This is a genomic window from Spirosoma oryzae (genome assembly GCF_003002825.1).
In the GTDB taxonomy this organism is placed as follows: Bacteria; Bacteroidota; Bacteroidia; order Cytophagales; family Spirosomataceae; genus Spirosoma; species Spirosoma oryzae.
In genome coordinates this window covers 1-57,671 of sequence record NZ_PVTE01000031.1, presented here as the reverse complement: position 1 = coordinate 57,671, position 57,671 = coordinate 1, and the positions used below count along the sequence as shown (strand labels likewise).

Genomic DNA, 57,671 nt, shown 5'->3' with positions numbered 1-57,671 from the left:
GAATCGCTAACGGCCCTCGGCACCGAAGGGAAACAAGGGGGATGGCTGGTGTGCCTGATTCATCAGCTGACCAAGTTGCCTGGTCCGCTCTGGGTATTGACTGGCCAGGTTACGTTTTTCGGCCCGGTCGGTTGCCAGATTGTAGAGTTCGGGGGGGGCATCGGGTTGGGTGACCGCATGCAGGCGAACGGCTTTCCAGTTGCCCTGCCGAATAGCCTGTTTGCCACCCTGCTCGTGAAATTCCCAGTATAGGTAGTCGTGTTGTCGCTGCGTGCCGTTGCCGGTCAGGGCCGGAACGAACGAAAGCCCATCCGTCGGCGGCAGGTTGTTGACGCCGGCCAGTTCGGCAAACGTTGGCAACAAATCCCAGAAAGCGCCGATATACTCGCTGCGGGTTCCGGGGTTGATCGTGCCCGGCCAGCGTGCGATGAACGGTTCGCGGATGCCGCCTTCGTAGAGGTCACGCTTGACACCACGGAAACCGCCACCGCTGTTGAAAAAAACCGGATCGGCACCCCCTTCGATATGGGGTCCGTTGTCGCTCGAGAAAATGACCAGCGTGTTCTGGTCCAGCCCCTGTTCTTTCAGTTTCGCCAGCACCTGCCCCACGTACAGGTCGAGCCGGGTAACCATAGCGGCAAATGTTGCGCGCGGGTACGGTTGTGAGGTGTACCCACCAGTCGTTGCGTCAGGACCGTAATCCGCGCCTTTGTAGGGTTTCTCCGCAAACCGGCCTTTGTAAGCCCGGAAAATGCTGTCGTCCGGTACTAGTAGCTCCGCATGGGGCAGTATGTAGGGTAGGAACAGGAAAAAAGGCTGTTGGCTGGATTGGGCTCCAATGAATGTCAGGGCCTGTTGCTGGATCAGATCCGGTGCATACTGCCGGGGTGTACGCAGGTGCTGGTTGCCGGGCAGCACAACTTGCTGCGCGTTGTTCCAGAGGTGATTCGGGTAGTAACGGTGCGCCAGACTCTGGCAGTTGTAGCCATAGAACTGGTCGAAGCCTTGTTTGAGCGGATCGCCGGCGGAGCCGACCGGGCCGAGGCCCCACTTGCCGAAAGCCGCCGTTGTGTACCCTGCTTTATGCAGCAGTTCGGCGATGGTGACGACCGAGTCGGCGATGGGTTGCTGCCCTTCAGGGTCGACGCCTTTGTTACCCCGGATGTACGTATGCCCCGTATGCTGTCCGGTCAAAAGCGCAGACCGCGAGGGGGCGCAGACCGACGTGCCGGCATAGAACTGCGTGAAGCGCATCCCCTCGGCCGCCAGCCGGTCGATGTTGGGTGTTTGGATTAGCTTCTGCCCGTTGACACCAATGTCGCCGTAACCCAGATCGTCGGCCAGGATGAAGACGATGTTGGGCCGGCCTGATAGAGGCAGAGTACCCGGCCGGGTCGGACCGTCGTCGACTGGATGAACCAACCTGATAACTAGTACAGGGCTGATTGTAAGGAGTACTAGCACGAAGAGAGAATCCGGTAGGCGTTTCATGGCTGGTTGCTCAAGATGGGTTACGAATAATCCTCCTCATAAATGACGTATTGGCAAAAGAATGCTCGTACGCCGCGCCTACCGGTAAAATGTAGCGCGGTTATCTAAAAGGTGGTTACAGCGATTCGACAATCGTTGCCTGGATTTCTGATTTGGGCGTAACGCCCGCTTTTTTCCATACTTCCCGGTCGCTTTTGTACAGCACCAGCGTTGGCAGCGACGTAATGCCCAGTTCTTTCAGTAGCGCCTTGTTGTCGTAAGCCTCGATCCGGATGACCTTCAGCCCGGCGGCATGCTCTTTCTCCAGCGCATCGACGGTCGGGGCCAGTTTTTTGCAGGAACCGCAGTACCGCGAGCCGAAATCGACCAGCACCAACTTGTTCGACTGTAGCTGCGACCGGAACTCGGTCAACGACAGCCCCGGCCCAACGGTCGATTCGACGGGGCGACCCAAACCGATCCAGTTGCTGAGGCCACCGGGCAATTCGGTTACGTCGGTAAAACCGGCCTCCCGCAGTTGGCTGGCCAATTGACCGCTCCGGCCGTTGCCGATGGAGTAGATGAAGACGGGTGCCTGTTTGTCCAGCTTCTGACTCTTTCTGGCGAAGTCGGCCTGATCGGCCACGCTGAAGCTGACCGCCCCTTTCAGGTGGTTCTGCGTGTACTCTTCTTCCGATCGGGCATCCAAAATCTGAGCCCGGGGTCCGGCCTGCACCAGTTTGAATTCGAAGGCGTCGAACGGCAGCGTAGCGGTTTGGGCGTTCAGCCTTAGTGACGTAAGAAACAGCAGACTGGTGACTAGCAAGGAGTTGATGGTCATAGTTGTAGAGAATTTAGTTTTTGGTTTGTGCTGACGTCTGACCGGGAAGGATGTCGTTTTGTGGTTTGATCCTGTCGTAGTCGACTACGCCGTTTTTCTCCGCCCATCGGACGTAATCAGCGGCTAATTCATTGACCAGATCGGTCCGGGCGTCGGCCAGGTTTTTGGTTTCGCCCCGGTCGCTGGTGAGGTCGAAGAGTTCCCATTTGTAGCTGGGGTAGGTCGATACGAGTTTCCAGTTGCCTTTACGCACCGCCCGGTTGCCGGCCCGCTCCCAGAAAATGGGTTCGCCCCGGTTGACTTCGTTAGCCTGTCCGAAGAGAACGGGCAACAGGCTTTTGCCCGTCAGCGGATTGGCTTTGGTGCCCTTGTAGGTGCTGGGATAGGTGATACCGGCCAGCTCGTAGAAGGTCGGTGCCAGGTCGATGATGTGGCCGGTACCTTTGGCCAGCCGGCCCGCTTTGATCTGTTTTGGATACCAGGCAATGAACGATGTTCCGAAGCCACCCTCGTGAAAATTATTTTTGTAGTGCCGCAGGGGCGTATTCGACAGGTACGCCCAGTTTTGCTCCTGGTAGTCGAACGAACCCGCCGTACCGACCGGGCCGGTGTTGCGCACCAGTCCGCGCCGAAGCTGGCTGTAGCTGTTGAAGCCGCCCTGCGCCCCGTTGTCCGACAGAAAAACGATCATCGTATTGTCATCTTTTTTGAGCTCTTTCAACTTGGTCAGAATCCGCCCTACGTTCTGATCCATCCGGTCGACCATCGCGGCATACACTTCCATTTTGGCCTTCCAGAACTGCTTTTCATCGTAGGTAAGTTTGTCCCAGTAAGGCACTTCGGGGTCGTGCTGGGCGATGCTCTGATTATCGGTCAGGATACCCAGTTCGTTCTGGCGTTTCAGGCGCTGCACCCGTAGTGAATCCCAGCCCAGGTCGTATTTACCCCGGTATTTGGCGATGTCTTCGGGCAGGGCCTGCAGGGGCCAGTGCGGAGCCGTAAACGCCACGTACAGAAAAAACGGTTTGTTTTCCTGCCGTTGCTCGTCCAGAAACCGAATCGCGTTGGTGCCGACTTCGTCGGTGAAATAATAGGAGTTGTCTTTCGGGTACTGGCGGACGTTGTTTTTGATGAGCGCGACCGGATACGGGTTCGTGCCAAACGGCAGGGGCTTGACATCGAAGTAATCTGACGCACCACCCAGAATCCCGTAAAACTTGTCGAATCCCCGCTGATTGGGCCAGGAGAGGCTGTCTTTGCCCACGTGCCATTTGCCCGACAGCAGTGTGCTGTAACCGCCCGACCGGAACACTTCGCCCAGCGTGAGCGACTCCCGGTTCAGGTAGCCCTGGTAGGGTGGAATGCCCAGGTTTACGTCGAAATAACCAATGCCCGCTTTGTGCGGGTACTGCCCCGTCAGGAGCGACGCCCGCGTGGGTGCACAGATGGAGTTGTTGTAAAATTCGCGCAGGCGAATCCCTTCGTTCGCCAGTCGGTCGAGGTTGGGTGTGCTGATCTCGGAGCCGTAGCAGCCTAAATCCGAGTAGCCCATGTCGTCGACCATGATGAGGATAACGTTTGGGCGGTTCGTGCCGGCTTTGGCTGCGGACCGGGGCTTTTGCTGCGCCAGCGACGGGCTAAGTATGAGAGTAGACCAAAGAAGGCTGAAGAAAATTCGTAGCATTAGTCGTAGTGGGTAAGTGTATCGTTCAATAGGTTGCAGACCGACGCAATGCCAGCGCCGCGTTTGCCGCAATTCAGGGGTTGAGTTGGTCGAGCAGATTCTGGGCAGCCCGGACATCGTATGCCGTATCGACCGAGTAGCCCGTCGGGGCATGCGCGACGATTTCCTTTACCTGCGCGGCTGCTGGAAGGGCATCTTTCCCGAGACTTTGCAAGACACTCAACGCCTGAAGCCGGCTATGTCGGTTGTCGCTTGTCAGGGCGTTCTTCAGCGTGTCGATAGCCTCGTTTTTCTCACCAAGGCCGTACAGGGCTTCGGCAGCAGCAATCTGCACCGATGGTTCCGCGTCCTGAAGCAGTGTTCGCAGGGCTGCGGTTGCACCGGCTGGTTTCAGAACCGTACAGCCCGTAGCAGCCCAGTACCGCACGACCGGATTAGTGTCGGTCAGGCGCTGGCGAAGTTCGGTAGTGTCAGTAGGGTTCCGGGCGGATGCCAGCGTAGCGGTTTCAATGACCCGATTGAGGTTGTAGCTGCCCTGCCGGGCGTAGTCGTACAGGGGTGTCTGATCGGCGATTTTCGACAGCATGGCTTCGGGAATAAAGCCCACGTCCTGACTTTGCCGGAGCCACTGATCGTTGGCCTTACGCAGGCGAAGCAACTCGCTTGTATAGCGGGCGTCGGCTGCCAGATTGTGGATGTTATCGGGATCAGCGGTCACGTCGTAGAGTTCCTCCGCCGGTTTGGCCTGCCAGAAGCGGGACTGCACGTCATTCAGTCGCCCCGCTTTGTAGTCCGCTTCCCACGAGCGAATCGAGGGGGCCTGCCACAGGTAATTCAGGTGTTGACCGTAAATCTTATGCGGCAGGTAGTTGCGGATATAGCGGTATTTTTTGTCCCGCACGGACCGTGACAGATCAATAGCTTCGTCCATCCGGCCCCGGAAGCCATAGGCATAGCTGCGCTCCGGTTTTTGCTGCTTGCCCAGAAACGCCTGTCCCTGCATGTAGCCCGGAATCGGAATGCCGGTCAGGCTCAGGATCGTCGGGGCGAAGTCGACGAACGTAACCAATTGATCGGTCTGCGAACCCACCTGCTGTTTGGCCAGGTGAGCGTATTTTTTCGGCAGGTGAACAACCAGTGGGACGTGCAGCCCCGATTCGTACATAAACCGCTTGCTGCGCCCCAGCACCCCGCCGTTATCTGCGTAGTAAAATATAATGGTATTGTCGGCCAGCCCCGCATCAGCCAGTTCCTTCAGCAGTTTACCGACCTGCTGATCCATCGTTTCGACCTTGTCGTAATACTGCGCCCAGTCGTGTTTGAATTCGGCGGTGTGGGGGTGATAGGGGGGGATTGGCGCTTTCTCCGGGTCGTGGTGCAGTGCTGGCAGGGGTTTGTGCAGGCTACTCTCGTGCGACACGAACAGATTGAACACCGCAAAGAAGGGCTGACTGGGTTTCCGCTTTTTGTACGTCGCCGAATCGCTCGACTCGTCCCAGGCGTCGACCTGATCGATCATGTTGTAGTCCTTCTTCGAATTGTTGGTCGTGTAGTAACCGGCTTCCCGCAGATACCGGGGGAAGAACTTGACGAACGACGGTACCGGATACGTACTCCGCATGTGCTCGGTACCCAGCGACGGTGGGTACATACCCGTAATCAGCGTGTTGCGCGACGGGGCGCAGACGGGAGCCGTCGAAAACGCGTTTTTGTACAGAATACTCTGTTTCGCAAACTGATCGATGTTGGGCGTAGTCGCGTACGGGTTGCCGTAACAGCCAATCAGCGAGGTGTTGTTGTCTTCACTGACGATCCAGAGGATGTTGGGTCGGTCGGTGGGCTGGGCCGCTGCGCGAAGAAACCCTAGTACCAGCACAACCGCGACGTATTGCGTTAACCGTATCATAGTATTCCGTTTTTAGGTAGGCTGTCAATGGGTCTTATTTAAGCTGGTGCCAGTCGACAACCCCTACTTTTGTAGACCAGACGGTGTGTTCATTCGCCAGTTCCGCTACCAGTTGCGGGTAGTTCGACGCCAGATTGCGCGTTTCGGTCCGGTCGGCGTTCAGGTCGTACAGTTCCCAGGGCTTGTCGATTTCTGCCACGAGTTTCCAGTTTCCTTTGCGTACCGCCCGACTTCCTTCATGTTCCCAGAAAAGTGTTTCGTGTCCGCTGAACGGTTTGTTGTCGAATAGGGGGAGTAGGCTCTTTCCTTCCAGTGGGGTTAGCGGTTTGTTCTGAAAAACAGCCGGGTAGGTGATGCCCGCCAGACTTAAGCAGGTGGGCAATACATCGATCAGGTGCGTAACCGATGCGCCTACGGTACCTGCCTTGATCAGTCCGGGGCAGTAAGCGATGAACGGCGAGGCAATGCCCCCTTCGTGGGTGTTTTTCTTGAAAAGGCGAAACGGTGTGTTACTGACGTTGCCCCAGGGTGGATCGTAGCTGTCGATCGACGCAACACTACCGGGTGTCCCCCTCTTCTGCGTAACGTAATCCCACTGCTGCACCTCATCGGCGCTTCCGCCGTTGTCTGACATGAACAGAACAACCGTCTGCCGGTCTTGCTGAGTAGTCTTCAATCGGGTGAGAATAGCGCCAATGCTGCGATCCATGCGGTCGATCATGGCGGCATAGATGGCCATGCGCAGCGCCCATTTTTCCTGCTCGGCGGGCGACAGCGATGACCAGTCCGGAACGTCGGCGAACCGGTCGGACAGAGGCCATTCCTTTCGAATAAGCCCGGCTGCGATCTGCTTTCGGTACCGGCGCACCCGCAGTGAATCCCAGCCGTCCCGATACCGGTCTTTGTAGCGCGCAATGTCTTCGGGCAGGGCCTGAATTGGCCAGTGCGGAGCTGTGTAGGCTACATACAGAAAAAATGGGTCTTTCCGGTTCAGCGAATCCAGGCTGCGGCAGGCAAAATCAGTGATCGCCTGCGTCAGGTAGCGCGACGTATCCTGCCGCTGAATTTCCTTGTCGCCAACCAGAAACGTTACCGTTCGGCCGTCGTTGTAGAGCGGCTGCGAGTTAAAATAGCTGCTGCCGTTGTTCTGTAACGTAAATGACTTGTCGAAACCACGATTGACGGCCCAGGCCGAAGGAACCAGACCGACATGCCATTTGCCGGAAACGATGGTCTGGTAACCGGCTGTTTTCAGCAGCTGCGCGATCGTTACGCTGTGTTCATTGAGGTAGCCCTGGTACGCCTTCGGCCCTTTGTTCTGAATCATATCGCCGATGCCGGCCTGATGTGGATAAAGGCCAGTCAACAGGGCCGCCCGTGACGGGCAGCACCGGCCACTGTTGTAAAACTGACTCAACTGCAACCCTTCCCGGGCCAGACGGTCGAGGTGGGGCGTCTGAATTTCGGAGCCGTAGCACCCCAGATCGGAAAAGCCCAGATCGTCGGCCAGGATAATCACGATGTTAGGGTGCTTGTCTACCGGCTGTTGCGCAAACAGCCTCGCTGCCGACAGGACCAGCAACAGACAACTTTTGATAACAATAGACCGAGTCATGGTAGGGTAGGCGTCGTTTAGGGGAAATGGGTTAGTTCAGCTGGTCGGATCGAGCGGATACAGTAGTCGGTCAGGCTATTTTCAGCTCGGGTTCGAGTGACGTCAGGCCCGGTGAGACGAGCTGTGGTTCGGGTACCGCGCCAGCGGTCGTTGTGTCCTCCTTTACCATGGGGCCGTTGTGCGCCAGTTCGCTACCCTCCTTCTTCGACTTCAGCAATGGCCACATAAACTGCGCGTACCATTCTTCCTGCTGATACGACGCAATGCCGTACGACCTGGGGTACTGGCGGGTGATCAGCCCCGTACCGAAAATGACGTCCCAGAGGAAGAACATATTGCCGAAGTTGCCTTTGTAGTAGCCTACGCCATCGTCGGTCGAGTCGGCGTGGTGGGCGTGGTGCGTAGCCGGGGTGGAGATGAACCGTTCGAGTACCCAGGCAACAGGGTGTAGCCACTTGGTTTCGTAAAATGGCTTATCCCATGGGATGCTCGAGTGAGCCAGCGTCGTGATAATCGACTTGATACCTTTAACGAACAGCGCCGGATAGCCCAGCCCAACATACACCAGCGCCGTGGTCAGATACGTCTGCGAGAAGAAAAGGGTATACACGATGTTTTGCCGGCTGGCCATCGCCATACCCATGTACGGCGCGGAGTGGTGCGTCCGGTGAAAGCGCCACAGAAACGGTACTTCATGGTGCAGTCGGTGGTACCAGTACTGGGTCAGGTCGTCGGCAACGGCGATGATGGCGAAGCCCCACCAGAACGGTACCCAGTCGAAGGCATTCTTCGCATCAGGTAGTAGGTAGGGTAAAAACTTAAGCCCGAAATAAGCAACCAGCGGCTTGACAACGAGCTTGGGTACGGTGAAGCAGGTGATGTCGAGCAGCATCTCGTTGCGGTTCCAGTGTTTACCGTAAAGTCCGGCTGCGAACTCGATAACGCCGATGAGCAATACCAGTGTGGGGAGCCCCCACGTTCCCAGATTCTCGAAAAGTTGTTCAACGAAATAGATCATGGCAAGGTGGTTTTAGCGATTGATAACTGATTGGTTGGTCGTGGCTCAATAGCGATAGCCTGCCGTTTGCGCCTTCTGCGTTTTTTTTGCCCACGGTCGCTGTCCGGTCAGGTAGAAGGCTGCGAACATCAGCAGTACGGGCAGGGCGTAGAGAAACAGGCTGAGCAGGGCGTTCCGGACAATGCGCCGGGCGATTCTGGGTTCCATGGTCATGGCTTGTCGTTAGCGGGTTTGGTGAAACGATGCGTTTGTTGATGAAGGCGTGTGCAGCAGTTTTTGCGTCAGGCGGAGGCCGAAAAACAGGATCAGGAAAGGAATCAGGGCAACGAGAACCCCGATCAGTATTTTCCGGATGAGCAGGCTTATGTCGGATAGTGTCATGCTGAAAGGTTGTTTAGTCGTGATCGGAAAGGCGCTAGTAGCCCGGATTCTGGGTCAGCAGGCGGTTGTTGTCGAGTTCCGACTGAGGGATCGGATACAGGCGGTGCTTGTCGGCGGCATTGGTCTTGCCGACTTTTTGCAGGTTGGCGACGAACGTGCTTTTGCCCGACGCGTCTTTCTGCCGGATCAGATCGAACCAACGCTGGTATTCGTAGACCAGCTCCAGCCGCCGGTCCAGGTAGACGGCTTCCCGGAACTGATCTTTGGTCAGGCCTAGCGTCAGGCTGGGCAGACCCGCCCGGTTTCGAACCCGGTTCAATGATTTATAGGCTTTTTCGGTCGGGCCGTTGGCTTCGTTTTCGGCTTCGGCATGCAGCAGCAGCAAGTCAGCATACCGCAGAATGGGAACGTTGGCCGCCGATTCGCTGGTGACCGCCGTCGAGTTCGGGTCCCACCACTTGTTGAAGAAGGGGGTTGAGTCGTTTGCGACGGTGGAATTGGTAATGGGCAGGCCATACTTACGGCCGTTGCTGGGGCTGACAAACGACCGGACGAAGGTGACGTCCCGACGCTTGTCGGCCGACGTGTAGAGCTTGTAGATGCTGTAAAATTTGTCGGTTCCGTTGGTGTAGTAGCGCACCATGTGGGCATAGTTACCCGAGAGGCCGGGAATCGACGACAGGATCGCACGCGGGTTTTCGTTGTTTCCCTGCCCCAGTGAGTTCGACTTAAACTGAGCGGAGAAGATGTGTTCAACCCCGTTTTTGCTGGCGGGCAGAAAAACATCGGCGTAGTTGGTAAACAGGGTGTAGCCATACTTACCGGTCCCCCCATCGGCCGAGGAAAGTACCTCTTCGGCTTTGTTGACCGCGTCTTGATAGTGCGACGTAATGTTCAGTGGGTACGAGGCTTTCGTCAGGTACACCTTCGCCAGCAGCGCTTTCGCTGCACCGGCCGTTGCCCGGCCTGCGTCGGGTGAACTGTACGACGCGGGCAATACGGTCGCTGCTTCGGTCAGATCCTTTTCGATCTGCGCGTACACCTGCGTCGATGCGGTGCGGGCAACGGCATAGTCCGACGCATTTATGTATTTTTGGTAGTCGGTGATGAGCGGAACGTCGCCGTACAGCCGCACCAGGTTGAAGTAATACAGGGCCCGCAGAAATTTAGCCTCCCCGAGTAGCCGTGCTTTCAGGGTTGCGTCGAAACTGATGGCGGGGATTTTTTCGAGCGCCACGTTGGCCTTTTTGATGGCGGCATAGTGCTGTTGCCAGAGTTCGTAGACGCGCAGGTTCGTCGATGAGTGGGCCAGGACAGCCAGCGACCGAACGTCGGGGTTGGTAGCTCCCGGCCCCGGATCTTCGTCGTCGCCGGCCATGTTCATACCCGTGTTGAACAGGGTGTTGTAGGGCGTTTGTACGGAACTGCCGCCCGAGTTCAGCAGGAAATAGACCGCGTTGACGGCATTGAGGGCGTCGGCCTGGGTTTTGTAATACTGCTCTTCCGAAATGAACGCTTCGGGGCTTTCTTTCAGGAAATCGGTGCAGGCGGTAAGCGACAGGATAGTCAGTCCCGCTACCAGGTATGTCTGGAGTTTCATGATTCGTTACGTTTACGGGGCGGGTTATAGTGACAGCGAAAGACCGACCTGGTAGGATTTATTGTTTGGATAGACGCCCGAGTCGACGCCCTTGTTGATGAGCGACTGACCGTTCAGGCTTACCTCCGGATCGTAGCCGGTGTAGTTGGTCCAGGTAGCCGCGTTCTGCGCCGACACATAGACGCGCAGGGTCGATAGTTTGGCCCGGCTGAGCAGCGATTTGGGTAAGGTGTAGCCAAGGGAGACGTTCTTCAGCCGGTAATAGGTTGCATCTTCGATGAAGCGATCCGAGATCGTAATGGCTGGGTCCTGATACGCTGCCTTTACGTCGGTGTTGGTATTGGCCGGTGTCCAGCGGTTCAGCAGATCACTCGACGCGTTGGTGTAGCCCGTGCCGAGTTCCAGGTTGGCCCGGTTGGCGTTGTAGAGCTTGCCACCTACCGACCCCTGCACGAAGATCGACAGGTCGAACCCCTTGTAGTTGAACGTATTGGTTACCCCGAAGGTGAAGCCGGGCTGATTGGCAATAACAATCCGGTCACCGGCCTGCGTAATCACCCCGTCGCCATTGATGTCCTTGTATTTCTGCCCGCCCGGTTTGTTGTTGGCCTGCGGTGTCAGGGCCTGATCACTCGACTGAATGATACCATCGGTCTGGTACACGATGAACGAACCCAGCGGATAGCCGACTTTGGCGATCGATGGCGATGAAATGTCTGGTATGATCTGATTAACCCCCTCGCCGAGGCTCAGGATTTTATTCTTATTATTAGAATAGATCAGAATGGTGTTCCATGTCAACGCCCCCGTCAGGTTGCGGGAATTAATCGATAGTTCGAAGCCCTGATTGGAAACCGCCCCGATGTTCTGGTAAATCGTGGAGGCCTGCCCCCCGTAAAAATTAGACAGCCCAGACGTGCCGGGCACGGTCCGGCTCAGCAGCAGATCGGTGGTTTTCTTGTAGTAATAATCCGCCGTAAGCTGAATCCGGTTGTTGAGCAGACCCAGGTCGATACCGCCGTCAACCTGAAACGTCTTTTCCCAGCCCAGATTCGGGTTCGGTACCGTGTTGGGCGCAAAGCCGGATACCGTCGTGTTGGAAAAGTTGTAGCGGAAGTACCCAAGCTGCGACAGCGACTGGTAGGGCGGGATGTTCTGGTTTCCCGTCAGGCCCGCACTCAGCCGCAGCTTCAGCGTGCTTACATGGCGGACCTGCGAAAAGAACCGTTCATTGCTCACGTTCCAGCCAACAGCGGCCGATGGAAAATAGCCCCATTTGTTGCCCTCGCCAAAGCGCGAGGAGCCATCGGCCCGCAGCGTGAACGTGACCAGATACGTATCGTTATAGCCGTAATTGATCCGGCCCAGATACGAGGCCAGGGACCAGCTGTTGGTAAAGGAGCTGGGCGTACGGTTGGTAATGCCGGTGCCCAGATTGTTGTACGAAAAGGCATCGGTGGCAAATCCGGCCGCTTCGGCCACGGCCCCCTTCGACGTCGACTGCTGCGCTGTGAAGCCGGCAATGGCGCTGATCTTGTGACGCTCGTTGATTTCTTTGTCGTAACTGAGCGTGTTTTCGTTGAGCCAGTTTGTCGTGAATACTGAGCCGACGATAGCATCGCCCCCTAGGCTCTGCCCTTCGGCCGTACTGCTGGGCAGGTAGCGGTTCTGCTTATTGTCGACGATGTCGGTACCCAGTAGCCCCTTCGCTTTCAGGCCGGGCAGGATCGTGTACTCAGCGGTAACGTTCCCCAGTATACGATTGGTAATCGTCTCGTTGAGCTGGTTGTACAGAGAGTTGATCGGGTTCTGCAGGCTCGACTCAAATGGGCTGTTGACGACGAAGGTGCCGTCGTTTTTGTAGATCGGCAGCGATGGGGGCGTCAGCAACAGGTTGCCGACGATTGCCGCCGGAGCTACGTTCGCTTTGACATTACTGGCCGTCAAATTAGCCGAAACCCGGAAGCGGGAATTGTATTCGTGCGCCAGATTGATTCGGCCCGAAAACCGCCGAAAGTCCGTATTCTGTAAAATTCCGTCCTGCTTGAAGTAGTTGCCCGAAATCGCCAGCTGTGTCCGTTCCGAACCCGACAGAATCGAGATGTTGTGGTTCTGAATAGCGGCCTGCCGAAAAGCGGCTGCCTGCCAGTCGGTGCCAACGCCCGACGTATCGAGCGAATAGCCCAGGGCTGCCGATGCGGGCAGGGACGTTGTCTTGCCGGAGTTAGCGGCCGCATCTTTCCGCAGTTGCCACCACTCGCGGGCGTTCAGCAGCGGAATCGTTCGGATAACGCTTTGCACACCGTAAAACGCATCGTAGTTGACCGACGACTTGTTTTTAGACCCGTTTTTGGTAGTGATGATAACCACGCCGTTGGCCCCGCGCGAGCCGTAAATAGCCGTTGCCGATGCGTCTTTGAGCACGTCGATTGTTTCAATGTCGGACGTGTTAATGGACGAGAGCGGGTTGATTTTCGAACCGTTCGTAACCCCCGCGTCGGTCAGTGAGTAATCGTTGTTGATGGGAAAGCCGTCGATTACGTACAGCGGATCGCTGCCCGCCGTAATCGAGTTGTTGCCGCGAATCTGCACGCTAACCCCACCGCCCGGCTGCCCCGAGGTCTGCGTTACGATAGCTCCGGCAATCGACCCCTGCAAAAGCCGTTCGACCGACGCGACCGGCTGCTGGCGAATCGCTACCGGAACTGATGCGATCGAACCCGTAATGTCGCTGCGTTTCTGCGTGCCGTAGCCGACCACAACCACCTCGTTGAGCTGACTGGCGTTTTCTTTTAATTCGACCGCAATCGTGTTTGTCGTCGCCAGAACCTCTTGGGTACTGTAGCCTACGTAGTTGACAACGAGCGTGTAAGGAAGTTTCTGGCCGGTTTTCAGCACGAACTTACCGTCGACATCGGTAGCGGCCCCATTGGTGGTACCTTTGATCTGAACCGTCGCGCCGATCAGCGGTTCTTTCGTTTTTTCGTCGACAATTTTACCCGACAGGGTAGAGTTAATAACGGGAGGGGGCGTCTGTGCCAGAAGCACGAGTGGGCTGAGAAGAATCCCAATCCACAGTAAATACATAAAGCTTTTTTTCATTGCTCTGTACTGGTTAAACTAAAAAATAGGGTCGCACGACAGTCGCGCAAACGACTGCTGCCAATTCAGTTGCCACTGAGCCTTATGGTTGACCAGCCAGTCCTGCTGCTACAGGTCGGACCGCCGATGCGGCTGGCATTTTTTATGGCCATCGGGGGGCTGCTGCTACAGCCATACCGGTCGCCAGTTAGCGAATCACATACTGGAATGCTGCTACAAACCAGTTTGCTTTCGCCCCACCGTTTATTACATCTGCGCTGATCGGACGCAGCGAAATCCTAGATTGTTGCTGGCACTGCCAGGCTCGCCCTTCCCCCGACTGCCCGCCCGGTAGCGCACGCAATACTGGTCGCTACAGAGAAACGAGCCGCCCCGCTGCACATGCTTGACGGTGCCCGGCTCGTCGGGGTCGTAGCTATCGGCAGGGCCTTTCGGATTATGGGCAGGGCTTCGCTGGTAATAGTCCGGGCGGTAGAGGTCGCTGCACCATTCCCACACGTTTCCTTCCATGTCGTATAGGCCGAAGGTGTTGGCGGGATACGTCTGAACGGGGGCCGTCGTGCGGAAGCCGTCTTCGGCTGAATTGGTAGACGGGAAGTTGCCCTGAAACAGATTAGCGACCCATTTGCCGTTGGGTTTCAGGTCGTTACCCCAGTAGTAAGTTGTGCCGGTACGACCGCCACGCGCGGCAAACTCCCATTCGGCCTCGGTGGGCAAGCGTTTGCCGGCCCAGTTGGCATAAGCCACGGCATCGTCGTAGCAGACCTGAACCACCGGTTCGTTGTCTTTCCCCACGATGGAACTGCCGGGCCCCTGCGGATGACGCCAGTTCGCACTGGCTACGTAAGCCCACCACCGTAACGGGTTAGCCAGCGAAACGGGCCGGGCTGGTGGGCTAAACACCGCCGAGCCGGGGATCAGTTTGTCGGGCGACACGCCCGGATAGTCGGCCGGATTCAGCGGGCGTTCGGCGATGGTGATATAACCCGTTGCTTTGACGAACGCTTTGAATTGCGCGTTGGTCACTTCGTGGGCGTCCATCCAGAAGTTGTCGACCGCTACGGCATGAACCGGTTTGGCGTCGGCAAAACCCGTCGACCCCATCCAAAACTGACCGCCCCTGATCAATACCATCCCCTCTGTTCCCGCTGGTGCTGTTGACCCGGTCGGAGTAACTGCCTGAAGAATAGCAGTGCGGGAGGGGAGTTTGCAGAGCGGAGCCTTGCACAGGGTCGCGTTTGCCGCTGCGGCTGGTTCACCCGGCCGCTCATTGATTGCATTCCGTTGCACGAAGGCTACGGTGAGCAGTATTGCGGATGTGTATAGTAATGCTTTCATGCGCTACGAATGCTTACACGCTTACATATCGGCTACAATGCAATCCGCCAGTACCGCGCCGAATGCTTGAAGCTGATATAGGAAAAATGAAAATAATTATGTCTATAGATTTTATAGGTAAAAGATGCGTTTAAAAAAGCATCCATTGAATGCTCAGCGTAGGCTACAGTAGCAGTAGCCGTTTAAAATACCGGCGGCTATTTCCCGACAGCCTGTTCCTTGTTGTTGGCCGCATATGGACCTGTTCTAAGGTGTAAGCCTGCTATAACGTTGCAAAAAGCGGCTTTTCGTGTTGATGAAGTTGTCACAAAGGTATTGATGTGATTTTATCAAAAGCAAATATATTTCACGTTTTGGCTGAAATTTAAAAATTAAATATGGTGAAATGGCCGAAATGTAACTCGAAATAGAAATAGTCTATCGAATAGGCCTAGTTATGATTAAATTTTATTGCTGATAAATAAGACTATTTTGTTACTCGTTTCCTGTTAGGAACCGTGCTAATAGCACCACCTACTAACTGGACAGCCTGCCTCCCCACTCTGCGACACAAATGGGCGCGGCCGAAGGCCGTATTTTTCTATAAAGGAAACCAGTCAAAGTAGACACGGATTTTGACAAGTAGTTGCCTGTTCTTTGTTCAGAAAATGCAAGTAAGGTAATGTTTATTATACGACATGATTGATAAGTTCGCTGATCGCTGGACATTGTGCCAATTTATTAAAACTATTCACCCTCCAGTCCACGCTGGTGCTCTGATAACAGGAAATTTTACATATTTGCCATGCGGCTCGAACTATCGGATTGCTTATGCCCTATGTATTGGGTTTACACCAGCGGGCAGCGCTCAGACAAACAAACGAAACGGATCAGTGTAGCAGAGCGGCTTTACCGGGTTGACGCCCCTTTACAATCGCCAGGTAGCCTCGGCTGGTAGCTTTACCAGCCCCTTTAAGTTCTGCACCCACTGGCCGGCCCTGCGTCGGTTTTTTGTTGGCAAATGCGGCCAGTGGCCGCTAAAGCGAAGGATCACGGAGGGGGGAAGGGTAGGGGTTCTTCCGGGTAGCAATGCCCTGAATGGTAGGTTATCTGCGAACAGTCTGGCATATTTATACAGGTTAGCAACAGGTAGAGCGGATTGTGTAAAGAACTGTTAGTCGACAAAAATTATATGGTTATCTTAGGTGGATTTATCGTCGGTTTTCTGGCTGTTGCTGGAATATTTAAGTTCCTCGGCGGGGCACTTGGGCCCGATATTCCGGTATCGAAGCGTCATCGGTGAGAAAAAGCGTAAGTATGACTTACGCTTTTTCTTTCTATAGAGACTTGATAGACGGGCTAATAATTAGTCTGAGACAGCATAATTCATATGCCCACAAATTACATTATCAACGTAACAACTGAATTCGTAAAAGCTGCCAACGAAATTCAACGGCTGATCGGCTCGATTTCAAACGATCAGCTTGCCAGATTGCTGGGTGTGACGGTCGGAGCAGCCCATAATAAGAAGACTCGGGCTAGATCCTTCTCAGACCCGGAGCTACTACTGCTGGCGCAGCACCTGAAAAAGCAAACGCTTTATCAGCAAATTGATACATACATACGTACATACAGTTTCGGGACGGTTTCAGTGCCCGTTTGGAGAAACTACCCATTGAGCCTGCAGAGCTGGTCAGACGCTGCAATATGCCTCATGGTCTTTACCGGCGAATCAAGAATTCACAAGGCTGGACCACGGACGAACTAGTATGTGTGGGGCAGGCCATCGCCGATGTTATCGATGATATTGGATTAATTCTGCAACCACCCGCTGATAAGGTTCCAGCCGCCGGCGAGTAACTTTATCAGGGGCTATCTACAGTAGCAAAGCCCGGTCATATGGCCGGGCTTTGCTGTTCGATGTAATGAATGCTGATTAGTTTTTCAGGATAATTGATAAGGGTAATTCCTGGGTCTGACCAGCCTGATTCGTTACCATTACGTTAAAGGTATACTTACTTAGTTTTTGGGAGCGGCCGCGTACCCGTAGTTGGGGTGTTAGTGTGTTGAGCACGTAGAGCGAGTCGGCAGGCAGTTCTGTACCGTTCACCGTCAGATTACCCGTCAGGGCCGATAGTGAACGCCAGCGCAGGGTATACACCTGCGTAGTTGTCACCCGCTGCGGTAGGACCGACAGTTTGAATGGCAAACTCTGATTCAGATAGGCCGATCAGGTAGCGTCTCGTTGCTGATCGTAAACGGGAAATCGGTCTGTACAGACAGGTGGTCGACCTGGCAACTGGAGAGTAGCCCGACCAGCAGGCTACCCATCAACAAGTTTTTGACGAACGACATTGAAGCCATCGGATTATAATCGATTAGTTTTTAAAGAAGGAGAAGCGCATGCCAACTAGCCCATATGTCCGAAACTGAGTGAGATTGGAAGAGGGTAGCCAGCGTTCGTGCAGGCCCACAAACAATGCCGTTCGTTCTGTCAGGAATAATTCGCCTTCCAGCCCTAGCTGCATACTGGCGAGAGCCGCCGGCTGCGTCAGAATCGTACCCTCCGCCAATTCCGGTTGATTCTGATTGATACGCTCCAAACCCACGCCCACCAGTGGGGCGATGTAAAAATGGCGTCGATGATCGTGACGTGTAATCGGAGCATAGTCGAAGCTGAGCAGGTGACGCTCGCTGCTGAGAATCTGATCAAGCTGCTGGTACTACTTTATGTCGTATTGGTAGCTTACCTTCCAGTATGTCTCCGTTTCCGTATACCGGCATAAATCCAGTCCGGCAACGTAGCCCCGCTGATCGCCTTTAAGATGAGTCAGCGATGGCCACTGATCAACCACGCCGGCATAAGGTGTCAGCGCCAGTTGGCCTTTAATATGTCGCTGGGCCAGTATAGGGTTGCCCGCTAGCAGGGCCAGCATAATAAGGGTGATGATAGAAAGGCCCATTAATTAGTTCAGTTTATCAGCGTTCATGATGTCGCTATTACGAATGATAAAACTCAGGCTACGACCACCGTTAATTTCTCCAGCCATAATCTTGAGTCGTTTGTTATCCGGGATTGTAAACTTTTGAAAGGCATAAACGCGCTCGACGACCCGTTTTCCAGCGATAGAGCGAATGGCTTCGTTGTAGATGTAAAAGGGCAGAAGTTCGATTTCTTGCGTCGAGGTACGCCGGGGTGTGGTCTTGTCGACCACGAAAAAGCGGACGTAGTCGACATCGTAAGTAATGTTCGATTTGTTTTCCAGAGCAATTTTGTAGTACAGGACGTTGTCTTTGATGAAAACGCTCTTTACCGCTACTTCCATTTTGTTCGCTTCAACACCTAGATGCCGTACGTTGCGCTTTTTCTTCATAATCTCGTTGCAGTTGTAAACCACTTCAGATTGCGTCGCTTTCACGCCCGCGAACTGGATGATACCATCGCGCAGATTGTTGCTGTTGATTTGCTTATTGCGAGCCTGTAGCGAGATCGTTTCGCTGTTGCCGACTTTACTGCCCGCCAGATTGAGGGCCAGTACACCCGGAGATTCGTTGTAGTTGGCCACGAACGAGTAAAACTTGCCATCGGCCGTTATAACTGAGAAGTTTGTTTCGTTGAAGCCTAGCCGGGTCGCCTTCACCTTCAGCACGTTTTCGACTTCTGTCGCCCGGTCAGCGATAATGTCACGGCTACCCAGGTCGACCGAGCGAACTGGGGAATCGAAAATAATGGAAACCGTTTTGTTAAAGGGAAGCTCGATGTAATACGAACCGATTACGCTGTTATCGTTAATTGGTATTTCAGGGGCCATTTTCACGACTACCGGGGGCGGCATATGAACACTCGAATCGGCAGTGGGTACAACCTGAGCCTTAGTCAGGGTGCTACCCAGCAACGATAGGGCAACGGCAGTGGCAAACGCTTTTTCCATGTTTTTAATAGAAATTATAGATACTTGATTGAAAAATTATATTAGACAGAAGCTGACAGACCCCGACGATGAATGGGATTACTGTTGCTCAGTCCGGCCTGGATCAGTCGACTTGAGGTGTATGTAATAATTATTCTTCAGGTGCGCCTTCTGAATGGTCGTTTTGCGCTGAACAAGCTGCCGGGCACCCTGGAGGGCCGCCGTGGCCGCTGAATTACCGACCATCGTAGCCGGGTTAAGGCCAGAACCGCCATACGTGCTGATCTGTATGCCATTCGCGGACTGGCTCAGGGCCTGCCGAGCTTCGGCTTGACCGATGATGTTGGGAACATAAATACCGGGGATACCATCTTCATCGATGACACTCAGGTTAACCGGTAGTTCGTGATTCTGATACAGAATACCACTGATTTTGACGGCTACCCGTTCAGCCTGAAAGCTGCCAATGCCGTAAATGATGGTGTTAGCCGGGATAATCCCCCCCCGTACCCGAAGCGGTTCGAGTAACCGCATCCGCACCCGACCCGAGGAAACCACGTCCTGGTCGCCATACACAACCGCCCGAAACGTACCTACTTCTTTGTCGAGTTGGGCCTGCTGCTGTTTTTTGTTGTCGTCGGTGTAGAGGCCGTAGAATGTATTGTTGCCTTTTTCCCGATCAATGCCGTTCAATGATGAAACCGGATCGGCGGGGTCAGCCCGATCGACTTTGGTTTTGTCCTCCTCGTTCTTTTTGCGGATTTGCTTATCCTTTTTATACTCTTCCAGTAAACTGAGCAGTTTGGCCTGTTGTTGTTTGGCTTGCTGTAGTTCCGCCTGTTGACGGGCCTGTACTTGCGGGTCGACTGCCTGACTGCGTGGGGTGTCGTAACCATTCAGTTGACTATCCCGCTCGCTAAGGCCCATCACCCCGTTATCGTTGCGCTGGTGACTAGGATTGAGCTTGCCTGGTAGACCGCCTGCGCGACTGTTCCGCAGCCGAGTCCGGTTCGTATCGTAGGGCATGGCCATTCCCTGTCGACCCTGGCTGTTGAGATAGCCAACAGGTACGGGCGTCGCTGATTTATCGTACATCAACCGCTCGATGCCCTGGGGGACGTTCGATTGAAAATCGCCGGTAGGCAATCGATTGCTACCATCAGGATTCCCTTCTTGTTGCAAACCTAGTTTGGAGCGATCCAGCGTGTCCGGCCGTGCGGAAGGCACACTGGTATTGAGCGCTGACGGGGTCGTAGCAGGAGCCGCAGCCGTATCCTGCATCAGATAATAGACGATACCCGCTATAGCAATCAGAAAGATGGGCAGTGTGTACAGAAACTTTTTATTCTGAAACAGATCGGCGATAGTTTGTTTTTCTTTAGGTTCCATTGAATGATGGCTGAGCCGGTTAATGCGTGGTTGGTTGAGGGGCCAGCGATGGCAACGTCGTGCGTTGCTGATGCGTATCACCCGGTGTGACAGAGCGTTGAGGGGCTTTATTTAGTCCTTCCATCGGGCGTAATTGAACGCGGGATGAACCGGTTAAACGGGTGACGCGACCAGGCTTGCGGCTACCAAATTCAGATAGACCGCGTATTCCGTCGAGCAGTGAAGGCAAGAAGATCGCCAGTAACAATAGCGTTACCGCAATCAGCTGATATCGGCGTACAAGTAAGGGCTTGGTTTCCCACTGGCGAATCAGGCGTAGACAGCGCCGGTGCAGGCGGAACTGGAGCCGGCGCAGGGGCTCGTGCAGGAGTAGAGCGGGGCGGGCCATCATAAATTGAGTTTGTCTGAGTCAGGTGCACGGTCGATGGTTTCAATATCCCGGTTGTCAAGTACCTTGAATCGTTCGACCATAAAGCCGTGTGGGTTATTATCAGTCCGGGCCACGTCGATCAGGTACCCTTCCACGTCCAGATTCCGGACCGTAACGTTGGTCGATCGGATAAGCACCTGACGTCCCTTGGCCCGGAAGTAGTAGGGCGACTGATCCATCTGGACTTGTATGCCGCTCAGTTCGATTTCGACTTTCTGATGTACGTCACCCTGAATCAGCTGGTTGTAATACCCTTTTTCCTTCAGGTCTGTATAGAGCCGAACAACCGACGCTTTGTTACCCAGATAAGTCGCCTGTTCAATCGACGCATCGATCTGTTTCTCATCGGGTTCCAGCTCGAAGAGCAGCTTGAGAAACGAGCGCACGTGGTCTTTGGCTTCGGCCGGCCGGTTGATATTATGGTCTTGTGCCAACGCCAGCATGATCGACTTGCCGTTGTCCATGACGTAAACCCGCTGACGTGAAGCCTCGACGGAATTGAAAGCCCAGTAAGCGATAACAGCCGCAAACAGCAGTACGGCCACAATAATGGATAGCATAACGATCCGCAACAGCTTGAAGGATGATTCGACGCTACCCAGCGTCCTGAAATAATTGGCATTCATTGCGTAGGTAATTAGTTGAACGGTTAAATCTTGTTGGTTAGTCGACTGCCTAGTGATGCCATGCCCGAACCTGCCTTGCTGGCCATACGGGCAGAACCCATACCAGCACCTGCCACCGAGCCAGCCGCAGCACCAGCCGTCCTGAGACCTTGTTGCAACGAGCCGACAGCACCGCCTGCTCCGGTCGATTCGACGATCCACGAGGCCGCTTTGGGTATCATTAGGTAACCCGCCGTGCCCAGCAGGTAAAAGGCGACCAGGCCGAAATCCAGGGATGTAAACTCGTCAGCTGGGGTATTCTGAAGTTGCAGAATATCCTGACGCAACATGACAATATGAACCTGCTCCAGCATACCCCCCAATAGGTTGGTTAATGGCAGCCACAGCAACAGGTGAATTACCCGGCCCAGCCAGGCGGCCAGCCCGCCGTAGAACCACTCGAAACAGGCAAGCCCGAATGTGATCGGGCCGGTGATGATGAGCACCAGCAGGAAAAACGTCTGGAGGAATTTAATCGCGATACTTGCCGTATCGTACAGGATTTCCCCCAGCCACTTAAGCGCTTCATCGAAATACTTCGATATATAGTATTCCGTAGCGTTACCCAGATACGTTGCCACGGCACTACCCGTCACCCAGCTCGACATTGTATCGTACCAGCTCATTTCACCGTCACCGTTCAGATCCGGGTTAATCTGATATAGGTCGTTCCTACGCTGTTTCAGCAGGTCGTCTTTCTGCTTATTCAACTGCGTAACCGTTGATTGCTGGCTCGTCATCAGCGATTGCGTGCCCTCATCGAGTTTCTGGCTCAGCGAAACGATACCCCCTGACAGGGACGTGTAAAACATCAGGCACAAGGCCAGTGCCACCGGTCGCAACAGGGGAAACACGTCGATTTCTTCATTTCGGGCCATGTGACCCCATATTCGGTAAAACAGGTACATGATTGAGCCGAAGCCCCCCAATGCTTTGCCTAAGTTGATGAACGACGAAGACTGTCCATACATCGTTGTCAGCAGCGTGTCCAGGGCCGACTCAATGGAGTCGGGAGCCATTAACAGAAGTGTCAGCATACAGCGTTACAGATTTTGGGAAGGTAGCTTGATGGTCTGGCTGTAGCGTTTACGCTGTAACTGTCGCTGCTTGTTAAGGATGTTGGCCCTCGTCAGGCCCTGCATACTATACAGCCCGGCCTGCTGACGTAAAGCCTGATCACGGATCTGCTGCTTGAGCATGATCCGATCATACGCACTCGTCTGGGTTACCTCCCCCGACGAACTGCCCGGTTGGTAGGTACGTTTTGCCATCGCCATTTTAGCCTTCATATCGTCGGTGCCGGCCAATGTTGCGGCCGTTCCGATGACGTAATAGCCCATGTACTTGTCGTCCTGGCGAAGCATATCGTGTTGGGCCTGTGACTTATAAAACTCGTCCACCACGCCGACGTAGTTCCCATACAGTCCGTCGGTTTGTTTGTTGGCAAACAGCTCGGTTTTGCTCCCATTGAACATACGCGATTCAACAGCGTTGTATTTGGCTTTCTCATAGGCCAGCTTGAGGTCTTGATATTGTATTTTCAGCTGGTTGTTCAGTCCTGCTTTAGCCACGTTTTTAACCTGTCCAAGCTGCTGTGCCAGACTGTTATTCTTCTGCTTCTGGTAAGCAGTCAGAATTTTTTCGGCGATGGGCGCGTAGACGACAGCACTGGCAATGCCGGACATCACTTCGTCGAGGATTTTCTGCTCGATCGCTTTACCGAAGTTGAAGCCGTATCCCTGCAATCCGTTCATAATCGACCCTGACTGTTCCTGAATGAGCTGATCGATCTGCTGCTCTAAACCGACCGGATCGCTGGTCGATGGATATAGTGTGTTGACGGGCGGCATTTGAGCCCAGGCGCAACGAGTCAGCAAATACAGGCCGATTAGAAGCCCTCCCCGACGAAAATTATCAATAGAAACCATCATAGCGATTTTTTAGTGGTTTTGACGTACCTGTTCAGTGTGCTGTTGTCTTTGAACATTCCCGCCATACTCTTATTGCGGGCTATCTGCCGGGTGCGGGCGACGTAAGCATTTGACAAATTCACCCGGAACGTATTAAGCATTTGCTGCCGGCGAATAATCTGATCTCTGGCTGCATCAAGCACGTTAACCCGCTCGGCTTCGCTCATCCAGACGCTTTCCCCATTGAGGTTGCAAGCCGAACGAACATCATCTTCCAGATCAGATGTATCTGATACCTGACTCAGCGCGCTACTGATTCCCTGCCGTTCGCTGGCTGAAAATAGCTGACTACCCGCCAGCCGGTTGATAGCGTCGACCTGATGGGTCACCCGTTTTAATTGGGCGGGCAGATCAAGTGTATTGTAGTACTTGATGAAAGAGGATGAGAGTTCAGTATTCGCCTTTTTCTCACCCAGTTGCAGCTTTAGGGCTTGGTATTGAATCTTTTGCTGTTTGGTGTAGGCATCCTTCATCATATCTTTCATCGTCTCAACCTCGCCAATTGGAGAAGCATCGACGACCGACGAAATCAGCGAAGCCGCCAGCTCGTTAATCTGCGCCTGCAAGCCTGACATAATCGAATTGGCATCGATTCCCAGTACGTTGCTCAGTTCACTGTCCAGCGCATTGAGTAGCCCGCCACCGATACCGGTAGGTCCCGGAACGAAGGGGGGAGTTCCACCACTTCCGAGCGAGAGGGCAACGCCCTGTGCGTAACTGGTCATCAGTTGACTCAGCGCATCCTGTCCAACAACGACATTCGTTGTTCCGTCACTGAATTTAACCTCGAAAATAGGTTTGTCGTCGGCGTCAGTGCCGGTTTGCGTAACCAAGGGCGTATACCCAGCCTGTCCCCGGCCCGTGGTTCCGCTTCCCAACAACAAAATCAGTAGGCAACAGCCCCAGATCAATCGTTTCATAGAACTTTGGTTTAACATGGATAAATACTATGACCCTTTAACTGCCAGCCGTGCTACGGCTGCGAATCGATGTAATCCCGAATGGCCAGCTCAACGTTGCCGCCATTGGCTGCGGTACGGCTGGTGATTTGCGTTTTCTCCCGCTGTTCCGTGGTGAAGGCAAAGTACTCGGGGCGCGAGACCTCGACGCCGTAGACGGCGCTGTGCTGACCCCCGTAGCTAACGAATACTTCTTTGTAGCGCCGGGCGGGGTCATTATCCCGGTTGAGCGACAGGGCCAGGTTCTTGTCCCGTTCGGTAAGCGCCAGAAAGGTTTTTACTTCAGTGAATTTGTTTTGGTACTTACGCTGGTCAAGCAGAATTTTTGTATCCGCGTTGTTAATGATCGATCCCCGAACAATCGGCGAATTAATGATGTCATCAACTTCCTGGGTGACAATCCAGGCCTCACCGAAGTGCTTACGTACCGTCTTGTAGAGGTACTTGATGTATTCGGCCATCCCCTGCTTCATGATCGCCTTCCAGGCTTCCTCGATCAGGATGATCTTACGAGTACCTTTGAGCTGACGCATCTTGGTGATGAAGGTGTCCATAATGATAATGGTCACCACTGGAAACAGGATCGGATGATCCTTGATGTTATCCAACTCAAAAACAACGAACGGTACCGATGTTAAATCAAGGTTTTCCTCACTGTTGAGCAGGTAATCGTACTCACCCCCTTTATAGAAAGGTTCCATCGTCAGCATGAAGCCTTTGTAGTCAAAATGATGATCCTGAATCCCTTTTTCCTTGAGCACTGACGGAAACTCGTCCCGTATATACTCGTAGTACGTGTTGAAACAGGGAACAATGTCCAAATCCGTTTGCAGGCGGTCAAAGTAGTTGCGTACGGTCAGAGAAAACGCCGTTTCTTCAATCCGCGTCAATTTGTCCTCTTCCTTTTTCCAGAGCGATAACAGGAGTGCTTTGATCGCTTCAATTTTTTCGATGTCGGGGTAACGGCGACTTTCGATAAAAAATGGATTGAAGTGGATGGGTGATTCTGGTTTGTAGGTCAGGTAACGCCCACCCAGTAGCTGGCATAGGCCCTCGTAGCTGTCACCTACATCGACGACCACCGCGTGTGATCCCTGATTGACGTAGCTGCGCAGGGCATGGTTGGTAAAGAACGACTTACCTGACCCCGACGGACCGACGATAAACTTATTCCGGTTGGAGATCCACCCTTTCTCCATAGGTATGTCCGAAAGGTCGACCAGAACTGGTTTACCCGATAATCGGTCAACCAGTTTCAAACCGAACGTCGACAAATCATCGGCCGTAACTGACTCATGATTGAGCATACAGATGGCCTGCGGTAGAAACGTCCAGAACTTATCTTCATCGGGTAGATTGGAAGCCGCGCCGGGAATACCCGCCCAGAAAAGAAAAGGACCGTCACTGGAGTTCTCACGTGGGCGCACGCCCATACGCGCAATGGCCGAGGTAACCTGGTGGCGAATCTGAGGTAGCTGCGCTTTGTCTTCTGTCCATACCATCAGGTTGAAATGACAACGCACCGGCGAATAACCGGTATCGGCTGCATAGCCCAGAAACGCATCGATCAGCGCGGCATTCGACTGATTGGCCTTACCGAAGCTGCCCAGTGCCGTCATTTCCCGCGACCGTTGTTCCAGCTTGGGAAAATGGTCGTGTTTACTGACCTTAAAAATGTACTGATTGTAGACATGGTCGACGTTCAGCATGAGCGATACGGGTGTGGCAAACCCTACCGTCACCGACGAATTTTCAGACGACAACGCTTCAACCCGGTTGTGGGTATATACCTGTTCGGATAGGTCATCGACGTCGGCGATCGTGAAGAACCGAACCTGCTTGTGGCCAACCATCAGCTCATCCCCCATCCGTACGTCGCAGAGGGGAACTATGGGTTCGGTTGGGTGCAAACTCATGTATCGCTCGATCAGACCAGGCGCACCTTTCTCAGAAGCCAGTTCGGTACCGGGTAACTGGCGCATGGTAATTTTACGCGTCGAGGTAAGTATCGACTCGAATTGCGCAATACTGTTGAGAAAATCCTCCTGGCTACGGGTGTCCATTACCTCTTTGGGAAGCAGTCGTCCACTGACCAACGCCGTTTTGAGCGATGATACTGCTGACCGATGTGGGTGGGTTTTGGTAATGTATACATAGCACTTATGAGCCAGATAGGGCCGCTCGTTGAAGTGCCGCTCGCTGGCTTTGTCGAGGTACGTATTCACAGCGTAGTGCGGCTCATACTTCTCGACTGTAAACCAATCCTGTTTGTGCAGAATGACATGATCAGGCAACACACCGATTGCCTTCACCCAGGTTTCATTCAGTTCACGAAAGTCGCCTGTTTCCACGCGCTGTTCACCCACCATGTTCACGGTCGATGACAGCGTGAATAGTTCTGGTAACTGTAATTCGTAAACGGCCGTAAAATCGCCGTATGTCGAGATAATATAATCCCGTTCGACACGCCAGATCGGCATGACGTCAAGTAATTCACTGCTTCGTTTCATTGCTTGCTGCGCTTTGTCCTCTTCTGTGCGAGGGGTGAGGGTTGAGCCGCAAACCGAAACAGGCCAGCGTCACGAACCATAATTACGCCCGGAACCCGGTTGCGGGCCTGAAATTTGATCAGCCCCCGTTCGCCGTATTTTTTCGAGTAGCGCACCAGGTTTTGGTAGCCAATCATTACTGACACCAGGAATGCCCCGAAGGTATACAGTGGACTTAGCCCCAGGGCAGCGATCAGCAGGGCCGTGAAAATCATCCCTCCTACCGTCCCGCCCGCCAGCAACATTAGAAAATTCATGCCCCGGATGCCGAGCACTTCAGGCGGTCGATCTACTCCTTTGTTGATTAGATACATGATCGTTTGTTAACGAAACAGTGCATCCAGCACACTTGGCAGCAACGCAGCGAATAAGGCAGCACCAAACCAGACGAGCACCCCACGGCGCATATCCGGATCACCACTGCTAAATTTGCTATATACCCGAATCGCGCCCACACAGGCGCATATTGCCGATACACCTTTCGAAAAAGTCTTGAACTGTCTGTAACCACCCGACACTTCCATTGTGGCCGCATCAACGTTTACCGCCTGCGCATAAGCAGTAAGCAGTCCAAGGAAAACTAAAAGGCAGATCATTAATATAAATTTCAGATTAAAACGTCGCATACGAAGAGGCTGGATGTACCAGAATGATAATAGATAAAGCCGACACCTACTCAGGGGGTAACTACTCGTTGGCCGGTTATACCTACCCAGGTTCTTACCGGTACTGTTGGCTTACGATACGCCGAAAACTGCTTTCAGGACCAGCAGTACCAGACCGGCAAAAATCAACGCACCAAACCAGCTCGCTGCTGATTTCCGAGTATCAGGATCGCCTGCGCTCCATTTGCCGTACACAGAAATAGCCCCTACAACGCCAATTATCGCCATTACAGCATACATGATCCGACTGACAGGCGTAAACGAACTGCGTATTTCTGTATCGGCATTTCCCAGCGCCGAACTGACCGTCTGAGCAAACGCATTACCAACACCGACCGACAGGACGGTAAAAAAGATGGCTGCAACGCGAACCGACTTCTGAAAAATCAAGGGCTTGTTCATGCTTAACACGTACTTTGGTTTATTGAAAATTTGAATTAACAGTCGAAATTACCAATTTAAAAATATATAAAAAATATATTGACGATCTGAAATTACAGTTAACTGTGATTCCCTTCCCTTTCATCATCAGTTTCATCCTCAGCGGGTTCAAGTTCACCGGAGATACAGGCATTCTGAATTCTGAAAAAAAGTTCGATGTGTTCGTCGTAGGTCTGACGACTACGCTCGTGAGCTTGGTCGATGATTCGCTTGACGTTCATATCGGCCAGTAATTGATAGTGCTCAATGAGGCCCAAAAATTGAGTGGAAAGTTGTTCGGCAGACTGATTACGTTGCTTGTTACGCACAACACGGGCGATGTCGAAAGCTGCCGTCCGAACGGTTTTTAGTCGCCGGGCGTACTGTTCGACAGGGTGTGAGGGTGGGTCGACCTGGCCAGAATCAAGTGAACTTAAAGGATAGTGCTGTACAGCGTCAGGGTCCATGTGCAGCGGCTCATATTCAATTGCAGGGGGCGGAGGCAATTGGGATGCCATCGTTGCCGGAATGACGGGATCGGTGGGATCTAGGTCGTCAAAGCCGGGTTCTTTCTCATCATCGTCTGATTCGACTGACGAAACATCGTCTTGTCCTTTCTGCTGCTTTTCTTCACTGGTTGAATTATCGACTACAATTGTTGATTTGCCCGTACTGGTTGAGCCAGGAATTGTAGTAGCCCGGAACGGATTGGAGTTATCATAAGCTGTTGTCTCGGGTTTCTCGCTCTTGACGCCAGTTTGCTTGTCCTGTTCTTGTCTGTCAACAGCACCGGCTGGCAGCGGGACTGACTTATCATCTGCTAATTCGGCTGTCTTGGTAGTAGGGATAGGAGCGATTCGAGTTTTAGTAGCTCCCAGTATGGACGTCGATTTAGCTGGCTTGACTGGGGTCAGAGCGGTAGGAGCAGAGATAGGGGGCGGAACGTCTTTATTCGGCAGCGGCAGGTAGGGGACTATCTTGTCGAAAAGTAGTAATGCAATCCACAGAATAGCAGCAACAATCAGTAGCAGGGGTATAATATGCGTTACTACCAGTATGCCAGTAAGCAGTCCAAAAAGCATAACTTGATCAGTTTAGAGTAAGTGGGTGATAGCTACAAATCGAATCGATCTTCCTTCGATTTAAGATTCCGCCGATTGATCGTTCGCAACGCCTTTTCATTGGCTTTAAAGTACCGGGAAAGCACGTTATCGAGAATGGTTTGCATCGGAACAGGAGCACCAATGTTCTCGGTGTACTCTGCCAGCATCGAGAGAATGTTGTGCAGACGGGGGGAAATATTTATATGCTTTAGACCTCCATTAGCCATCGACTTCATCTGGAGATTCATTGTACAAAATTCATCGGCCGTTTGAGACACTAGCGAAAGGGAAGTATCCACGCCAGTCCTATCCTTTACACCAGTAGAGTGAGTAAGGTCAGGTTCTTGTTCATCATCTGTCTCCGATTGTTTAACTGAAAGACTGATCCCTATTTTTTGGGGAGATGAACAATGAACTGGTGTAGCATTTTGTTGCCCAGGAGGGGGGGAGGGGGTGGGAGCGTTTTCAGATACCGGTTTACTTTGTTCTTCCGTTTTTTTTTCGGGTGAATCACTCTTTATTTCTTTGATGAAGTCGCTCATCGAAGTCGACTGATTCATAGCCCCCAACATCCCACCTATGTCATTGGGATTTGCTCCCGTATTTGATTTTGCCATAAAACGTTTCGATTACTGATTGATTAAATGTGCAAAAAGCCGCCTTCACTAATCAGCTCACGGATAAAATTAACAAGTAGTTCATCATCGCTTGGATGTAGAGTTGAACTACTCCGTTTTAGCGTAACTCGATCAAAAAAGACTGTATTTAAGATATGCAAACCGACATTCATACTTGCATGATCATTTACTGCCTTCATAAACGTTTTGGACTCGCTTGGCTTTATACGATTCCACAGCAGACCAATTGGAATTTCGGGTTTAATGGACCGGTAAAATGCAACCGTCTCGAAGCCTGATGCAAACGTTTTCTGGTCCTGTTCCATTGGGATGATTAACTTATCAATATGCGAAGCAAGGACACTCATGCCGGCTACATTCAGCGTTCCCGGTAGGTCTAAAAAAATGTAGTCAAACTGACCAGAATCTATTATAATCGGTAACACATTACCAGCTTCATCAATTGAACTCTCAATAATCTTATAGGGAGATAATCCCTTTTCATCATAAACTGCTTTCAGCGCAGCATCCCCGTTGAGATCGTTCAATTCCTTAAGTCTCATTTTATGGATGCTATGCTGAGGTTTGTCAGCGTCAATAACCATAATTCGCATACCAAGCGCATATAAATAAGTAGCCGTAAGCATGGTTAATGTCGTTTTACCGACACCCCCCTTTTGAGATGCAATCGTAATTACTTGTGGGGGACTACCAGCAGGTAGTGAATCGGCCAGAGCCTGGAGTTTTTCTTGATCGTTCATGCTTGATATTGTTAGATATGGTACACCCAAAATACCTACAAACATTTCTCATATACAACATAAAATGTATATCTAATATATATATCATATTAAATATTTTAGTCAAACAAGTGATATACAGAATATTAGCTCATAAAACATTTATTAAAAAAATTGACATTTTATATAAAGTATAATTTCACACATTATATAAATAATACTGATTTTATTTGAAAAGTTATATATATGCTTAGTTAGTTTTTATTTTGTAAAAGATTATGCCTGCGTAGTTAGATGCCAGATACTTTACATGCTTATTAATTTCTATCACAAGTAGTGTGTCATTCTATTTGTCTATCTGTCATACAATTTGCCATATGTTTTAATTAGATATATAAAGCCATTTGCATTTATTAAATAAAATATATATTTATTTGTATATCAGACAAACAAACAAATTAGTGTTTTATACAATGCTTTGGCAATTTGTTTGTTTGTCAAACTGCCAAGTTGGATCAATCCAAAGGCTTCTTTATAAATTACTGAATATAAGATAGTTATGTCTACATTTCGTGTAAAACAGATTTTCTGAATTACCCCATTTTCTTCCTAGCTTTTTACATAAAACGCAGCCGATCTGCGCCAGTTGCTGATTAGTATTAGATTGATCCAACGCTGGGATCAATGTCCGTCACTTACACTACGCTTCTAACTCGCTTCCAGTCGCCCGTCTAGGTACTAGCTCAGCAGCCAGCCTACTCACAATGGAACCGTCTTCAGATCCCGGAATAAGTCAATTTCTCAACATCCTGTATTGTCTGGCTTAACGCACACTTACACGGGCACAAACGGATATATTGATTATGTTCTGATAATCATTGGGTTATATATTTTGTGGCTGATTGTAATCTGTATAGAATAATATAAAATTCAGTTTATCAGTTGATAGAATCAATTAAAAAGACGTACTTTATCACCGGGCAAGAGACGCCACCGCACGCGGTCAATGCTTTCCAAATTTGGAAAGAGCAAGATGTGTTGTTCGGGCCCGAAAAATAGAAATCTGTCGATTTTCATTTTCCAGTCCCTCTCAACGATCTTGCCCTCCGGGGGTAACACTACCCATTTACTCCGAAGGCTAAGCCATTCGGAGTAAATGGGCCAGCGCAGCGAGCTAAGGCATCGCTGCGAAACAATACAAAGCTTGATTACAGTTTGGATACATCATTATGCAACCAGTTCAAAAAAGTGAATCGACAACCGATAAACCTACGGAAGAATCGAAACCGAAAGTACGGCGTTCGTACGGCGGACGCCGTGCAAAACCGGACGCCGTACGTAAGGAATCCGTCGTGAAAGTTTACCTCGACGAGCGTGAAGACACGCTGCTACGTCGACTATTCAAGGAGTACTGTTTCTTTCACCAGCGATTGAGTTTGTCCGAATTTGTGAAGAAACGTTGCCAGCTTGACGGGCCAGGATCACATGTACGGTCAGCCATAACGGATAATGACTTACAACTTCAATTGATCCAAGACGTTCGAAAACTTGCATCTCATCTTGGGTCTATGAGTACAAATTATAACCAATCCGTCAAGCGCATTAACAGCTTACCTGTCTCAAAGAAATTAATTGATGAGGTTGAGAAGTATAAGCAATTTCATAATGAATTAGCTGAAAGTACTGACGAGTTGAAGCAGCTTATTATTCGTCTAGCAGAGTTTGCCAGTAAACTAAAATAGAACATAATTACTACTAAAAGATACAAAAAAGTGCTTACTAAGTCAAAAACACATTCAGATATTTTTGCTTTTTTTGTACTTTAAAGTTCTTAATAATCTGTTTTATTTTTTTGCGATATTCTTGACTATGATTGTCCGAATTAATAAAGGAAAAAATGTATCAGGAGCCGTTCGCTATAACGAAAATAAAGTTGAACAAGGAGAAGCCCGTTTAATCGGTGCACCCAACTATTATGCACCTGCTGATGAGTTATCCTTACGGGCAAAAGTCGGATTGTTACAGGCGCAGGCAGGTCTTAATCCGCGCGTAACTCAATCAGCCCTCCACGTTCCTATTGCGTTTCATCCCAGCGAGGATATAAGCGACGAGAAGATGATAAAGATTGCTGGTGAATGGATGCAGCGCATGAACTACGGTGAGCAGCCTTATCTGGTATATCGTCACGAAGATACTGCTCATCCTCATATGCACATTGTAAGTGTAACAGTTGATGAAGATGGCAAACGTATTTCTGATTCCAACGAAAAATACCGATCTAATGCAATCCGAAAAGACATCGAAATAAACTACAAACTCATTAAAGCCGAGGATCAGGAAAAGGTTCTGAGTATTTCCAGTACGCTACCGGAAAACGCAATTCATTACGGTAAAGAACAAACAAAAAAAGCAATTGGTAATGTCGTTCAAACAGCCTTGAAAGACTACAATTTTTCAAGGCTCGACGAGTTTGCTCAGTTTTTGGCCAGCTACAATGTGCAGGTCAACGTCAGTCAGGGCAAACGATCCGGGGGAGCGGACTGGCATGGGATCAGTTTTCAGCTTACCAATGGCGAGCGGCCCCTGAGCCCATCCATCAAAGCTTCGACTTACTCATTTGCCCCGACGTACGAAAAAATCCAGAACCGGCTCAAAAGTGGTCAGAAAAAGAAGCTACTTCATGAACCGGCCGTACGAAAAACCATCGACGGCAAACTACAGGCGTTCGCCAGTATCAGCCAGGCCGACTACGCGCAGACACTACGGCAGGCCGGTATTCAACTGCTAGATACCGGAAAGCAATTCTATTACGTCGATCATACCCACCGCACGGTTTACAGCGAGTCGGATCTAGGAAAGCCCTACAGCCGGGCTTTCCTCAACAACCGGTTCGCCGACGTCAGCGTTATTCATACACCAGTAGAGCAGCGTAGTGCGCCCGAAGCGGTTGTTGCGCCAGCACGCCCCATACCTTCCGTAGAGTCAACGGCCCCGTTAACCGACCGCCAGCGGGCTGAGTTAGGGCGAATGGTGTCTGGCCACTACCAAGACTACAAACAACGGCATAACGTATTTTTCGAAAGTCAGCTCATTCGTAACTTTCCGGTCCAGCCCCTGATCGATACATTGCAGGCAGCAGGGCGCAGTGAAACACAGGCACGGTTGGCTGTCACCGAATTTGAACGCCACAAACAAAGTCAGCTTGCTGACATCCGTAGCCGGGAAACCGACTATTTCGAGAAGACGAGCCAGGCATATCTGGATCTGGTCAGCCAAACACCCATTCACCCTGAAAGCCGCCTGCAATTATTGTCAGCACTGAACCTTACACTGACCCTTGATAAAACGGGTAAATATGGTTTGGTTCACCAGCACGGGGCGGAATATCGCTACGAGTTGACAGACACTCAACATACGAATTTGCTGAAAAGCAGCAGTCAACAAAAAGTAGCCCTTGGCCGGCCCTTTTCCAAAGAAGAGCGAACCGTCCTACTGGCGGCCGCTACCGGCCAGCCGCTGAAAGGAACCGGTATCAGCCAAGTCAATGTAGCCCTGTTGCGGTCCATACTGCCCGCTGCACAGTTCGCCCACGTGAGTCAATCGCTGAACCAGCATTACCTCACCCAGCTATCCCTTAACCGACCTGATCAACAACGCCTGTGGCCTGGCTACTACTATCAACGGGGCATGGTCATCAGCGGCCCCGCTGGGGACCAACGGATCGGATTTTACGCCACTCCTCAAAGTAGCCACGTACCCCTGCCGGAAGAAGTGCAGCAACTTTTAAAAACAGCCCCATTGCAGGCTAGTTATGGGCAGGCAGTAGATAAATTGACAAGCCAGGCCGGACGGCTATTAATCCGCTACAACCAAACACTCGACCAGCCTGCCAGCGAACGGCAACGGCAGCAGCTACAGTCTGTATTATCCGACTTCAACCAGCAGTTTCCCGCAGCCGCCGGCCTTGATCAGAAAGGGCGGATTCGTTACCTCAATGACCAGCTTAACCAGATACCAGTAAAAACTCCAGTTGACGGCCGATCTACCACTACGGCTGGAGAAACTAGCCGGACAGGGCTACCAGCCAATGTCGAACGCATCCTGAACGCGGATTTATTGGCTTACCGAACCAGTCAGCAGATCCGCTACGAGAGCAGTCTACTGGCGACACCGGCTGGGTTTCCTACGGCGCGTTTAGTGAGTCTACTTTGTGAACCGGGCGCATCTGCGTCAGGCTTGAACATACCAGCAGGAATCAGCCGGCAGCTGGCTGAAAATTGGGTGAGTCAATTTCAACAAAAACGGATAGATCAGTTACCCAATCGACAGCAATCCGATCAGCAGGCATTCGAAATCCTTAGCCGGAATTTACTCGCTCGGATCAGCCAGAGCCGCTTACCCATCGTACAGCGGCTGGAGTGGCTAACGGCAATGGGCCTGCAACTGACCCGGATAGGTGATCAGGGTGGGGTATTATCGCAGAAGGGCGACAGCCGTATACGGGTGTCCATAGAAAAAACGACGCTGAATTTGCTCCTGACACCTCCGTTACAACCGACCAACGATAAACAGGGTACGTTAAGCCGATCGGAGCGGCAGTTGTACGAATATCTGGCGATAGGTAAACCCATTTCAGCTCTACCGGCAGGTATTGACTGGTCAACTATCAACGCAAACCGGGTACGGCAGCTCACCCCGGCTCAGGACTGGGATGCGCTGTGTCTACGTCTGAATCAGCTACGTGTTGATCGGTTGATGAAAACGATGCAGGAAGCTCCGCCTTACCCGGTCACCTGGCTGTATCAACGGGGACTCATCACTTACGTCGATGCAGCTGGAGGGCTGCGCTTGGGGCACCCAGCCAGCCCTCCAGCCACCTTTGTTACGCTAGTTAACCCGGTACGTCTAATCGTGGCAGACCTGCCGTTACCTGCCCTTGCCGATCAGATTCAGCAGCAGACCAGCGAACGCGGTCGAACTATGGTCCGACTGGCTGCACTCATCGACGGGGGTAAAGCAGAGGCCATTGCTGAGTTCGTTCATAAACTTGCCGGCAAATCAGTCGAGTGGCAATCACTCAGTGGTCAGCCCCAAGCCATGCTGGAACGGCTGAGCCGGACCAATGGACCGCTGGTTGTCGAGAGTAGCGTGTCGGTTAACAACCGGCCTGAGGGGGATCGTGTTCAAACCGAGCGGTTAGCTGATGTAGAGACTACTCAGTCAACCGACAACCTGGGCAAAGCGATCACCGATGGAATGGATACCAGTCAGGAGCGTCCCAAAAAACGCCGACCGGGTCATTCTGAACCCCGTCACCGGCCAAAACTCCGTTAACCAATTGTCCTAATTGGGAACGCGATTCGCCCGATAGTAACGGCACTATACCGCCACTATAGGGCGAATCGCGTTCATAAAATAATTGACTTAATCAATCGCTGAAATAAGATTTATATTAGCAGCATTGTTAAAATTAAGCCAAATCCGTCCGTGCAGGCAGATGGCCATACAGTGTGTCATGCTAACATTTCCCGATTGATAGAATCTATTAATGTTAAAGCCACAAACATTGGCTTATCATATTGATTTTTGCAATTGTAAATGTAGATTTAGACATCCAAACCTACGTATAAAGTAGTTTTGGGGTATATCTGTAATTGGAATGCCGTGTACTGGCTGGCGGATTGGTATATGTTATATCAATCAAAACCAAACTGTATGAGCAGTTCAGAGCAGGACAAAGAGTTCAGGGGGGTACTTAATACTATCCTTTATATCGGGTGGGCAATCCTGATATTTCACCTGTATGTGTATTGTAATTCTAGTTTAGAAAAACTAGGTATTCCACTCACGATTTTAAACGAGTTTGTGGTTTCGCTAAATAACTCAACCCATTTATTTGGCAACACGTGGGCTGCAAAACTGGCGGCTTTAGTGCCTTTGATCGTATACAGTTTTGGCAACAAAGCCCGGAAGGATATACTGACCACCTGGCAGCAGGTGTATACTAACGCTGCGGTGGGATTTATCCTGCTGTTTGGCAACATCATCGTACTAGGTTGGGTATGGGTGGGGAGTGACCTGCGGGATATGGTGTATACCATCACGACCATAGGCGGCTACCTGCTACTGATGAAGGCAGGCAATTACGCACACCGCATCATCAACGTCGATCTTGACAACGACCCCTTCAATAAGGATAATGAATCATTCGAACAGGAGCCCAACCAGATGAGTAACGAGTACTCGGTCAACATACCGAGTCTATTTTATTTCCGGGGTAAACTCAAGAAGGGATGGGTTAATGTCATTAACCCGTTCCGGGCCGCAATAGTGCTGGGAACGCCCGGATCGGGTAAGTCCTTCGCCGTTGTCAATAATTACATCCGTCAGCATATTATGAAAGGTTTCACCATGTACATATATGACTTCAAGTTCCCGGACTTGTCGGTGATCGCCTTTCACTACCTCAAAAAGTACGCCCATGTGTATGAGGAGATGTACGGAAAAGTACCGGGTTTCTTTGTCATCAACTTCGATGATCCCCGCAGGTCGCACCGCTGTAACCCCCTGCTGCCCGAGCTGATGACTGACATTGTCGACGCTCAGGAAGCCGCCCGGACCATTTTGCTCAACCTTAACAAGACCTGGATTCAAAAGCAGGGCGACTTCTTTGTCGAGTCGCCCATTAACTTCCTGACAGCCATTATCTGGTTCATGAAACGCTTTCACGACCGGGTCATTGACTTGCACCCCCAGATTCGGCAGGAACTGAACATGGCCGATGATGAGGAGGTCAATTTCTGTACTTTCCCCCATGTGATCGAATTTGCCAACCGCGACTACGAAGAGATTTTTCCGATCATGCTGGCACTGCGTGAACTGGAGAACATTACCAATCCCTTCGCGTCAGCCCTGGCCAAAGGTGCACTCGAACAACTTGAAGGGCAAATCGCATCGGCCCGTATTCCTCTCGCCCGGCTGTCGTCACCGGCTTTGTACTGGGTAATGACGGGCAACGATTTTTCGCTTGACATCAATAACCCGGACGATCCCAAGATTCTGTGCGTCGGTAACAACCCCGACCGCCAGGACGTTTATGGCGCTGCGCTTGGTCTGTACAATGCCCGCTTGGTCAAACTCGTCAACCGCAAGCACCAATTAAAGTCATCACTGATCATTGATGAGTTGCCAACGATTTATTTCCGAGGCCTTGATAACCTGATCGCTACGGCCCGCAGTAACCGGGTTAGCACCTGTCTGGGTTTGCAGGATCTAAGCCAACTCAAACGCGATTACGGCGACAAGGAAGCCACGGTAATTTTTAATACCGTGGGGAACGTGTTTTCAGGACAGGTAGTAGGAGAAACCGCCAAAACCTTAAGTACCCGGTTTGGCAAAAACGTGCAGCGTAGTCAGTCCTTCAACTTTACTGAGCGCGAAACGACTACCAACATATCGACCCGGCTTGATTCACTTATTCCTGAATCGGTAATCAGTAATTTATCTCAGGGCCAGTTCGTCGGAGCCGTAGCCGATAACTTCGGCGAAGTGATTTGCCAGAAAGTGTTTAATGCGCAACTCGTCGTCGACAACGAGATGGTGAATGAATTGAAAAAACCGGAACCAATACCAATGCTGCCCGGTATGGAATCGATCACTCAGCAGCAACTCAACGACACCTTACAAGCGAATTATGAGCTGGTCAAGCGGCAAATACGCTGGGTGATTGCTTATGAACTTAACAGAATCCGTACTGATGAGTCCCTCAAATACCTGCTGCGTGGTTTACATACTCGGGATGAAGGCTACCTGACGCGGGAAGATGATGATAAGTGACCTAACCTAAATTGCAACACTAAACGATAAAAGGGTGACTAGCCCAAAGTAACCGACTATTCGAGCATGAAAGACCAAGACTCAAAGGAGCTGAAGAAACAAATTGGGGAGCGATTCGCTATGTTACGCAACGACCTTAAACTAACCCAGCAGGAACTGGCTGACAAACTGGGTACTAGCCAAAACCTGGTGTATCGTCTGGAAAACAACTTGAGCTGTTCGATGGATTCAATCCTTGTGGCCTATATATTTTTCGTGCGTAACTATAAAGTGAACCCCGAATGGTTATTTGCTATTGATACGGATGGTATAGCCCGATATAACCTGGATGCGCGAAACCAGAAGCGAAAAAAAGATGCTGAACATCAGCGTCGTAATGAAATATTTGAAGATATGTTGACTGAGCTTAGAAAGAATAAATTGATTTAGGCCGTAAGCTGGCTATTCCTGAATGGCAACGCCCTGCAACCGATAGTTTGCAGGGCGTTGTTTTTTTTGACTGCTACCGATACGAATGGCTCGTCGGGGCGGCTGACGCCTGAATTGCCCGCAGGAGCAGAAAACAGAAATCAACAGGGTTAACCGGCTTGCCCCGGTCAAGCACTGAATAAGGCAGGTGAGGCCCCGTTGATAGTCCAGAATTACCCACTAGGGCAATAGGCTGACCCCGATCAACTATGTCGCCGGGCATCACCAGTTGTGCGGCCAGATGTCCGTATACACTGGTATACCCCGACCGGTGACGGATATATATCGCCAGCCCAATACCGTCTACCTGCCGGACAATTTTATCCACTATCCCGTCGGCCGTGGCATAGACAGGTGTATTGAGTGGCTGAGGCAGATCGATACCTGCATGATTGAGTAGTTTCCCCCGAATCGGATGCCAGCGTAGGCCGAAGCCGCTACTTATCCGGTATTCCGACCATGACCTGATTCGGATCGGGAGTATCGAGGGTGTATCACGTAGTAGACTGTTGGGCCTGACAACTGGCGTAACCGTCCGGAGTTGCGCGAGTTTATCGCTGAGCAACCGCAATGAATCTTCGGCTACAAATATGAATAACGAATCAGCTAAACGCTGTATGGTATCAGCTTTGATTGATTTAGCAGATTGATTATCTACTAAATCAATTGGCTTTTGGGGCGACTTCGTAGACCGAGTAGGCGGATTTAAAGAGTCTACCCATGAACGTTACTGACCAACTATCCCTCATTTTGTGATTTGTGCTGTCTGATTCAGGTGTAGTGGTCGGGAAAATTGCCCGAGCCCATACTGTCGATAGACTAATAGACCATAACACTACAATAAGTTTCTTTATTTGATTTTTATATTATACCATATATAATTTAATATTATAAATAGTTTGATGATTGAAAAAATAGTTTTAGAAATATGACTCCAACCGACAACACCACTAACTTCCTCACCTCAAATGATATAGCCATGTTGCACCGGGATGGAGAGCTGCCCCCCCCGTCATATAGCAAACTTCAACAGGCAGGTTACATCGTTACGGGCAACGATCAGGTAGTCATCGCGAGTGAAATAGCCCAACGCTTTCAAAACGGACAGACACAATTGCCCGAACTACTGAAAAACGTATTGGTATCGGATATCGAAACCCGCCGGATGATTCAAACGCAAATGCGTGGACAGTCCGAAGAGTCTACACAGCGGGCCACGCCTACTGTCGTCAATGAGCAACAGCAGCCCCAGGCCCCGACCGTTCAATTAGCCGACCAACCGACACCTCAACAGCAGTTCACCCCGTTCGATTACACAGTAGCCGCTACGGAAACCCCTGAGCAGCTTTCGGACGCCAGCTTCCGATCGGGCCATACCGTAGAATTCCGTTTCGAGCCAACCACCCACGAAACGCCACTGACACAACCTGGCGGGTCATGGGTTGAAGCTCTGAAAGTGCACGAACAACTGGAGGCCCGCGAGTTTGAACAGATACTTCCCCATGCGTTCGGTGAAATACAATCATTTCTGGTAAACGACGGCTATTTATCCAATGAGGAAATCGTACGAGCACTTTACGATGAAACGCTGGAAAAGCAGGCATTGGCCGAGCACGTCAGACAGCATGACCCTGAACTGCCAAATACGTTTCAGGAACAACTAACATCGTACCTCTGGGCACTCCACGAGCATATTGAGCAGAGTCCCCTGACGCCTATGTTGAGCAGTGGACTTCTAGCCAGTCAGTTCGATTTGCTGCTACCTCAGAATGCTGAACATCTTCGGCAAAGCCTGACCGAAGGGGGTTATCTCGACAGCCCAATTATCAGTAATGCCCTTTTCGATGCCAGTCTAAAACGGGCAACACTCAATCAGTTTATCGTCGAACATAACCCGTCAGCTGAACCCAGCCTGCAGATTGAACTGGCCGACTATCTCTGGGACGTCCACAAGTCAGTCGTTGACCAGCCCCTGATCGATCAGCTTGATCCTACTTTACGCTATCGTATCGTAGCTGATTTTAAAGCTCTGCCCGGTACATCAACACCCGGTTTAGAAACGCCCGATTTGCATCGCCAGCAGCTCAACAGCCATCGGGCACAGGAAGCGGAGGAAAAACAACAGCAGCCTAACAAACCAGGCCTGCTGCGGACAGCACTGGGTCTACGCACCTTCGAGGGCGGGATGCTGGCCAACTTGCTACATAACTACAAGATTATGACCCAACTGGGTGATCAACTTTTTACCGTCAAACAATCAACAACCGATCAAACAGTACAAAAAAATCCGCCAGCTATGAACAACACCGAATTACTCGCTCCCCGCTGGGATTGGAAACAAATCGAACAGGAAGCAAATCGTATCGGTCTCACCAAGCAAACGCTTGAACAAAATGGATCGCTGCACGACTTTTTGCAGGGTCGGCGTACCGCACTGATGAACGTGCAGCACGACGACGGTACGGGTACCGTAACGCCAATGACGGGTAAACTCTACATTACCGAGGTGCCTGGTAAAGGGCCTACCATCCATATTCAGGCTGAACAAAACGATATCCGTTTGCCCAGAACATTCCTGGGTCACGAGCTGACCACCAAGGATGCCAACAACCTGCTTAAAAACGGAGAAATGGGTCGACTGGTGGACATGAAAGATAAGGTTACGGGTGCCTTATTTAAAGGTTACATCGCCCTCGATAGGAACGTAAAACGGCTGACCGTCCTGCGGGCTGACCGGATCTATATGCCTACCGAACTTAAAGGCGTCGAGCTGACACCCCAGCAGCAGGCTGACCTGAAAAGTGGCATGCCGGTGCGCGTCGACGGGCTCAGGAATGAAAATGGACAGACGTACAACGCATTTGTACAGATTTCGGCGGCTAAACGCAGTTTTAAGTTTACCCGTATTCCAGAGCAGGCCCGGAAACAAACAGCAGGTCAACAGCTGAAAGCTGATCCGAAGGCGACACAGACGCCTGAGACAAAAGCCAAGTCCGGTAAAAAGAAGGAAGCCGCACAGCAGGCACAGCCCGGCGACCAGAAGAAAGAAATCAGTGTCGTAGCCAAGAACGGAGCTTCCCGAACAACGACCCAGACCAGCAAAGCTGACGGGGGCACCACCAAAAACAAAACGCCCAACTTGGCCAATAAAACCACAGAAACAACAATCAATGGCCAAAAGACAGATAAAACGGAAAAGCCTAAAAAAGCCGTCAAAGGTCCCAAACTGTAATGGTATGGCCATAGCAAACCGTATGTGGCCGGTCCTGCTCACAAACCTGACACTATGACCCTCAGCAACGACGACGCCAACCTGATACCGCTGAATGATCCTGATAAACTAGTTATCGCCTTTCGCATTCAGCCCATTGCCGGTACGGAAGAATTACCCCCCCAGCCCCGTCAGCAGCCGAGTCCGTGGTCTTTACAACTCGATAAACTCGACCCCACCCGGCCCTATCTAGTCACCGCTATTGCCGCTGCCAACGTTAGCCGTTACCCCAGCCTGCAAACACCCCTGGACCAGCTTGAAAACAGCCTTCAGCGGTTGCAACAGCGTAAACTGCCCATGAGCGTTCCGCAAGTTACCGCCTTTGTCGAGAGGATAACCAAGGGCATCATGGCCGGTGCAGACCACCAACCCGATCTGATTCCAATTGGCCTTACGCCCGACCAGGTAGCCGGTACGCGTCTGTCAGTGAGTGCTACCGCCGTCAGTATGGTGCTAACCCCTCAGCAGTCACATTATCTGAGGGAATCCCTTAAGCCGCAGCTGGACAGCCAGTCTTTAGTCGAACTGACTAGCCTGACGGGAAAACGCTACAGTATCGCTGATCTGAAAAACCAGATCGAAGCCAAACTGCCAGTGCAGTCAGGTATGGTTAACCCCGCTGATGCAACGCAGATTCAGCACCTTCTGGATGGCCGTAAGACAGACGTGCTCACGATGAATGACAGTACGACGGGTAAACTTTACGTCACTAGTGTGCCGGGTAAAGGGCCAAACATTCAGCAACTCGACGTTCATATCAAACTTGATTTAAAAGACAGTTACCTGGGTCACACCTTTACCCCGACTGATAAGGAATACCTTCAACGGTACGGTAATATGGGTCGTCTGGTTGAACTGAAGGATAAATTCAGCAATGAACTATTCAGAGCCTACATCGGCGTCGACAAAGACACGAAAACGCTGCGGATACTGAGGGCCGATAAATTTCGGGTACCCAACGCTATCAAGGGTGTAACGCTCAACGAGTTTCAGAAGCAGCGGCTTATCGAAGGAAAGGTGCTGCGACTCGACAACATGACTGGGGCCGATAACCAGCCGTTTTCAGCCTACGTCCGTATCCATGCCGGACTGGGTTCGCTAAGTTTTGCCCGCTTCGACCCCGCTTCGAGCAGGAAACAGACCCAGTCTGCATCCGCTCCAAGCACCGCTAGCCCCAAACAGACACCAAAAGCATCTGCTACCAAACAAACCGGTAACGATGCAAAAGCCGAGAAACCTGTGCGGGCTTCCAACGCTACTAAAACAAAGCCAGGCCAAAAAGGGCCGCGCCATCATTCCTGATGCCGGATACACCTACCGTCTGTAGTTGTTGACACTGTTTTCAGTCTATTTCATAAGCCATGACTAACAACACCCCTCAGCAAAACCGGGATCTCATCACCCGTTACAAAACCGACATCAGTTTGGTTGCGTATCTGGATAGTGTCGGTTTCACCGCCGACAAGGCGCATTACAGCCGTAAGTGGCCAGTAATGAAAGACGATGTAACGGGCCGTAAACTGATTGTCGGACGCAATCAGGCTACCAGCGAATACTTTTATTACAATCCCAATGACTCCAACGACCGTGGTTCAATTATCGAACTGTTAGCGGAGCGACTCAACCTGGACCTACGTCAAAAAAGCGACTGGGACACACTTCATCAGGAGGGTTCCCGCCTGACCGGTAATGTGTACCTGTCTAATCATGACCATGTATTACCTCAGCCTATTCGCTCCCATACCCGTGAAAGCGCCATTGGAACATACTTTAAACTCGATGAACTCAAGAACACGCAGTTTCTTGAGCATGACCGGCGGTTAAGTCCCGAAACGATTATGGCTCCGGAGTTCGAGCGGAAAATCTTCAACAAATCATTTATCGACAAAACGCTGGATATAGCCGGTAAGAATACCACCTTTCCCATTGAAAATCGGGAAGGTATCATCGGTGTAATCAACCGAAACCCGACCTGGAACCAGATTCAGGGTAGCAAGGATGATGGAGTATGGTTGTCGAATATATTGCCTAATCAGCCTGTCCGTGAATTACTTGTTACGGAGGCACCCATAGACGCACTTTCCTTTCACGAGCTGAATAAACCCGCCGTGCCGGGCGAACGCCTGTATGTATCCACGGCCGGAAACGTCACAAGCAGCCAACCAACCACTATTCAGTACCTGATCGATCAGACTAAACCACAGTTGCTGCTGCTGGGCATGGATAACGATCTTCCCGGTATTCGGTACAACATCAACCTGATGGGTAAGCTGCATATGCCCGGTCAACCCGATACAGGTATTGACGTTCACGTCAACAACAGCCAGCATACGAACCGGGTAATAATCGGGATTGACCACCAGAAGGCAATAGGGCAGGGGGGCGGTACCTCAATCGAGAGCATCGTTCAGCGTATCGGGGAGGTCATGAACCGGGGGTTTCCTTCCGAAGCTCCCAAAGCCGGAATCAATATCATTAGCCAGCGCTCAAATTATACAACCGTCGAGGTCGCTTTCCCCAATATCCGTCCTTTACTGATCCGGGCCGAGAATCTTACGGCCGAACTTCGGCAGACGGGTGATAAAATACAGGTTCGTCGAGCCATCGAAAATGATTTCAACGAAGATCTGCAACTCAAGTCGGTCAAGCAGCAGCTACACCAGCAAACCGACGTGAAACTGAATAGTGAGCAGCTGAAGAATCTGATTAGTTCAGGCCGCACAGCCATCGTCCTGCATAATCAGTACAACGCCGGGAAAGTTATCATCGATCATAGTAAAGCCGGCCCATCCCTTCAGTTTGTCGAACGGCAGAAAGAACTGAACCTACCCGTCACCTTTAACGGCTACACGTTGACGGCAGCCGACCGCCAGCAACTGCGCTCGACGGGTTTGCTCGATCACCGCATCGAGATAATCCACCCCCTTTCCAATCAGCCCATGCGGGGTTTTCTGGGTGTAGATGCCGAGTTGAATCAACTGACGTTTCTGCCGGCCGAACGACTCAAAACCCGTAACCTCTACAACGTCAAACTCGATGAGCAGCAAACGCGCGATGTCCTGCAGGGAAAAACCATCGATGTAACCAAGCTAAAAGATGGTGAGACGTCGGAGTTCCGGGTTCGTATCGATCTGATTCGCGGCGAAATTGGTGTAGTACCCATTAGGCCCCCGTTGCAATCCGCGCAGTCAGTTACTGAACAGACAAACGTCAGTCAGCCACGCAAAATCAGCAGACAGGAGAAATCAATACAGGCCCAAAACAGTAGCCAGCCGAATGCGGAAAAGACTGATAAGCTAACTAATAAATCCACTGCTGTCAGTGAGCAGTCAACCAAAACCACACCACCCAAAGCGTCCCCCCGTAAACTGAATACATAATACCCGTAGAGGAACCCAATACATCCAAACCAAATGAATAGATCTCCCAAACGACACACATCATCACCTACTGGTGCGCCGAATTCCGAAGCAGTTGATCTTAGCAGTGTGCAGTCTGCCCTTGTCGGAAAACTAATGAACCTTGAAACCCAGAACCAACTTTCCCGGTCAGACAGGATTTTGCTCCAGTTCGCCGTTAAAAATATGTTTGACGACCTGAAGTCCGAAAAAACCTATGAACATCAATTGATCCCCTTAATCGGACACTACAGCAAAGGATAGTAAAAAAATACAGACCATAAGCAGATCGTATAGCCTGGTCGTGGCGGGTCAAGCCCCGCCACGACCAGGCTATATCGGGGTCCGCTCCGCTGCCGTCCTGACGGACTGCCCTGCCGGGCACCCTGCCTATCCCGTTCGCTATGTACCCTACCCCACGCTTGCATTAAACCCGGCCTACGCCGGGTTTTCACTTTTCAAGGAGGACAAAAGGGAAAAGGGGGTAGCAACCAGTCAGGTATAGGTGATCAACAGCAGCGGGCTTTTCGTAACTTATGGTATGAAAAAACTGTATCGCATCGACCCCTACACCGAGACGGTAGCCTGTGTGGCCACTACTGATTCGCTGGCTGATCTGACGCGACAACTAGCGTGCCGGCATATACAAATGGTCGCACTAACTGGAACCAGCGATGTACTGATACTGGATGCAGATGCGCTGAGCCAACCGCCGTATCCCCCAGCCTGGCAACGTTGTAACTACGACCAGCATTACTACGGAATCGCCCTGTGGGTGCATATGACCCCGGAGGGTAAACTTACTAAGCCCCGAACCCGCTTAACATCCGTTCGCCGTCTGCTTCAATTTGTGGGCTTCATTCAGCCCCAACAGCAGATAGACTACCTTCCGTTGGATGAAATTGGCGATCGGGATGAGCCGGCCTGAAACCGCTCGAACTAGCCTGACAGTACTTAATCTGTTCAACCAATCAGAAAGTTGCTTTGTGCACTGGCTTATACCGCTCATACGCCCAGCAGTAGCTGTTTTTAGGGCGTTAAATAATATATTTTTAATATTTTTAATCTAAATAATCAATTAAATTCGCATACTTGCCGATGGCCGGTAACGGCAGCATGTGCTGTCTTTTTAATGACTTACAACCAGCAAGTACCTGTATGGAAGAATCACAATTCGATTATGATGGTGTCAATGAGTCCACAGCATTGACAACGGGTAGCCTGGTCAGTTTGATTGAGCCGCTAGCTGGTAATGCGGCCGGTAGCCGGGGGGTTGTCTACCACTACGAAGTGGATAACGGTATTAGCTACGTAAGCGTCCTGCTGGCAAACGGCCACGACATCGGCGCTTTTGCGCCGGGCGAAGCTGAAACTTCCCTGAGTTGTACCGGTATCCGACCACTCGACTACGTATACGTTAGCCCTGCTCAGTTGCAGCAGGACTACGCAGCTGGCGTATTTGCACCCTATTTTGAGGAATAACGGCTATGAACCAGCTACTCCGTGAATTTTCCGCTCTTCCCCTATGGGCGCAACTGATGCTTATCAGCGTGGTGCTTGTGGTGGGCCACTTCTGGCTTAGTATGCTGGGAAAGGGATTGTGGCAGCGAGTATTAGCCACCGATAACCGTACCTGGACGGTGTTGCGCTTTGCAGCCTTCGCCGGCCTGATCGCTTATGCATCGGTCAGCTTCTGTCTGGGCCACGACGAGCAGGGACAGGCCCTACAGTGGAGCGTATATGCCCGTGGGGCCTTTGTCGTCGAGGTACTGTACCTGACTCCCCTGCTACTGCGCGTCTTTCAAAAATAATGCTCTATGAACCTGTTGATCGTTGAATCTCCTAACAAATGCGCGAAAATACAGTCAATCCTTGACAGCGCATACGGGAGCGGTAACTGGATAGTGGCCGCGTCAGTCGGCCACATCCGGGATCTGCCCAAAAACCAGCTCGGTGTGGACCGGGCCGACAACTACAAACGTACCTACGTTATCAGCGACGATAAACAATCGGTTGTCAGTAAACTTCGTGCGCAGGTCGCTAAGACCGTTGCCGATCGGGTCTATATGGCTACTGACCCTGACCGTGAAGGGGAGGCTATTGCCTGGCATCTGGCAATAGCCCTTAAACTCGATCCCCGAACGGCTCGTCGTGTTACATTTAACGAGATTACGGCCAAAGCCGTCACCGAAGCCATCAGTAGTTACCGGACAATCGACACCCGGCTGACTGCCGCGCAGGAAACGCGCCGGGTTATCGACAGGCTGGTTGGTTACGAAGTGTCCGATCTGATGAGCCGTAAACTCGGAGATCGGTTATCGGCAGGGCGGGTGCAGTCGGTCGCCCTGCGGCTGTGCGTCGAACGTGAGCGGCAAATCGAAGGCTTCGCTGATCAGTTTACCTTTAAACTGAAAGCGGATTTTCTAACCCCTCGAAAGGAATTGCTCGTGGCTCAGTATCACCAGGCGATGAGCAACCAGAACCAGGTAACGGCTTATATGCAAACTGTACCCGGCAAGCAGTTCCGGGTGACTGACGTAAGTCAGAAACCTGTCAGCCGTTCCCCCCAACCGGCCTTTACGACTTCCACGCTTCAGCAAGAGGCTATTCGCAAACTGAGCCGGGGCAACCAGCGGTGGTCGGCAAAGCAGGTGATGGATGTCGCCCAGAAGCTATTTGAGCAGGGGGCCATCACCTACATGCGTACCGACTCGCCAAATCTGAGCGCAGAAGCCGTGGAGTCAATCCGCCAACTGGTCAGTAGTCGCTACGGAGCTGACTACTTTCAGGCTAATACATACAAAGCCAAAGAAGCCGCTCAGGAAGCGCACGAGGCCATCCGCCCGACTCACTTCGAGCAGCCCACCGCCGGGGAAACTGATGAGCAGCAACAGTTGTACGCAAGCATCTACAGCCGGGCTGTAGCGTCCCAGATGAAGCCCGCCCTATACCAGCAAACGATTATCTCCATTGGCTCTCAGCAGCCAGGCGATACATACACGGCCAAAGCATCGGTGTTGGTTTTCGAAGGTTATCGCAAGGTTTATCAGGAAGAATCGGACGAGGAGGGCCAGGAAGAAAACACGCCCATCAAAGCCATCACTTCCGGAGAGGTGCTTTCTCTACAACAACTCGTCGCCCGCCAAACGTACGCTCAGCCACCCAAACGCTTTGATGAAGCATCACTGGTGGCTGAACTTGAAAAAAGGGGTATCGGGCGGCCATCAACCTATGCCAGTATCCTGAGTAAGATTGTTAGTCAGCATTACGTTGATTCAACCACCGTTGCCGCCCGTAAACTGACTGCGCAGCTACTTACCTACCAGCACGGGCAGATCCGTTTCTCGACCGAACAGCAGTCGATCGGGGGCGACAAGAATAGATTACAGCCCAGCCCGACGGGACGACAGATCACCGAATTTCTGGAGGTGAACTTTACCCGAATGGTCGACTTCCAGTTTACAGCCCTGATGGAACAGACCCTGGATGATATCGTCGTCGGGAAAGGTAGTTACCTTAGTACAGTCGGCAGTTTCGATGCTCAGCATCAGCACCAGCTCCAGACAGCCGAACAACGAACGGCCGATAAACCCAGAGCGAACCGGCAACGACTGATCGGTGATCATGAGGGGAGCCCGTTAAAAGTCGGGTTGGGAAAAAATGGCGTTTACGTACTATGGAATGATGCCTTCTACAGCGTCGAGGGACAGACAGACCCCGCTACCGTTACAATGCCGATGGCTATTGCCGCTATACAGGCGAAAGCCGAACGTCAGCAGCAGCAGGCCAGAGATACACTCCGGGTTATCCAGGGAAACAGAATTACCTATACTATTCGTAAAGGACAGTACGGTATATACCTCACGGATGGTAGTGTGAACGTAACCCTGAAGGAAATTAAAACCGACGAGCAGATGGCAGCCCTGACCGCTACCAACTGTAAACAGATCATCGACGACTACAAAGCCAGTAAGTCAAGTGCGGGAAGCCAGGGGAGGGTAACCAAGAAATCACCGGCCAGAAGCAGCAAAACAAAAAGGTAGCCGGGTAGTCAACAGCAGGTGAATCGGCTAAAAAGAATTATATGATAATTAGATTGCTAATTTGAAGTATCAATTAAAGGGTTTTTCTTTAAGCTGACAATTGAATCACCGTTCACAACAATCGTCAGTATGCAGTCCCTGGTACCGGGTCTGTTCAGTAACCCCGATTAAACTTATGCAGCAGCAGACTGGCTAGAGACCTGGAAGAGTTGTTTTGGCATCAAACCACGCGCAATCGAAAAGTAGGTTTAAGCAAGAGGCCGGGAATACCCAGGCCTCTTCTTTGTTTACTCCATATATTCGTAATTGTTAATTAATTTACAATTACGAATATATTTGATTGCATTCATACTTGATAATCAATCATAGTCAAGCATTATATCAACAGTATGAATGGACTGTCAAGCCCGGTGAATGTGACCTCAGACTGGAAAAGCATATGCTTTTCGGTCTACACTGAAAAGCTTGGAGATTTGTTGCCTAAAGGTTATATCGTAAAAGCGACCGACCGTCAGAAGCTGATCGTCGCCGAACAGTCTGACCCAGCCGGTGAACCCGTCAGGAACGTCGTCGCCAACCAGTCAAGCGGCTATTCGCTGGTTCCTCATTCGCTTATTCGTGAAGCCGTCGACAGATGCTTAACCAGCTACCAGCTGAACGTGCTCTCAACCGGTAATTATGAATATAATCCAAGTTGCACGATATAAAGGTCTTGCCAGCCAGTGAGGTAGCTTTGGAGTATCTCACGCTCTAAACTACCCCCACCTATGGCTGACAAGACCATTGCAATCTACTGCTTCTTCGATGACTTCTTTAAAGCCATGGCGCGCCAAACCGATGTTCATTGCAAAGTCAACGACGCCCAAATCGCTACCACTGCCCTAATGGCCGCCCTCAAGTTCTACGGTAATCATGCCTCTGCCTGCGACTATATGCACCAACACCATCAGATGGCCTGCATTGACAAGTCTACCTTTAACCGGCGACTGCACCGGCTAGAATCAGCCTTGCTAACCATCTTCCGGGCCCTAGGCCTGAGTCTGAAAGAACTAAACACCTCTGCCCGCTATGTCATCGAACGCTCCGGCGTCCCGGTCCTTCCCGGTAGCCGTTTGCCGGAACTGCCGCATACCCGTTTGTAAGTTGTTGACCCATAAGGCGTATCGAGGTTATAATGAAGCCAAGAAGGAGTATTTTTATGGCTTCAAGATTCAGCTGTTGATCACCGCCGACGGCCTGCCGGTGGATTACTATGTGACGGCTGGCAGTTTTCATGACGCGACTGCTTTGCAGGCGATGCACCTGGACTTACCCGCTGGTAGTATCGTTTACGGCGACAGTGGCTACACCGACTATGAACAGGAAGACCTGTATGCGGAGTGCGAACAGATCACGCTGTCAGTACATCGACGCAAAAACAGCCGACGTAAAGATGAGACCTGGGAGCGGTACCTCAAGAAACGCACCCGTAAACCCATTGAAACGGTGATCTCGGCCATTGAGAGCCGTTTTCCCCGCAAGATTCATGCGGTGACAGCGCAAGGCTTTCTGCTGAAGGTATTCTTATTCATTTTGGCTGACGCCGTAAACAAATGTCTAGCCTAACTCTATCTCGCAACTTAGATTATGAATATAGTATTCAGGTGGTGCTGCCCGATCAACTGTTGGTGGCCGGGGAGCGTATTAACCGTTGTATCATGTTTAAAAACTCCTACAACGGAAAAACCAAGTTTTCCGTACAAGGTACAGCGGCCCGAAAAAAAACCTCGACCTCGGTTCTGGTCAGCTTCTGGCGACCGATCTGTACTAACGGATTGTTTGGCTAGGCTGACCAGTTCATGAGTATGGACGAATACCTTGACTGGCTGAGTCGGGGGGAGCGGCAGCGTGAACAAACCAAAACGTCGTTCATCCAACAGGAAATGACGCTGGAAGAGCAGCAGGTAGTAGCCAGCATTTTTTCTCATCGTGACATCGATCTCCAGCAACTGAAATAATATATGATGCAGGTTATCCAACAGGTCGTGAACTACACCTTAAATCTGTCCGTAGACGTCTTTAACGAAATGGGAGCAACGGGCGTCGACGATCTGATCGAGCAGGCAATTCAACGAATGCAACAGGAACAGCGAATGCTGGCCAGCCAGCCCACAGCCTGGTTAGGTTACAACGCATTCAACTACGCGCTGACCCGTAGTAAGTCGTCGCTCTCGATCTCGGAACGTTACCAGCTTGATGAAACCATGTTTCACCAGTTTGCCGCCCTGGCTTATCAATAGTACCCTGAGGTGAGGGCATCGGGTACCCTCACCCCAGCAAACAACCCGGCTTTACTTTTGCATATGACGTTTACGTGTGCTCAGTTTAATCAGTTTCCTGATCGATACAACGCTGGCAGTCACTGATCAGCTGCCACTAATACGAGATCCAGGTTGTTAGCGCAAAACTATTGGTTAATATAAATTGTCAATCAAATATTGACAATTTATATTAACCAATAGTTTTGCGCTAACTCCATTTCAGTACGTATGCGCTAACTATGACATTTTTGACCGAAGGTGCTTTCTCTGATACGCCAACTGTTCGCACTATCGAACTCGTTCGGGGCCAAATCGTTCCAGTGCCGTCCATAACACGGCTGGAGGCATATGGTAATTACACCTGGATCTACCAACTGGACAAACCACCCTTTTTGTCCAGTAAAACGCTAAAACATTACGAGCAACTGCTCAACGAGTTCGTACGCGTCCACAAAGCACATCTACTCAATCCGAACTATATCCAGATCCTGGATTGCCACCTGGATAACTCGGTACAAAAAGGGTCTAGGGTAGCCATGACAACGGGTGAGTTTATTCCCTGGTCACGCAAACGACTCTACAAGCACCGGCGCGCTAATTTCGCCAAGTCAATATAAATCGGCAGTAAACCACCTCAAACGCATATGAATATTCCTGTTCCCATTACTAACAGCAAGCTGGTCAGTAACCAGATTGAAGCCGGTGTATATCCGGCCGTTTTGTTCCGGATCATTCAACTGGGTACCCATATGGAATCCTATTGCGGGCAAACACCCAAACCGGTGCGTAAGCTGCTCTTGTCGTTTGTTGTCCCTGGTCTGAATCGACAGGTTCGCAATGAATTCGTCCCCTTTACAGTACATACCGAATTTACAGAGTCGCTCAATCAGAACGCCAATCTGCGTAAGGCTGTGAGCAAACTTGTTGGCCGGGATATGTTTCTGGAAGACGGGGAACGATCGACCCCTGACAAGCCAGTTTATTACGATCTCGTTGATCTGCTGGGAATGGCAGGCCTGTTGACGCTCAAAAGCCGGGACACCGGGGCAGGGCGGTATGTGACAGATATTGATGGGTACGCGCCATTGGCGGAGGATGACATGATGCCTGACAATCCCTATGAGCTAACCTTTTTCAGCATCAATAACTTCGACCCTACCCAGTACCTGATCATGTCCGACCGCATACAGGCTAAGATACGCGCATCAGCGGAGTGGAAAATGAACCAGGATACCTGGGTGCCGGCTGTTGAGAAAGCACAACAGGAGTGGACTGCAGAGGAGCAATACGGTGATGAGTTGCCCTGAGGACAAAAAAAGCAGGATGCTACCTACCGGCATACCTGCTTTTAAGCAATCTCAACACTAAATAATAAAAGCCTAATTCCATCCGATAGATGGGAGTAAATTCAATTAACAACGATTTGAATGCCATATATAGTATATGGCATTCAAATTTGTAACGCAAAGTGGCCCGGCCGGGCCAGATCGACTGGAAAGGGGAAGAAGGGGGGGGGGAGTTGGTGTCGAAACCTTGCGAAAATAGCCTGAAAAATCGATATTTATGTAGTCAAGTAGCTTTAAATCAATCTAGTAATTATGAGTGTATTTCAGTTCAAAGCCGCCTGTACAATTATTCTTGCCGCAATGGGCGTAATGTTGCCGCCGTTATACTTCTGGGGTCGGGGCCGGTTCTGGATTGGGGTAATAACATTGATCGTGATGGTCGTCTTTAAGGGGTGGGGTATCCTCTTTACGATGGGTATGGTCGTTATTGCTGGTTTACTACAACTGCTGACAGATTATCGGTTCCGGCATATTCACGAGGAAAATGCCGAGGTTGACCTGGGCTATAGGATCGCATCGAAGGTGCTGGGCTGGCTTGGTTTTAAACGCCCCCAGACTCGGTTCTAGATACAATCGGTTTAATTTATCGCCAGTTTACAGTTACGGTTTTTTTGCCCTGTGGCCCTGAAAACCCATCGATATTGGTCTTTTTAGGGCTTTTTTAGCAACTTTAAGCCAAGCAAAACACCGTCGATGAAAGAAAAACCATTTTTCTTAAGACAAATATTCTGGAGCGATAAGTATGATGCACTAGACGTCGATACCGACGGCGATTACATGATCGCCCGCGTTTTCGATGCGGGTACTTACGCCGATATGCAAAAGGCTATTGCTTACTACGGAATGCCCCGCGTGAAAGCGGCACTGCTACAGGCGGCTGATCTGCAACAGTCGACTGTAGCCCTGGTCTCACTCTGGCTCAACTGCCAGCCCGAGCAATTTTATTGTACAAAGCGTCGAAAGGGAAGTTCCATACCCCACCGTTCGTTTTGATTCGTGGCCAATCGGTACATAGATTAATTGATATTTTAGATTAGACAGGCATAAGCGCTGGGGCTTTGTCCAACATACATACTTTTTTTGTGGGAAATCGGTGATGTTTTCCCGTTTTTTTTGCCAAATTTGATCTGAATTGTATATTAAAAATTAATAATTTATATTAAATGGGCGGTGCTACACTACCAGACACTTGCTTCGGAATCCTATAGCCTGCTGATTGAGCTGATGGCAAATCCGGTAATGAAGTCAGGGGAATTTACGCTGGCTGGTGGAACAGCCCTTGCTCTTCAGCTGGGACACCGGATGAGCACCGACCTGGATCTTTTCACCAATAACCCCTTCGATCCAATCAAACTTCGCGATGCCCTTAGGCAAACCCTTGGTGACAGGTTGAGCGTTCATGCTATGAATGAAATAGGTTTCCGGGGATTTGTCGACGGGGTGAAAATAGATGTGGTATACTGCTCCCCATATCCTGGACAGGTTTAGAGTTAATCTGAACTGGAAGCCGAAGTCTCCAGAATTGCACCTTCCTTTTTCCCTTCTATTCCGGCCGAGTACCACATGGCCGGGGTTTGATAGTTAAGCGATTGGTGTTTACGATCTCGATTGTAGAACTCGAACCACTCGCTTAACCCCTGATGCAGCTCGCGACCATCTGAATAGGCACGCAAATAAAGATGCTCGTATTTAAGTGTTCGCCAAAACCGTTCAATGAAGATGTTATCCAAAGCACAGCCTTTCGAGTCCATACTTACCTTCACCCCTCTGTCTATCAACGGATTGACAAAGAGATAGCTGGTAAACTGACTCCCCTGATCGGTATTGAAAATCTCCGGCTGCTCCCACTTGGTTAAGGCTTCATCAAGCGCATCGATGCAAAAATCAGCCAGTAGAGTGTTACTTAGCCGCCAGCTCAAGATATAGCGGCTTTACCACCGGGCCGCCGGGCGGTCAATGACCGCACAGAGGTACAAGAACCCACTGGCCATCGGCACATAAGTAATATCGGTTGACTAGACTTTATCAACTCGTTTAATATTAACGCCTTTTAACAGATACGAATAGATCGTATGACCGATCTGCGGCTTCGACAAATTAGGTTTGGGACCAACAGCCTCCAATCCCATCAGCCTGGTCAGTCGACGAACCCGCTTGACATTGACCGGGTTGGCTTCAGTGGCCAACTCCTTTTGTAGTCGGCGAATACCCATTTCAGGCCGGGCAGTAAAGAGTTTATCAATCTGAAGCATGAGGGCCAGATTTTCTGTCGACTCCCCCAACGGCTGGTAGTAGTAACTCGACCGGGCGATACCCAGCAAATCACAATGCTGACTGATGCTCAATTGCTTATAGGCAGGTTCGATCAAGTGCCGTCGATCCGTGCCTAACTCGTCCGTATTTTTTTTTTGAGCCAGTCGTTTTCGATCGCGCGGCGGCCGCTTTCAACTGACCAATCTGTTGAAAGAGAGGGGCTTCGATCTGCTCTCGCTGCTCTGTAGCCAGCCCTGGCTTGACCGCTCCCGACTCGAACAGCGTTGGCATCCCAACGAGTGCCTGACGCTTCCACCGGGACGCCGGAGCGTTCGGTAATCTGTTGAGCATGAATGCCAAACTCGGTGCTGAGTTGGGCCAGCGTCTTGACCCCTTTGAAGGCTTTGAGGACGACTTTGGTTTTGAATTGTGCGTCGTGGACGCGCCGGATTGATTTAGGCATTGTTGGACATTTTGTAGGTCTAAGCTAAAGAATTCAAGCTATCAGACCTGTCCAGTTATTGGGGAGCATTATATCCTATCCAGCGACAAAGGAAAGAATCTGCGCATTGATGCTAGCCTATTCATGTATTAACTCAATACATTCAGCGTATTTTCTAGCCATTTGGTGTGCTACTGGTAACCAAATGCTCATGGCAACGTATCTATAGAGTTACAAAAACATAAATAGACAATGAACAAATTAGTTAGCATTACATTGCTCAGTATTCTTTCAGTCACCAGCATTACCTTAACTCATGCTCAAGAGCATAAAGCCTTTAAAGTAAACCTGTCGTTGGGTTATGCTCAGCCAACAGGCCCCGGTTTGTCAGCGGGCCTATTGATTGGTCTTGAGCCAAAGTATGCGCTCAGTCCACGACTTGATCTGGGCCTACGTTTGGAATCGGCTTTATTGGTACGTGGGGTCACTTGGGATAACAATAGTGGTAACAGTAATACCGCCACAGGCACTGTGTCAAGTATTGGGTCCGCCGTCCTAACAGTCACGTATCTATTTAATCCATTAGGCGAATCCAACACACGTCCCTTTTTAGGGATCGGTGCCGGGTTATTTGCCATGTCTTCGGCTGGTCTAATAGTCATCGATCAGAACCAGACTAAAGCCGAGCTACCTGTCACTAGTTACAATACGCCAGGGGGAATGCTACGTGGCGGAATCAAAGTCGGTCACTTTGTTGCTAGTGTAGAGTACAATGCCATTCCAACCCATGTTTATTCACTAACCAACACGAGCCTTGAATTTACCTCGAAAAGCTCGTACGTCGGCGTTCGTCTTGGCTTTGATATTGGGGGGGGGCGTAAATAGTGTCATTGAATTTATAGTACTCCCCAGATTTGGGAAGTACTATACTCTTCTGTTTCGACACCTCATCGATGGTTCCTTTGCAGTTGTGCTATTCCCTATTTCGTATGCCAGTTGCGGTTAGAGTCTAAGCCGCTTCTTTAAACTCTTTGGGTGTTAAAAACCCCAAGGCCTGATGCGGCCGTTTAGTGTTATAGTCGTCTAGCCATCTATCAACGACCTCGCGCACTTGCGCTAAGTTGGCGAATAAATACGCGTTGAGCACCTCCCGACGGAAACTCCCGCACGGGCGGCCCCGCATTGAACCGCTCAATGTATGCATTCTGGGTAGGCTTGCCTGGCTGAATCCAATACAATTCAACGCCCTGCTGTTCACACCATTCGCTTAGCACTGCACTGATAAATTCTGGCGGCCGCCGCGCGGACCGTTGTCACAGCGTAGTTTGGCCGGTGCCCCATAAACATCTACTAGCCGTTGTAGTAGTCGGATCACCCGTCCAGCCGGTAAAGAGTAGTCGATTTCTACTCCTAGGGCTTGCCGATTGTAATCGTCCAGCACATTTAATGTTCGAAATCGACGTCCGTCTCGCAGCGCGTCGCTCATAAAATCTAACGACCACACCTGATTTGCTGCTGTCGGCACCGTGAGGGGCTGGCGTAGTCGAGCGGGTAGCCGTTTACGACTGCGACGAGGTAAACTTAGTCCCATCTGGCGGTACACGCGCCAAACCCGCTTGTGGTTGAAGGCCTTTCCCAACCGTCGCAAGCGGTGATGAACTTTCCGCGCGGCGGCCGCCAGAAGCCCCAGCCTGGGTGCCGGCGAGTAATGTCTTCAATGGCCTGCTCAACGGGCTGATCAGAGCGTCGTTTGGCTTGATAGTCATAGCTACATCGCGCCAAACCCGATACTCGGCAGGCCCGGCGTTGACTGAACGCTTTGGCGTTGACCATCCATTGGGCTAACTGACGCCGGTCGGCAGGCCTCACCGCTGGTACTGTCGTGAAAAGCAACTTTTGAGATAGGACTTTTTTCATATCTTTGGACTACAAGTAGGACAACTCGGCTTCGGCCACTTGATC

The 57,671-nt window shown here is 51.2% G+C and carries 53 protein-coding genes and 3 pseudogenes; 22 read left to right on the top strand and 34 right to left on the bottom strand.

Features of this window, described 5'->3' with window-relative positions; all coding sequences use genetic code 11:
• Positions 1-6 precede the first annotated feature (6 nt).
• From CLV58_RS24360 to CLV58_RS24320, 11 genes are all read right to left on the bottom strand, one after another.
• A complete protein-coding gene (locus CLV58_RS24360; protein ID WP_106140448.1) occupies positions 7-1,491 on the bottom strand; it encodes an arylsulfatase in 1,485 nt (494 codons plus the stop codon).
• A gap of 115 nt (positions 1,492-1,606) precedes the next feature.
• Complete coding sequence (locus CLV58_RS24355) at positions 1,607-2,311, bottom strand: thioredoxin domain-containing protein (protein WP_106140447.1); 705 nt, start codon at positions 2,309-2,311, stop codon at positions 1,607-1,609.
• Positions 2,312-2,324: 13 nt separating this feature from the next.
• Positions 2,325-3,995, bottom strand: coding sequence for an arylsulfatase (locus CLV58_RS24350; RefSeq protein ID WP_106140446.1), 1,671 nt, complete (start codon positions 3,993-3,995; stop codon positions 2,325-2,327).
• A 73-nt stretch (positions 3,996-4,068) separates the two neighbouring features.
• On the bottom strand, positions 4,069-5,901 hold the full coding sequence (locus tag CLV58_RS24345) for a sulfatase-like hydrolase/transferase (RefSeq protein WP_106140445.1): 1,833 nt from the start codon (positions 5,899-5,901) through the stop codon (positions 4,069-4,071).
• A 34-nt stretch (positions 5,902-5,935) separates the two neighbouring features.
• Complete coding sequence (locus CLV58_RS24340; protein WP_106140444.1) at positions 5,936-7,516, bottom strand: arylsulfatase; 1,581 nt, start codon at positions 7,514-7,516, stop codon at positions 5,936-5,938.
• Between the two features lie 70 nt (positions 7,517-7,586).
• Positions 7,587-8,534 carry a sterol desaturase family protein gene (locus CLV58_RS24335; RefSeq protein WP_106140443.1) on the bottom strand — a complete coding sequence of 316 codons (948 nt, stop codon included), beginning with the start codon at positions 8,532-8,534 and terminating at the stop codon, positions 7,587-7,589.
• A 45-nt stretch (positions 8,535-8,579) separates the two neighbouring features.
• Positions 8,580-8,741: a hypothetical protein gene (locus CLV58_RS28850; RefSeq protein WP_170108779.1), complete on the bottom strand. Its 162-nt coding sequence runs from the start codon at positions 8,739-8,741 to the stop codon at positions 8,580-8,582.
• 15 nt (positions 8,742-8,756) lie between these two features.
• A complete protein-coding gene (locus CLV58_RS28525) occupies positions 8,757-8,915 on the bottom strand; it encodes a hypothetical protein (protein WP_170108789.1) in 159 nt (52 codons plus the stop codon).
• 34 nt (positions 8,916-8,949) lie between these two features.
• On the bottom strand, positions 8,950-10,515 hold the full coding sequence (locus CLV58_RS24330) for a RagB/SusD family nutrient uptake outer membrane protein (protein WP_106140442.1): 1,566 nt from the start codon (positions 10,513-10,515) through the stop codon (positions 8,950-8,952).
• A 24-nt stretch (positions 10,516-10,539) separates the two neighbouring features.
• On the bottom strand, positions 10,540-13,617 hold the full coding sequence (locus CLV58_RS24325; protein ID WP_106140441.1) for a SusC/RagA family TonB-linked outer membrane protein: 3,078 nt from the start codon (positions 13,615-13,617) through the stop codon (positions 10,540-10,542).
• A gap of 246 nt (positions 13,618-13,863) precedes the next feature.
• Complete coding sequence (locus tag CLV58_RS24320; RefSeq protein ID WP_106140440.1) at positions 13,864-14,955, bottom strand: formylglycine-generating enzyme family protein; 1,092 nt, start codon at positions 14,953-14,955, stop codon at positions 13,864-13,866.
• 1,686 nt (positions 14,956-16,641) lie between these two features.
• Here CLV58_RS24320 and CLV58_RS28695 point away from each other — a divergent pair.
• A complete protein-coding gene (locus CLV58_RS28695) occupies positions 16,642-16,794 on the top strand; it encodes a hypothetical protein (RefSeq protein ID WP_211300900.1) in 153 nt (50 codons plus the stop codon).
• Between the two features lie 76 nt (positions 16,795-16,870).
• On the opposite strand, the gene CLV58_RS24310 is transcribed toward CLV58_RS28695, so the two are convergent.
• From CLV58_RS24310 to CLV58_RS24235, 18 genes are all read right to left on the bottom strand, one after another.
• Positions 16,871-17,143 carry a hypothetical protein gene (locus tag CLV58_RS24310; protein ID WP_106140438.1) on the bottom strand — a complete coding sequence of 91 codons (273 nt, stop codon included), beginning with the start codon at positions 17,141-17,143 and terminating at the stop codon, positions 16,871-16,873.
• 8 nt (positions 17,144-17,151) lie between these two features.
• On the bottom strand, positions 17,152-17,298 hold the full coding sequence (locus CLV58_RS28520; protein WP_170108788.1) for a hypothetical protein: 147 nt from the start codon (positions 17,296-17,298) through the stop codon (positions 17,152-17,154).
• A 14-nt stretch (positions 17,299-17,312) separates the two neighbouring features.
• On the bottom strand, positions 17,313-17,549 hold the full coding sequence (locus tag CLV58_RS24305; RefSeq protein WP_170108787.1) for a conjugal transfer protein TraO: 237 nt from the start codon (positions 17,547-17,549) through the stop codon (positions 17,313-17,315).
• 108 nt (positions 17,550-17,657) lie between these two features.
• Positions 17,658-17,897: a hypothetical protein gene (locus CLV58_RS24300; RefSeq protein WP_106140436.1), complete on the bottom strand. Its 240-nt coding sequence runs from the start codon at positions 17,895-17,897 to the stop codon at positions 17,658-17,660.
• A gap of 3 nt (positions 17,898-17,900) precedes the next feature.
• On the bottom strand, positions 17,901-18,866 hold the full coding sequence (traN, locus tag CLV58_RS24295; protein WP_106140435.1) for a conjugative transposon protein TraN: 966 nt from the start codon (positions 18,864-18,866) through the stop codon (positions 17,901-17,903).
• A 78-nt stretch (positions 18,867-18,944) separates the two neighbouring features.
• Positions 18,945-20,234 (bottom strand): conjugative transposon protein TraM, encoded by a 1,290-nt coding sequence (gene traM, locus CLV58_RS24290; protein ID WP_106140434.1) that lies wholly within the window; start codon positions 20,232-20,234, stop codon positions 18,945-18,947.
• Positions 20,235-20,253: 19 nt separating this feature from the next.
• The gene (locus CLV58_RS28185; protein WP_146141530.1) at positions 20,254-20,625 is read right to left on the bottom strand and encodes a hypothetical protein; all 372 of its coding nucleotides are present in this window, start codon (positions 20,623-20,625) and stop codon (positions 20,254-20,256) included.
• Positions 20,622-21,290 (bottom strand): conjugative transposon protein TraK, encoded by a 669-nt coding sequence (gene traK, locus CLV58_RS24285; protein ID WP_106140433.1) that lies wholly within the window; start codon positions 21,288-21,290, stop codon positions 20,622-20,624. The genes CLV58_RS28185 and traK overlap by 4 nt, the downstream gene beginning before the upstream one ends.
• A 23-nt stretch (positions 21,291-21,313) precedes the next feature.
• Positions 21,314-22,366 carry a TraJ family protein gene (locus tag CLV58_RS24280; RefSeq protein WP_106140432.1) on the bottom strand — a complete coding sequence of 351 codons (1,053 nt, stop codon included), beginning with the start codon at positions 22,364-22,366 and terminating at the stop codon, positions 21,314-21,316.
• A 6-nt stretch (positions 22,367-22,372) separates the two neighbouring features.
• Complete coding sequence (locus CLV58_RS24275; RefSeq protein ID WP_146141529.1) at positions 22,373-23,260, bottom strand: hypothetical protein; 888 nt, start codon at positions 23,258-23,260, stop codon at positions 22,373-22,375.
• Positions 23,257-24,219 carry a hypothetical protein gene (locus CLV58_RS24270; protein WP_106140430.1) on the bottom strand — a complete coding sequence of 321 codons (963 nt, stop codon included), beginning with the start codon at positions 24,217-24,219 and terminating at the stop codon, positions 23,257-23,259. Before CLV58_RS24270 ends, CLV58_RS24275 begins: the two co-directional genes overlap by 4 nt.
• Before the next feature lie 53 nt (positions 24,220-24,272).
• Complete coding sequence (locus CLV58_RS24265) at positions 24,273-26,768, bottom strand: TraG family conjugative transposon ATPase (protein ID WP_106140429.1); 2,496 nt, start codon at positions 26,766-26,768, stop codon at positions 24,273-24,275.
• Positions 26,765-27,121: a DUF4133 domain-containing protein gene (locus CLV58_RS24260; RefSeq protein ID WP_106140428.1), complete on the bottom strand. Its 357-nt coding sequence runs from the start codon at positions 27,119-27,121 to the stop codon at positions 26,765-26,767. The genes CLV58_RS24265 and CLV58_RS24260 overlap by 4 nt, the downstream gene beginning before the upstream one ends.
• A 9-nt stretch (positions 27,122-27,130) precedes the next feature.
• A complete protein-coding gene (locus tag CLV58_RS24255) occupies positions 27,131-27,433 on the bottom strand; it encodes a DUF4134 family protein (protein ID WP_106140427.1) in 303 nt (100 codons plus the stop codon).
• Between the two features lie 111 nt (positions 27,434-27,544).
• Positions 27,545-27,874, bottom strand: coding sequence for a DUF4134 domain-containing protein (locus tag CLV58_RS24250; RefSeq protein WP_106140426.1), 330 nt, complete (start codon positions 27,872-27,874; stop codon positions 27,545-27,547).
• A gap of 98 nt (positions 27,875-27,972) precedes the next feature.
• Positions 27,973-28,974, bottom strand: coding sequence for a hypothetical protein (locus CLV58_RS24245; protein ID WP_106140425.1), 1,002 nt, complete (start codon positions 28,972-28,974; stop codon positions 27,973-27,975).
• A gap of 32 nt (positions 28,975-29,006) precedes the next feature.
• Positions 29,007-29,612: a hypothetical protein gene (locus CLV58_RS24240; protein ID WP_106140424.1), complete on the bottom strand. Its 606-nt coding sequence runs from the start codon at positions 29,610-29,612 to the stop codon at positions 29,007-29,009.
• Between the two features lie 23 nt (positions 29,613-29,635).
• Complete coding sequence (locus CLV58_RS24235) at positions 29,636-30,373, bottom strand: ParA family protein (protein WP_170108786.1); 738 nt, start codon at positions 30,371-30,373, stop codon at positions 29,636-29,638.
• A gap of 1,208 nt (positions 30,374-31,581) precedes the next feature.
• On the opposite strand from CLV58_RS24235, the gene CLV58_RS24230 reads away from it, so the two are divergent.
• The 4 genes from CLV58_RS24230 (at position 31,582) to CLV58_RS24215 (ending at position 38,617) form a co-directional block, all read left to right on the top strand.
• A complete protein-coding gene (locus tag CLV58_RS24230) occupies positions 31,582-32,094 on the top strand; it encodes a hypothetical protein (protein ID WP_106140422.1) in 513 nt (170 codons plus the stop codon).
• Between the two features lie 127 nt (positions 32,095-32,221).
• Positions 32,222-35,686, top strand: coding sequence for a relaxase/mobilization nuclease domain-containing protein (locus tag CLV58_RS24225; RefSeq protein ID WP_146141528.1), 3,465 nt, complete (start codon positions 32,222-32,224; stop codon positions 35,684-35,686).
• Positions 35,687-36,040: 354 nt separating this feature from the next.
• On the top strand, positions 36,041-38,188 hold the full coding sequence (locus tag CLV58_RS24220; protein ID WP_342748951.1) for a YWFCY domain-containing protein: 2,148 nt from the start codon (positions 36,041-36,043) through the stop codon (positions 38,186-38,188).
• A gap of 66 nt (positions 38,189-38,254) precedes the next feature.
• Complete coding sequence (locus CLV58_RS24215; protein WP_106140419.1) at positions 38,255-38,617, top strand: helix-turn-helix domain-containing protein; 363 nt, start codon at positions 38,255-38,257, stop codon at positions 38,615-38,617.
• Positions 38,618-38,690: 73 nt separating this feature from the next.
• Here the strand turns inward: CLV58_RS24215 and CLV58_RS24210 are convergent, their stop codons facing one another.
• Entirely contained in the window at positions 38,691-39,227 is a 537-nt protein-coding gene (locus CLV58_RS24210; protein ID WP_170108785.1) for a M23 family metallopeptidase, read from the bottom strand.
• Positions 39,228-39,584: 357 nt separating this feature from the next.
• Here CLV58_RS24210 and CLV58_RS24205 point away from each other — a divergent pair, with 357 nt between their 5' ends.
• From CLV58_RS24205 to CLV58_RS28835, 16 genes and pseudogenes are all read left to right on the top strand, one after another.
• Positions 39,585-41,888 carry a DUF3945 domain-containing protein gene (locus tag CLV58_RS24205; protein WP_106140417.1) on the top strand — a complete coding sequence of 768 codons (2,304 nt, stop codon included), beginning with the start codon at positions 39,585-39,587 and terminating at the stop codon, positions 41,886-41,888.
• A 54-nt stretch (positions 41,889-41,942) separates the two neighbouring features.
• Positions 41,943-43,229, top strand: coding sequence for a DUF3945 domain-containing protein (locus CLV58_RS24200; protein WP_106140416.1), 1,287 nt, complete (start codon positions 41,943-41,945; stop codon positions 43,227-43,229).
• A gap of 59 nt (positions 43,230-43,288) precedes the next feature.
• A complete protein-coding gene (locus CLV58_RS24195) occupies positions 43,289-45,307 on the top strand; it encodes a toprim domain-containing protein (protein WP_106140415.1) in 2,019 nt (672 codons plus the stop codon).
• A gap of 559 nt (positions 45,308-45,866) precedes the next feature.
• The gene (locus tag CLV58_RS24190; protein WP_146141527.1) at positions 45,867-46,253 is read left to right on the top strand and encodes a hypothetical protein; all 387 of its coding nucleotides are present in this window, start codon (positions 45,867-45,869) and stop codon (positions 46,251-46,253) included.
• A 230-nt stretch (positions 46,254-46,483) separates the two neighbouring features.
• Complete coding sequence (locus CLV58_RS24185) at positions 46,484-46,807, top strand: hypothetical protein (protein ID WP_106140413.1); 324 nt, start codon at positions 46,484-46,486, stop codon at positions 46,805-46,807.
• 5 nt (positions 46,808-46,812) lie between these two features.
• Positions 46,813-47,136: a hypothetical protein gene (locus CLV58_RS24180; RefSeq protein ID WP_106140412.1), complete on the top strand. Its 324-nt coding sequence runs from the start codon at positions 46,813-46,815 to the stop codon at positions 47,134-47,136.
• Between the two features lie 6 nt (positions 47,137-47,142).
• Positions 47,143-49,368: a type I DNA topoisomerase gene (gene topA, locus CLV58_RS24175; RefSeq protein WP_106140411.1), complete on the top strand. Its 2,226-nt coding sequence runs from the start codon at positions 47,143-47,145 to the stop codon at positions 49,366-49,368.
• A 389-nt stretch (positions 49,369-49,757) separates the two neighbouring features.
• Positions 49,758-50,075, top strand: a complete 318-nt coding sequence (locus CLV58_RS24170) for a hypothetical protein (protein ID WP_106140410.1) — start codon at positions 49,758-49,760, stop codon at positions 50,073-50,075.
• Between the two features lie 60 nt (positions 50,076-50,135).
• Positions 50,136-50,973, top strand: a pseudogene (locus CLV58_RS29280) (IS982 family transposase).
• 239 nt (positions 50,974-51,212) lie between these two features.
• Positions 51,213-51,365: a hypothetical protein gene (locus tag CLV58_RS28515; RefSeq protein ID WP_170108784.1), complete on the top strand. Its 153-nt coding sequence runs from the start codon at positions 51,213-51,215 to the stop codon at positions 51,363-51,365.
• A gap of 3 nt (positions 51,366-51,368) precedes the next feature.
• Positions 51,369-51,647 carry a hypothetical protein gene (locus tag CLV58_RS24160; RefSeq protein WP_106140409.1) on the top strand — a complete coding sequence of 93 codons (279 nt, stop codon included), beginning with the start codon at positions 51,369-51,371 and terminating at the stop codon, positions 51,645-51,647.
• A 260-nt stretch (positions 51,648-51,907) separates the two neighbouring features.
• Positions 51,908-52,285 (top strand): LytTR family DNA-binding domain-containing protein, encoded by a 378-nt coding sequence (locus tag CLV58_RS24155; RefSeq protein ID WP_106140408.1) that lies wholly within the window; start codon positions 51,908-51,910, stop codon positions 52,283-52,285.
• A gap of 27 nt (positions 52,286-52,312) precedes the next feature.
• A complete protein-coding gene (locus tag CLV58_RS24150) occupies positions 52,313-52,975 on the top strand; it encodes a phage replication initiation protein, NGO0469 family (protein WP_106140407.1) in 663 nt (220 codons plus the stop codon).
• A gap of 291 nt (positions 52,976-53,266) precedes the next feature.
• A complete protein-coding gene (locus tag CLV58_RS24145; protein ID WP_106140406.1) occupies positions 53,267-53,581 on the top strand; it encodes a hypothetical protein in 315 nt (104 codons plus the stop codon).
• A gap of 126 nt (positions 53,582-53,707) precedes the next feature.
• Positions 53,708-54,007 (top strand): DUF6922 domain-containing protein, encoded by a 300-nt coding sequence (locus CLV58_RS24140; protein ID WP_106140405.1) that lies wholly within the window; start codon positions 53,708-53,710, stop codon positions 54,005-54,007.
• A gap of 231 nt (positions 54,008-54,238) precedes the next feature.
• On the top strand, positions 54,239-54,502 hold the full coding sequence (locus CLV58_RS28835) for a nucleotidyl transferase AbiEii/AbiGii toxin family protein (protein ID WP_106140454.1): 264 nt from the start codon (positions 54,239-54,241) through the stop codon (positions 54,500-54,502).
• A 2-nt stretch (positions 54,503-54,504) separates the two neighbouring features.
• Here CLV58_RS28835 and CLV58_RS29275 read toward each other — a convergent pair.
• Positions 54,505-55,730: pseudogene (locus CLV58_RS29275) on the bottom strand (IS3 family transposase).
• A gap of 231 nt (positions 55,731-55,961) precedes the next feature.
• Here CLV58_RS29275 and CLV58_RS24115 point away from each other — a divergent pair.
• A complete protein-coding gene (locus CLV58_RS24115; RefSeq protein ID WP_106140401.1) occupies positions 55,962-56,594 on the top strand; it encodes a hypothetical protein in 633 nt (210 codons plus the stop codon).
• Between the two features lie 124 nt (positions 56,595-56,718).
• Here CLV58_RS24115 and CLV58_RS29270 read toward each other — a convergent pair whose 3' ends face one another.
• The 3 genes and pseudogenes from CLV58_RS29270 to CLV58_RS29260 form a co-directional block, all read right to left on the bottom strand.
• A complete protein-coding gene (locus CLV58_RS29270; protein ID WP_425443557.1) occupies positions 56,719-56,892 on the bottom strand; it encodes an integrase core domain-containing protein in 174 nt (57 codons plus the stop codon).
• A gap of 4 nt (positions 56,893-56,896) precedes the next feature.
• A pseudogene (locus CLV58_RS29265) lies at positions 56,897-56,983 on the bottom strand (hypothetical protein); the annotation flags it as partial.
• Complete coding sequence (locus tag CLV58_RS29260) at positions 56,977-57,300, bottom strand: DDE-type integrase/transposase/recombinase (protein ID WP_425443556.1); 324 nt, start codon at positions 57,298-57,300, stop codon at positions 56,977-56,979. The pseudogene CLV58_RS29265 and the gene CLV58_RS29260, both read right to left, overlap by 7 nt.
• Between the last annotated feature and the right edge of the window lie 371 nt (positions 57,301-57,671).

Excerpts from the sequence above, each read along its gene's own strand:
- CLV58_RS24180 (WP_106140412.1), top strand. The coding sequence starts at position 46,813 with ATGAACCAGCTACTCCGTGAATTTTCCGCTCTTCCCCTATGGGCGCAA.
- CLV58_RS24200 (WP_106140416.1), top strand. The coding sequence starts at position 41,943 with ATGACCCTCAGCAACGACGACGCCAACCTGATACCGCTGAATGATCCT.
- traK (WP_106140433.1), bottom strand. The coding sequence starts at position 21,290 with ATGAATGCCAATTATTTCAGGACGCTGGGTAGCGTCGAATCATCCTTC.
- CLV58_RS28185 (WP_146141530.1), bottom strand. The coding sequence starts at position 20,625 with ATGATGGCCCGCCCCGCTCTACTCCTGCACGAGCCCCTGCGCCGGCTC.
- traM (WP_106140434.1), bottom strand. The coding sequence starts at position 20,234 with ATGGAACCTAAAGAAAAACAAACTATCGCCGATCTGTTTCAGAATAAA.
- CLV58_RS24300 (WP_106140436.1), bottom strand. The coding sequence starts at position 17,897 with ATGGGCCTTTCTATCATCACCCTTATTATGCTGGCCCTGCTAGCGGGC.
- CLV58_RS24205 (WP_106140417.1), top strand. The coding sequence starts at position 39,585 with ATGACTCCAACCGACAACACCACTAACTTCCTCACCTCAAATGATATA.
- CLV58_RS24275 (WP_146141529.1), bottom strand. The coding sequence starts at position 23,260 with ATGATGGTTTCTATTGATAATTTTCGTCGGGGAGGGCTTCTAATCGGC.
- CLV58_RS24260 (WP_106140428.1), bottom strand. The coding sequence starts at position 27,121 with ATGTATCTAATCAACAAAGGAGTAGATCGACCGCCTGAAGTGCTCGGC.
- CLV58_RS28835 (WP_106140454.1), top strand. The coding sequence starts at position 54,239 with ATGGCAAATCCGGTAATGAAGTCAGGGGAATTTACGCTGGCTGGTGGA.
- CLV58_RS24250 (WP_106140426.1), bottom strand. The coding sequence starts at position 27,874 with ATGAACAAGCCCTTGATTTTTCAGAAGTCGGTTCGCGTTGCAGCCATC.
- CLV58_RS24345 (WP_106140445.1), bottom strand. The coding sequence starts at position 5,901 with ATGATACGGTTAACGCAATACGTCGCGGTTGTGCTGGTACTAGGGTTT.
- CLV58_RS28525 (WP_170108789.1), bottom strand. The coding sequence starts at position 8,915 with ATGACACTATCCGACATAAGCCTGCTCATCCGGAAAATACTGATCGGG.
- CLV58_RS24140 (WP_106140405.1), top strand. The coding sequence starts at position 53,708 with ATGAAAGAAAAACCATTTTTCTTAAGACAAATATTCTGGAGCGATAAG.
- CLV58_RS24255 (WP_106140427.1), bottom strand. The coding sequence starts at position 27,433 with ATGCGACGTTTTAATCTGAAATTTATATTAATGATCTGCCTTTTAGTT.
- CLV58_RS24170 (WP_106140410.1), top strand. The coding sequence starts at position 49,758 with ATGAATGGACTGTCAAGCCCGGTGAATGTGACCTCAGACTGGAAAAGC.
- CLV58_RS24360 (WP_106140448.1), bottom strand. The coding sequence starts at position 1,491 with ATGAAACGCCTACCGGATTCTCTCTTCGTGCTAGTACTCCTTACAATC.
- topA (WP_106140411.1), top strand. The coding sequence starts at position 47,143 with ATGAACCTGTTGATCGTTGAATCTCCTAACAAATGCGCGAAAATACAG.
- CLV58_RS24350 (WP_106140446.1), bottom strand. The coding sequence starts at position 3,995 with ATGCTACGAATTTTCTTCAGCCTTCTTTGGTCTACTCTCATACTTAGC.
- CLV58_RS24270 (WP_106140430.1), bottom strand. The coding sequence starts at position 24,219 with ATGAAACGATTGATCTGGGGCTGTTGCCTACTGATTTTGTTGTTGGGA.
- CLV58_RS24150 (WP_106140407.1), top strand. The coding sequence starts at position 52,313 with ATGAATATTCCTGTTCCCATTACTAACAGCAAGCTGGTCAGTAACCAG.
- CLV58_RS28695 (WP_211300900.1), top strand. The coding sequence starts at position 16,642 with ATGCCTCATGGTCTTTACCGGCGAATCAAGAATTCACAAGGCTGGACC.
- CLV58_RS24190 (WP_146141527.1), top strand. The coding sequence starts at position 45,867 with ATGAAAAAACTGTATCGCATCGACCCCTACACCGAGACGGTAGCCTGT.
- CLV58_RS29270 (WP_425443557.1), bottom strand. The coding sequence starts at position 56,892 with ATGCGGGGCCGCCCGTGCGGGAGTTTCCGTCGGGAGGTGCTCAACGCG.
- CLV58_RS24145 (WP_106140406.1), top strand. The coding sequence starts at position 53,267 with ATGAGTGTATTTCAGTTCAAAGCCGCCTGTACAATTATTCTTGCCGCA.
- CLV58_RS24155 (WP_106140408.1), top strand. The coding sequence starts at position 51,908 with ATGACATTTTTGACCGAAGGTGCTTTCTCTGATACGCCAACTGTTCGC.
- CLV58_RS24230 (WP_106140422.1), top strand. The coding sequence starts at position 31,582 with ATGCAACCAGTTCAAAAAAGTGAATCGACAACCGATAAACCTACGGAA.
- CLV58_RS24335 (WP_106140443.1), bottom strand. The coding sequence starts at position 8,534 with ATGATCTATTTCGTTGAACAACTTTTCGAGAATCTGGGAACGTGGGGG.
- CLV58_RS28515 (WP_170108784.1), top strand. The coding sequence starts at position 51,213 with ATGGACGAATACCTTGACTGGCTGAGTCGGGGGGAGCGGCAGCGTGAA.
- CLV58_RS24115 (WP_106140401.1), top strand. The coding sequence starts at position 55,962 with ATGAACAAATTAGTTAGCATTACATTGCTCAGTATTCTTTCAGTCACC.
- CLV58_RS24235 (WP_170108786.1), bottom strand. The coding sequence starts at position 30,373 with ATGAACGATCAAGAAAAACTCCAGGCTCTGGCCGATTCACTACCTGCT.
- CLV58_RS24330 (WP_106140442.1), bottom strand. The coding sequence starts at position 10,515 with ATGAAACTCCAGACATACCTGGTAGCGGGACTGACTATCCTGTCGCTT.
- CLV58_RS24160 (WP_106140409.1), top strand. The coding sequence starts at position 51,369 with ATGATGCAGGTTATCCAACAGGTCGTGAACTACACCTTAAATCTGTCC.
- CLV58_RS24195 (WP_106140415.1), top strand. The coding sequence starts at position 43,289 with ATGACTAACAACACCCCTCAGCAAAACCGGGATCTCATCACCCGTTAC.
- CLV58_RS24355 (WP_106140447.1), bottom strand. The coding sequence starts at position 2,311 with ATGACCATCAACTCCTTGCTAGTCACCAGTCTGCTGTTTCTTACGTCA.
- CLV58_RS24220 (WP_342748951.1), top strand. The coding sequence starts at position 36,041 with ATGTTATATCAATCAAAACCAAACTGTATGAGCAGTTCAGAGCAGGAC.
- CLV58_RS28520 (WP_170108788.1), bottom strand. The coding sequence starts at position 17,298 with ATGGCTTCAATGTCGTTCGTCAAAAACTTGTTGATGGGTAGCCTGCTG.
- CLV58_RS24320 (WP_106140440.1), bottom strand. The coding sequence starts at position 14,955 with ATGAAAGCATTACTATACACATCCGCAATACTGCTCACCGTAGCCTTC.
- CLV58_RS24245 (WP_106140425.1), bottom strand. The coding sequence starts at position 28,974 with ATGCTTTTTGGACTGCTTACTGGCATACTGGTAGTAACGCATATTATA.
- CLV58_RS24240 (WP_106140424.1), bottom strand. The coding sequence starts at position 29,612 with ATGGCAAAATCAAATACGGGAGCAAATCCCAATGACATAGGTGGGATG.
- CLV58_RS24265 (WP_106140429.1), bottom strand. The coding sequence starts at position 26,768 with ATGAAACGAAGCAGTGAATTACTTGACGTCATGCCGATCTGGCGTGTC.
- CLV58_RS24325 (WP_106140441.1), bottom strand. The coding sequence starts at position 13,617 with ATGAAAAAAAGCTTTATGTATTTACTGTGGATTGGGATTCTTCTCAGC.
- traN (WP_106140435.1), bottom strand. The coding sequence starts at position 18,866 with ATGGAAAAAGCGTTTGCCACTGCCGTTGCCCTATCGTTGCTGGGTAGC.
- CLV58_RS24185 (WP_106140413.1), top strand. The coding sequence starts at position 46,484 with ATGGAAGAATCACAATTCGATTATGATGGTGTCAATGAGTCCACAGCA.
- CLV58_RS24340 (WP_106140444.1), bottom strand. The coding sequence starts at position 7,516 with ATGACTCGGTCTATTGTTATCAAAAGTTGTCTGTTGCTGGTCCTGTCG.
- CLV58_RS24215 (WP_106140419.1), top strand. The coding sequence starts at position 38,255 with ATGAAAGACCAAGACTCAAAGGAGCTGAAGAAACAAATTGGGGAGCGA.
- CLV58_RS24225 (WP_146141528.1), top strand. The coding sequence starts at position 32,222 with ATGATTGTCCGAATTAATAAAGGAAAAAATGTATCAGGAGCCGTTCGC.
- CLV58_RS24280 (WP_106140432.1), bottom strand. The coding sequence starts at position 22,366 with ATGCTGACACTTCTGTTAATGGCTCCCGACTCCATTGAGTCGGCCCTG.
- CLV58_RS29260 (WP_425443556.1), bottom strand. The coding sequence starts at position 57,300 with ATGGGACTAAGTTTACCTCGTCGCAGTCGTAAACGGCTACCCGCTCGA.
- CLV58_RS28850 (WP_170108779.1), bottom strand. The coding sequence starts at position 8,741 with ATGGAACCCAGAATCGCCCGGCGCATTGTCCGGAACGCCCTGCTCAGC.